General features: G+C 61.6%; 44 protein-coding genes and 2 pseudogenes (2 of these 46 only partly in view). 25 read left to right on the top strand and 21 right to left on the bottom strand.

The genetic code is table 11. The features are described 5' to 3' along the window. The 4 genes from PSEBG33_RS24395 to PSEBG33_RS24410 all read right to left on the bottom strand — a co-directional run. Positions 1 to 104, bottom strand: partial view of a PIG-L deacetylase family protein gene (locus PSEBG33_RS24395; RefSeq protein WP_005784153.1) — the 5' portion only. Its footprint begins 1,303 nt before the window's first position; 104 of the gene's 1,407 nt are visible here — the first part of the coding sequence; its start codon is at positions 102 to 104; the stop codon falls past the left edge of the window. Then, positions 101 to 997 (bottom strand): GNAT family N-acetyltransferase, encoded by an 897-nt coding sequence (locus PSEBG33_RS24400; protein ID WP_005784151.1) that lies wholly within the window; start codon positions 995 to 997, stop codon positions 101 to 103. Before PSEBG33_RS24400 ends, PSEBG33_RS24395 begins: the two co-directional genes overlap by 4 nt. After that, positions 998 to 2,755, bottom strand: coding sequence for a carbamoyltransferase (locus PSEBG33_RS24405; RefSeq protein WP_005784149.1), 1,758 nt, complete (start codon positions 2,753 to 2,755; stop codon positions 998 to 1,000). It lies immediately after the preceding gene. Positions 2,756 to 2,874: 119 nt separating this feature from the next. Beyond that, positions 2,875 to 3,210 (bottom strand): YceK/YidQ family lipoprotein, encoded by a 336-nt coding sequence (locus PSEBG33_RS24410; protein WP_005784146.1) that lies wholly within the window; start codon positions 3,208 to 3,210, stop codon positions 2,875 to 2,877. A 206-nt stretch (positions 3,211 to 3,416) separates the two neighbouring features. Here PSEBG33_RS24410 and PSEBG33_RS24415 point away from each other — a divergent pair, with 206 nt between their 5' ends. Beyond that, positions 3,417 to 5,510, top strand: coding sequence for a TonB-dependent receptor family protein (locus PSEBG33_RS24415; protein ID WP_005784144.1), 2,094 nt, complete (start codon positions 3,417 to 3,419; stop codon positions 5,508 to 5,510). A gap of 48 nt (positions 5,511 to 5,558) precedes the next feature. Here PSEBG33_RS24415 and PSEBG33_RS24420 read toward each other — a convergent pair whose 3' ends face one another. From PSEBG33_RS24420 to glnE, 8 genes are all read right to left on the bottom strand, one after another. Continuing rightward, on the bottom strand, positions 5,559 to 7,004 hold the full coding sequence (locus PSEBG33_RS24420; protein ID WP_005784142.1) for a lipopolysaccharide kinase InaA family protein: 1,446 nt from the start codon (positions 7,002 to 7,004) through the stop codon (positions 5,559 to 5,561). Continuing rightward, positions 7,004 to 7,756 carry a lipopolysaccharide kinase InaA family protein gene (locus PSEBG33_RS24425; RefSeq protein ID WP_005784140.1) on the bottom strand — a complete coding sequence of 251 codons (753 nt, stop codon included), beginning with the start codon at positions 7,754 to 7,756 and terminating at the stop codon, positions 7,004 to 7,006. Before PSEBG33_RS24425 ends, PSEBG33_RS24420 begins: the two co-directional genes overlap by 1 nt. After that, positions 7,753 to 8,487, bottom strand: coding sequence for a lipopolysaccharide kinase InaA family protein (locus tag PSEBG33_RS24430; protein ID WP_005784139.1), 735 nt, complete (start codon positions 8,485 to 8,487; stop codon positions 7,753 to 7,755). Before PSEBG33_RS24430 ends, PSEBG33_RS24425 begins: the two co-directional genes overlap by 4 nt. Then, positions 8,487 to 9,293, bottom strand: a complete 807-nt coding sequence (gene rfaP / locus PSEBG33_RS24435) for a lipopolysaccharide core heptose(I) kinase RfaP (protein ID WP_005784137.1) — start codon at positions 9,291 to 9,293, stop codon at positions 8,487 to 8,489. The genes PSEBG33_RS24430 and rfaP overlap by 1 nt, the downstream gene beginning before the upstream one ends. Next, positions 9,290 to 10,414, bottom strand: coding sequence for a glycosyltransferase family 4 protein (locus PSEBG33_RS24440; RefSeq protein WP_005784135.1), 1,125 nt, complete (start codon positions 10,412 to 10,414; stop codon positions 9,290 to 9,292). Before PSEBG33_RS24440 ends, rfaP begins: the two co-directional genes overlap by 4 nt. Further along, complete coding sequence (waaC, locus tag PSEBG33_RS24445) at positions 10,414 to 11,475, bottom strand: lipopolysaccharide heptosyltransferase I (RefSeq protein ID WP_005784134.1); 1,062 nt, start codon at positions 11,473 to 11,475, stop codon at positions 10,414 to 10,416. Before waaC ends, PSEBG33_RS24440 begins: the two co-directional genes overlap by 1 nt. A gap of 1 nt (position 11,476) precedes the next feature. Then, on the bottom strand, positions 11,477 to 12,511 hold the full coding sequence (waaF, locus tag PSEBG33_RS24450; protein ID WP_005784132.1) for a lipopolysaccharide heptosyltransferase II: 1,035 nt from the start codon (positions 12,509 to 12,511) through the stop codon (positions 11,477 to 11,479). Between the two features lie 222 nt (positions 12,512 to 12,733). Then, a complete protein-coding gene (gene glnE / locus PSEBG33_RS24455) occupies positions 12,734 to 15,673 on the bottom strand; it encodes a bifunctional [glutamate--ammonia ligase]-adenylyl-L-tyrosine phosphorylase/[glutamate--ammonia-ligase] adenylyltransferase (RefSeq protein ID WP_005784131.1) in 2,940 nt (979 codons plus the stop codon). Positions 15,674 to 16,056: 383 nt separating this feature from the next. Between glnE and aceE the strand changes: the two genes are divergently transcribed. The 4 genes from aceE (at position 16,057) to msrA (ending at position 24,071) form a co-directional block, all read left to right on the top strand. Beyond that, positions 16,057 to 18,702, top strand: a complete 2,646-nt coding sequence (aceE, locus tag PSEBG33_RS24460; RefSeq protein WP_003187985.1) for a pyruvate dehydrogenase (acetyl-transferring), homodimeric type — start codon at positions 16,057 to 16,059, stop codon at positions 18,700 to 18,702. A gap of 11 nt (positions 18,703 to 18,713) precedes the next feature. Further along, positions 18,714 to 20,354 (top strand): dihydrolipoyllysine-residue acetyltransferase, encoded by a 1,641-nt coding sequence (gene aceF / locus PSEBG33_RS24465; protein ID WP_005784129.1) that lies wholly within the window; start codon positions 18,714 to 18,716, stop codon positions 20,352 to 20,354. Positions 20,355 to 20,657: 303 nt separating this feature from the next. After that, positions 20,658 to 23,351 carry a putative bifunctional diguanylate cyclase/phosphodiesterase gene (locus PSEBG33_RS24470; RefSeq protein ID WP_005784127.1) on the top strand — a complete coding sequence of 898 codons (2,694 nt, stop codon included), beginning with the start codon at positions 20,658 to 20,660 and terminating at the stop codon, positions 23,349 to 23,351. Between the two features lie 72 nt (positions 23,352 to 23,423). Then, a complete protein-coding gene (gene msrA / locus PSEBG33_RS24475) occupies positions 23,424 to 24,071 on the top strand; it encodes a peptide-methionine (S)-S-oxide reductase MsrA (protein ID WP_005784126.1) in 648 nt (215 codons plus the stop codon). A gap of 166 nt (positions 24,072 to 24,237) precedes the next feature. On the opposite strand, the gene PSEBG33_RS24480 is transcribed toward msrA, so the two are convergent. From PSEBG33_RS24480 to putP, 4 genes are all read right to left on the bottom strand, one after another. Beyond that, positions 24,238 to 25,074, bottom strand: coding sequence for a 23S rRNA (adenine(2030)-N(6))-methyltransferase RlmJ (locus tag PSEBG33_RS24480; RefSeq protein ID WP_005784124.1), 837 nt, complete (start codon positions 25,072 to 25,074; stop codon positions 24,238 to 24,240). Between the two features lie 97 nt (positions 25,075 to 25,171). After that, positions 25,172 to 25,897, bottom strand: a complete 726-nt coding sequence (locus PSEBG33_RS24485) for a DUF4123 domain-containing protein (RefSeq protein ID WP_005784123.1) — start codon at positions 25,895 to 25,897, stop codon at positions 25,172 to 25,174. Beyond that, complete coding sequence (locus PSEBG33_RS24490) at positions 25,897 to 27,918, bottom strand: type VI secretion system tip protein VgrG (RefSeq protein WP_005784121.1); 2,022 nt, start codon at positions 27,916 to 27,918, stop codon at positions 25,897 to 25,899. The genes PSEBG33_RS24485 and PSEBG33_RS24490 overlap by 1 nt, the downstream gene beginning before the upstream one ends. Positions 27,919 to 28,133: 215 nt before the next feature. Continuing rightward, positions 28,134 to 29,618 (bottom strand): sodium/proline symporter PutP, encoded by a 1,485-nt coding sequence (putP, locus tag PSEBG33_RS24495; RefSeq protein ID WP_005784119.1) that lies wholly within the window; start codon positions 29,616 to 29,618, stop codon positions 28,134 to 28,136. Positions 29,619 to 30,079: 461 nt separating this feature from the next. On the opposite strand from putP, the gene putA reads away from it, so the two are divergent. Together putA and PSEBG33_RS24505 are read left to right on the top strand one after the other, a co-directional pair. Then, positions 30,080 to 34,033 (top strand): trifunctional transcriptional regulator/proline dehydrogenase/L-glutamate gamma-semialdehyde dehydrogenase, encoded by a 3,954-nt coding sequence (gene putA, locus PSEBG33_RS24500; RefSeq protein ID WP_005784116.1) that lies wholly within the window; start codon positions 30,080 to 30,082, stop codon positions 34,031 to 34,033. A gap of 226 nt (positions 34,034 to 34,259) precedes the next feature. Beyond that, positions 34,260 to 36,062, top strand: coding sequence for an acyl-CoA dehydrogenase (locus PSEBG33_RS24505; RefSeq protein WP_005784114.1), 1,803 nt, complete (start codon positions 34,260 to 34,262; stop codon positions 36,060 to 36,062). Here PSEBG33_RS24505 and PSEBG33_RS24510 read toward each other — a convergent pair. Together PSEBG33_RS24510 and PSEBG33_RS24515 are read right to left on the bottom strand one after the other, a co-directional pair. Next, positions 36,059 to 36,349 carry a cell division protein ZapA gene (locus PSEBG33_RS24510; RefSeq protein ID WP_005784113.1) on the bottom strand — a complete coding sequence of 97 codons (291 nt, stop codon included), beginning with the start codon at positions 36,347 to 36,349 and terminating at the stop codon, positions 36,059 to 36,061. The genes PSEBG33_RS24505 and PSEBG33_RS24510 overlap by 4 nt on opposite strands. Then, positions 36,346 to 36,576, bottom strand: a complete 231-nt coding sequence (locus tag PSEBG33_RS24515; RefSeq protein ID WP_003187970.1) for a hypothetical protein — start codon at positions 36,574 to 36,576, stop codon at positions 36,346 to 36,348. The genes PSEBG33_RS24510 and PSEBG33_RS24515 overlap by 4 nt, the downstream gene beginning before the upstream one ends. Before the next feature lie 277 nt (positions 36,577 to 36,853). On the opposite strand from PSEBG33_RS24515, the pseudogene PSEBG33_RS30030 reads away from it, so the two are divergent. From PSEBG33_RS30030 to selO, 5 genes and pseudogenes are all read left to right on the top strand, one after another. Continuing rightward, a pseudogene (locus PSEBG33_RS30030) lies at positions 36,854 to 37,576 on the top strand (MCP four helix bundle domain-containing protein); the annotation flags it as partial. Between the two features lie 30 nt (positions 37,577 to 37,606). Next, positions 37,607 to 38,479, top strand: coding sequence for a methyl-accepting chemotaxis protein (locus PSEBG33_RS30025; protein ID WP_420066309.1), 873 nt, complete (start codon positions 37,607 to 37,609; stop codon positions 38,477 to 38,479). A gap of 240 nt (positions 38,480 to 38,719) precedes the next feature. Beyond that, the gene (locus PSEBG33_RS24525) at positions 38,720 to 40,462 is read left to right on the top strand and encodes a potassium/proton antiporter (protein WP_005784108.1); all 1,743 of its coding nucleotides are present in this window, start codon (positions 38,720 to 38,722) and stop codon (positions 40,460 to 40,462) included. A gap of 49 nt (positions 40,463 to 40,511) precedes the next feature. After that, on the top strand, positions 40,512 to 43,895 hold the full coding sequence (mscK, locus tag PSEBG33_RS24530; protein ID WP_005784106.1) for a mechanosensitive channel MscK: 3,384 nt from the start codon (positions 40,512 to 40,514) through the stop codon (positions 43,893 to 43,895). Between the two features lie 48 nt (positions 43,896 to 43,943). Beyond that, the gene (gene selO, locus PSEBG33_RS24535; RefSeq protein WP_005784104.1) at positions 43,944 to 45,407 is read left to right on the top strand and encodes a protein adenylyltransferase SelO; all 1,464 of its coding nucleotides are present in this window, start codon (positions 43,944 to 43,946) and stop codon (positions 45,405 to 45,407) included. A gap of 50 nt (positions 45,408 to 45,457) precedes the next feature. Here the strand turns inward: selO and PSEBG33_RS24540 are convergent. Further along, positions 45,458 to 45,673, bottom strand: a pseudogene (locus PSEBG33_RS24540) (hypothetical protein); the annotation flags it as partial. Between the two features lie 82 nt (positions 45,674 to 45,755). On the opposite strand from PSEBG33_RS24540, the gene trxC reads away from it, so the two are divergent. Continuing rightward, on the top strand, positions 45,756 to 46,190 hold the full coding sequence (gene trxC, locus PSEBG33_RS24545) for a thioredoxin TrxC (RefSeq protein WP_005784100.1): 435 nt from the start codon (positions 45,756 to 45,758) through the stop codon (positions 46,188 to 46,190). Between the two features lie 130 nt (positions 46,191 to 46,320). Here trxC and PSEBG33_RS24550 read toward each other — a convergent pair whose 3' ends face one another. Both PSEBG33_RS24550 and PSEBG33_RS24555 read right to left on the bottom strand, forming a co-directional pair. Continuing rightward, positions 46,321 to 46,536 carry a DUF6124 family protein gene (locus PSEBG33_RS24550; RefSeq protein WP_005784098.1) on the bottom strand — a complete coding sequence of 72 codons (216 nt, stop codon included), beginning with the start codon at positions 46,534 to 46,536 and terminating at the stop codon, positions 46,321 to 46,323. Positions 46,537 to 46,935: 399 nt separating this feature from the next. Next, complete coding sequence (locus PSEBG33_RS24555; RefSeq protein WP_005784096.1) at positions 46,936 to 47,706, bottom strand: ParA family protein; 771 nt, start codon at positions 47,704 to 47,706, stop codon at positions 46,936 to 46,938. Between the two features lie 315 nt (positions 47,707 to 48,021). Between PSEBG33_RS24555 and PSEBG33_RS24560 the strand changes: the two genes are divergently transcribed. The 12 genes in view from PSEBG33_RS24560 to PSEBG33_RS24615 are tightly spaced (at most 26 nt apart) and all read left to right on the top strand, a layout consistent with a single transcriptional unit that may run on beyond the window. Then, the gene (locus PSEBG33_RS24560) at positions 48,022 to 48,744 is read left to right on the top strand and encodes a beta-ketoacyl synthase chain length factor (protein ID WP_005784094.1); all 723 of its coding nucleotides are present in this window, start codon (positions 48,022 to 48,024) and stop codon (positions 48,742 to 48,744) included. Continuing rightward, a complete protein-coding gene (locus tag PSEBG33_RS24565; protein WP_005784092.1) occupies positions 48,720 to 49,532 on the top strand; it encodes a lysophospholipid acyltransferase family protein in 813 nt (270 codons plus the stop codon). Before PSEBG33_RS24560 ends, PSEBG33_RS24565 begins: the two co-directional genes overlap by 25 nt. Beyond that, entirely contained in the window at positions 49,510 to 49,779 is a 270-nt protein-coding gene (locus tag PSEBG33_RS24570; RefSeq protein WP_005784090.1) for a phosphopantetheine-binding protein, read from the top strand. Before PSEBG33_RS24565 ends, PSEBG33_RS24570 begins: the two co-directional genes overlap by 23 nt. Positions 49,780 to 49,788: 9 nt before the next feature. Then, positions 49,789 to 50,043, top strand: a complete 255-nt coding sequence (locus PSEBG33_RS24575) for an acyl carrier protein (RefSeq protein ID WP_005784088.1) — start codon at positions 49,789 to 49,791, stop codon at positions 50,041 to 50,043. After that, positions 50,040 to 50,585, top strand: coding sequence for a hypothetical protein (locus PSEBG33_RS24580; protein ID WP_005784086.1), 546 nt, complete (start codon positions 50,040 to 50,042; stop codon positions 50,583 to 50,585). The genes PSEBG33_RS24575 and PSEBG33_RS24580 overlap by 4 nt, the downstream gene beginning before the upstream one ends. Next, on the top strand, positions 50,582 to 52,252 hold the full coding sequence (locus PSEBG33_RS24585; protein WP_005784084.1) for an acyl-CoA synthetase family protein: 1,671 nt from the start codon (positions 50,582 to 50,584) through the stop codon (positions 52,250 to 52,252). Before PSEBG33_RS24580 ends, PSEBG33_RS24585 begins: the two co-directional genes overlap by 4 nt. Continuing rightward, entirely contained in the window at positions 52,245 to 52,979 is a 735-nt protein-coding gene (locus tag PSEBG33_RS24590) for a glycosyltransferase family 2 protein (protein WP_005784082.1), read from the top strand. Before PSEBG33_RS24585 ends, PSEBG33_RS24590 begins: the two co-directional genes overlap by 8 nt. Beyond that, positions 52,976 to 53,911, top strand: coding sequence for a glycosyl transferase (locus PSEBG33_RS24595; RefSeq protein WP_005784080.1), 936 nt, complete (start codon positions 52,976 to 52,978; stop codon positions 53,909 to 53,911). Before PSEBG33_RS24590 ends, PSEBG33_RS24595 begins: the two co-directional genes overlap by 4 nt. After that, entirely contained in the window at positions 53,895 to 55,436 is a 1,542-nt protein-coding gene (locus PSEBG33_RS24600; RefSeq protein ID WP_005784079.1) for an HAL/PAL/TAL family ammonia-lyase, read from the top strand. Before PSEBG33_RS24595 ends, PSEBG33_RS24600 begins: the two co-directional genes overlap by 17 nt. Continuing rightward, entirely contained in the window at positions 55,429 to 55,857 is a 429-nt protein-coding gene (locus tag PSEBG33_RS24605; protein WP_005784077.1) for an acyl-CoA thioesterase, read from the top strand. The genes PSEBG33_RS24600 and PSEBG33_RS24605 overlap by 8 nt, the downstream gene beginning before the upstream one ends. Before the next feature lie 26 nt (positions 55,858 to 55,883). Next, positions 55,884 to 56,546: an outer membrane lipoprotein carrier protein LolA gene (locus PSEBG33_RS24610; RefSeq protein WP_032803765.1), complete on the top strand. Its 663-nt coding sequence runs from the start codon at positions 55,884 to 55,886 to the stop codon at positions 56,544 to 56,546. Beyond that, positions 56,518 to 57,671, top strand: partial view of an MMPL family transporter gene (locus tag PSEBG33_RS24615; RefSeq protein WP_005784074.1) — the start only. It continues 1,177 nt past the right edge of the window; only the first 1,154 of its 2,331 coding nucleotides appear in the window; it begins with the start codon at positions 56,518 to 56,520; the stop codon falls past the right edge of the window. Before PSEBG33_RS24610 ends, PSEBG33_RS24615 begins: the two co-directional genes overlap by 29 nt.

Below are 57,671 nucleotides of genomic sequence, written 5' to 3'. Positions count from 1 at the left end.
CAGGCCACCATTACACCGGTGGCAACCAGCACCGCCAAGCCGATCAACAGCGCGATGCGCTTGTTGCGCCGATGGCGCTTGAGCAGTTGCTGTTTGCGACTCATACGCTGAACACCGGCACCGGGTTGCACCAGCGCTCCTTATACTCACGGTCGGAACGACCGAAGGAAAAGCGCAACGACTTGTTCGCCGCCCGCGCCTGCTCCCAGGCGCTTTGGGTATTGAGGAAACTCAACACGCTGCCAGGGCTGAACGCACGGGTTTGCGGGTCGACGCCGCCGTTGACGTACTCGGCGCTGAACCATTCATTGGACTGCACCTGATACACCAATTGCACCGCAATCGCGGCGTCATTGAGAAACAGCACCGAGCCGAACACAAACTCCTTGAGCAGCTCCAGCACCTCGGCCAAACGCGCCGCGCCGGCCGCCGGGAACCCCCAGCGACGCTGGAACAGATCGCAATAAATCGCCGCCAGCTCCACGCTGGAGAACTCACTGACCGCCCGCGCTACGCCGCCCGCTTCTTCCAGCAGGCGCAACTCGCGGCGCTGGTTGTAGCGAAACTTCTTCGACAGCTCTTCGGGAGTGCGCGCCATGGCCAATTGCTCGGCCTGGGGCTTGAGGGTACTGACGCGCCCTTCGTTCAACGCCGACAGGTAGCGCGCCCGGTGGCGTAGCGGCACCTGCGCATCCGCGGCAATCGGCAGGATGACCTCGGCATTGCCCAGGTCAAACAGGCCTTTTTTGCCGGTGCGCTTGAGCACGTCCTTGGAGAGAGCCAGATCGCGCCCCCAGGTGGCTATCGCCCCCTTGAGTTCGCCACCGTGTTCCCAGCCCAGGTAGCGTACCGGAATCTGCGCCAGGCCAGCCAACCGCTCGATAACCTGCGGGTGGGTCGCCACGCTGCCGCCGTAACGCTGCCAGGCCTGGGCGTAAACCTCGGCCTCGACAGGCGCCCAGCCACGTTCACGCCAGCCCTGGAAGCGGTTCAGCATTTAAACCACGGCGTCATAAGGGTCCACGCCGTCTTTCACGACCAGGATGTCTTCCATGATCAGGTACTGCAGGTCCGAGCCGAAGAACATGTTCAGCGCGTCGGTCGGCGAGCAGATCATCGCTTCGCCACGACGGTTGAGCGAGGTATTCAGGGACACGCCGTTGCCGGTCAGCACTTCCAGCTCTTTCATCATGTCGTAGTAGCGCGGGTTGTATTCGCGCTTGAGTACCTGGGCGCGGGACGTCCCATCTTCATGCACAACTTCCGGCACGCGGGTCTTCCACTCTTCCGACACTTCAAAGGTGAAGGTCATGAACGGCGCCGGGTGATCGACCTTGATCATCTGCGGGGCCACGGTGTCGAGCATCGACGGGCAGAAAGGCCTCCAGCGCTCGCGGAACTTGATCTGGTGGTTGATGCGGTCAGCCACGCCGGTGGCGCTTGGGCAACCGATGATAGAACGACCACCCAAGGCACGCGGGCCAAACTCCATGCGGCCCTGAAACCAGGCCACCGGGTTACCGTCGACCATGATCTTGGCGATGCGCTTGGGCATGTTTTCGATCTTGCGCCAGTTCGGCTTGCTCTCGTGCCTGGCGCAAGCGGCGATCACGTCTTCGTTGCTGTAGGACGGGCCGAGGTACACGTGCTCCATCTTCTCCACCGGTACACCACGAGCGTGGGATACATAGGCGGCCGCGCCGACAGCCGTGCCGGCATCACCGGACGCCGGCTGCACGAACAACTCTTTGACGTCATCGCGGGCAATGATCTTCTGGTTCAGCTTGACGTTCAGCGCACAGCCGCCGGCGAAGGCCAGCTTGCCGGTGTCCTTGAGGATGTCGCCCAGGTAATGGTCGATCATCTGCAAGGCCAGCTTCTCGAACAACGCCTGCATACTGGCGGCGTAGTGGATGTACGGCTCGTCGGCAATGTCGCCTTCGCGCTTGGGGCCCAGCCACTCGATCAGTTTTGGCGAGAAGTAGAAACCCTTGCCCTTCTCTTTGTAGCGACGCAGGCCGATGACGTTGGCGTAGTCGGTGTTGATCACCAGCTCGCCGTTTTCAAAGGACGCCAAACGCGAGAAATCGTACTTGCTGGCATCACCGTACGGCGCCATGCCCATGACTTTGAACTCACCGTCGAGCATCTCGAAACCGAGGAACTCGGTGATCGCACCGTACAGGCCGCCGAGAGAATCCGGGTCGTAGAATTCCTTGATCTTGTGGATCTTGCCGTTTTCGCCGTAACCGAAGAACGTGGTGGCGTACTCACCTTTGCCGTCGATGCCCAGGATCGCGGTTTTTTCCTGGAAACCCGAGCAGTGGTAGGCGCTGGAAGCGTGGGCCAGGTGGTGTTCAACCGGTTCGATCTTGATTTTCTTTGGATCGAAGCCCAGCTGTTCCAGGCACCAGACAATCTTGTTGCGATAGCGCTTGTAGCGACGGTTACCCATCAGGATCGCGTCGAGGGCGCGGTCCGGGGCGTACCAATAGCGCTTGGCGTAGTGCCAGCGTGCCTCGCCGAACAGGCTGATCGGGGCGAATGGGATCGCCACCACGTCAACGTCCGAAGGCTTGATGCCAGCCTGTTCCAGGCAGAACTTCGCCGACTCGTAGGGCATGCGGTTCTTTGCATGTTTGTCGCGTACGAAGCGCTCTTCTTCGGCGGCCGCAATCAGCTTGCCGTCGATATACAGGGCTGCGGAAGGATCATGGCTAAGGGCGCCGGACAGGCCAAGAATCGTCAATGCCACTGGGGTCTAGCCTCTTTTAGTCTGCATGCAGGCGCATCGCGCCTGAAAAAAGTGTGCTTCCCGCCCGGGCGGGAAACAGCTAAAGGGCGGGATTATAGCTTAAAAGCAGTAGGAAGCTGTTAGCGCAGCTCGATGCTGCCGTCGGCGCTTTGGCGGTAGATCGTGTAGGGCAAGACGAGCGTGTCCAGGACGGCGGAAACGGGCGCATCCAAAATAACCCAGGGAATACCGTTCAACGCAAGTTCACCCGCAGAGTTGGGCGGCCCATGCAAGACACACAGGTCATAAGCTACACCGCTGTAGATTCGTGAAACGGACTGACAATAGGTTTTCTTCCCCTTGAGCTGCCGAACAGTGACGTCATCGCCAAGCAGCACGGTGGTCGCAGTGCCACAGCCTGCAACGATCAACGACATTCCCAGCAACATCAGCAACCGCAGGATAGGAGTCCTCATAGTTGATTCTTCTTTTCGTTTGATAAAGATCGAAAACCTAGCACCACAAAACTAAGACTTCAGGTTTGCGCAGTCGACGCTAAGCGTAGGAAGCGTCCCAATGCGCCAGGCGGTAAGGAGTTCGGCAAATCAGAGGACGAGTCGTTAAACTTGTCACATTTGCACCTACACCCCTTACTTGCGTGCGCTACCCACTCGGCCTTTTCATGACTCCTTCTGCTCCAACCTGCCTTGTCTTACTGCTGGGCCTGTGCAACACCGCCCAGGCCGACAATGCGCCCCTGATCCTGGATCCCAGCGTGGTCACCGGTTCGCGCAGCGCCAGCCCGACGTTCGACCTGCCGTATTCGGTAGACGGCATTAATCGTGAACAAATCAGCAACGGTCAACTGGGCATCAACGCCTCCGAAGCCCTGTCCCGCGTGCCTGGCCTGGTGGTGCAGAACCGCCAGAACTATGCACAGGACTTGCAGATCTCGTCCCGCGGTTTCGGCGCCCGTTCGGCGTTTGGTGTACGCGGCATCAAGCTGATCGCCGATGGCATCCCCGCCAGCACCCCGGACGGCCAGGGCCAGGCCGCAACGTTCAACCTTGACACTGCCGAGCGTATCGAAGTGCTGCGCGGCCCGGCGGCGACTCTGTATGGCAGTAACGCCGGCGGTGTGATCCAAATGTTCTCCCGCGACGGCGACGGCCCGCCGCGTGTCGGCGCAGAAACGCTGGTGGGCAGCGACGGGCTGAACAAGAACCACGTTAGTGCGGAAGGCGCGGCCAATGGTGCCGGGTTCGTGCTCGATGCCTCACGCATGGACACCAACGGCTACCGCGACCACAGCAGCGCCCGGCGCGACCAGACCTTCGCCAAGCTCAACTTCCAGCCGGATGACGACAGCAAACTGGCATTGATCTACAGCAGCCTGGAGCAGAACGGTACGCAGGATCCGCTGGGGCAGACCTGGACAGCGTACAAGGCCGATCCGCGTTCGGTGAGCACCAACGCGCTGACCTATAACACGCGCAAAAGCATCGATCACCAGCAATTGGGAATGAACTACGAGCGCTACATCGGCAATGCGACGTTGCAGGTCAATGCGTATACCGGGCGCCGCAGTGTGATTCAGTACCTGTCGATCCCGGACAAGTTTCCCAGCGGCGCAACCAACCCTGCTAACGCCCGTGGTGGCGTCGTGGCATTTGACCGAAAGTTCTACGGCGGCTCCATTCATTGGCTGCAACCCATCAGCAGCGTACCGGGCGACCTGACAATCATCAGCGGCCTCGATTACGACCGCAGCGAAGATGATCGCCAAGGCTACTCCAACACTTTGAACGGCGTACATGGAGTCAAAGGCGCCCTGGGCCGCGATGAAATCGACACCGCCACCAGCGTTGATCCCTTCGTGCAAGCCAACTGGTTACTGGGCGATTGGACCCTGCAAGCTGGCCTGCGGCACAGCACCATGAAAATGCAGGTCGACGACCATTTTCTAAATGATGGCAACGACAGCGGCAGCAAGACTTATCAAAAAAACACACCATCGGTCAGCGTGATGTACGCCTTCACCCCTGACTTGCACGGCTACGTGAGTGCGGGCAAAGGCTTCGAAACCCCCACTCAAGCTGAATCAGCCTATTCAAGCACCGCCAACGGCTTCAACTTTGCTCTCAAGCCGTCTGTCAGCAAGCAGTTCGAAGTCGGCTTGAAGGCCCGTCTAGGTCAAGACACCCGCATCAACGCCGCAGTGTTCCAAATCACCACCGAAGACGAACTGGTCGTGCAACAGGCAAGCGGGGGCCGCACAACTTACCAGAACGCCGGTCGCACACTACGTCGCGGCTTCGAACTGGGTGTTGAAAGCCAACTGAACGAGCACTGGAGCACCAGCCTCGCCTATACCCGCCTCCAAGCCACCTACGACAGCGACTTCGCCAGCGGCGCCAACACCATCGACAAGGGCAACTATCTCCCCAGCGTCCCCCAAACCACCCTGTTCGCCGAACTGAACTGGAAGCCACGGGACTGGGTCAGCACGGCCATCGAAGGCATGTACCGCAGCAAAGTCTATGTCGAAGACACCAATAGCCAACACGCTGCACCGGGCTACAGCGTCTTCAACTGGCGAGCACGGTTTGAGCAGAAGGTGGAGCACTGGACCTTTCACCAGACCTTGCGCCTGGATAACCTGCTGGATCGTCAATATGTGGGATCGGTGATTGTGGGTGACGGCAACGGGCGCTACTACGAAGCAGCACCGGGGCGCTCGTGGTATGCAGGCGCTGGGGCTGAATATCAATTCTGATGTGGGAGGGGGCTTGCCCCCTTCCACATTTGGGTATCAGGCGCCCGCTTAAACCACGATGGTTTTAGGCAACCGCTGATCGATCAACTGATACAACGCACTGCCCTGGGGCCAATTGCGCATAAACCGCGCCCGGTCTTTAGCGTATGCCGGCGCAAAACTGGCAACAGAGCCGTGCTGACACATGGCATCCAGATCAATCATCGCCCAACGCCCGTCATTCCAGAACAGGTTATGGCCTTTGAAATCGCCATGACTGATGCGCTCGCCAATCAACTGGGTAAACAACTGTTCCAGCGCGAGCAGCTCACTCTCAGGCGCATCGCCGTTTTCAACATACGGCGCAAAGCGCTCGATGATGTCCGGCCCCGGCAGAAACTCGGTGACCAGATACGCACGGCTGCGCAGCCATAAAAAGCGCTTCTCCAGCACCGCCAGTGGCTTGGGCGTAGCAAAGCCGAGAAACGCCAGGCGGTTACCCTCGCGCCAGGAATGCCAGGCTCGGCTCGGGCGCCAGAAGCGCTTGAGCCAGTGGGCAAAGCCTTTGATGTTGTAGCGCTTGATCACCAACGGCCGACCAGCCACTTCGACCTTGGCCACACTGGCCGCGCCGCCGGTCTTGTACAGGTGGCCCTGGTCGAGCAAGGCGTCTGCCTGTTCCAGCACCGGTAACATGGCCGTTTCTTCTTCGCGACGAATCGCACGCAAGCCAAAGGCGCCACGCACCACGCTGAACAGCGTGCATTCGCGGCCAGTCTTGTCCAGAAAGTCCTTCAAGCGCCAGGCGCTGACTTTGCGCACCTGCTTTTCCAGGGCTTGCAGCGGCAAGGCGTGCTCACCATTACCCAGCAGGTAGTACACCAATAATTCTTCGGTAAACGGCTCAAGGTTTTTCGGCAGCTGGGCGAAAAACACGCCGAGGTTTTCCAGCACGTGATTGCGCGACAACGGCTTACCCGCCTCCTCGACACAAATGCCTGCGCCATCGATCAAGTACAGCTTGCCGTCCTGGCGCAGCAGGTTGTCCAGGTGCAGGTCTTCCTGCCACAGGCCTTTGGCATGCATTTGCGCAATCGCGCCCAATGCTTCGGCGAGCACGGCGGTTTGTTCGTCCGCCAACGGCGGCAGATGTTCGACGGCGTGCCACGCATCGGCCAGGCTTTGGGCGCCCTCGATAAACTCAAACAGCAGCCAGCCGCCCTCGCCGTCCTGCAAGCCATCGGCCAACAACAACGGTGTGGTCAGGCCTTGCTCAGCCAACAAACGCACACCCTTGAGTTCACGCTGAAAATGCCGCGCCGCCTTGCTGCCAACCAACAATTTGGCCAATACCGGGCGACCACGCCACACTGCCGCGCCCACGTAGCGCTGCCCGGGCAACACCCGCAACAGGCTCAGCAGTTGCAACTGCCCCGGGCCTGCCGCATCCGCCAGATCGATGGTCAACGGCAGGCTGGGGCTACGGCCGGCATTTTTCAGCTCGGATAAACGCATCAGCGGTTCTCCTTGTGGCTGCGGCGTGCGGTCAGGCGCTGGTGCCAAGTGGAGACCAGGTCGCTGTCTTCGGGCTGCTCAAGATACGCCGCCAGCAGTTGGCGCACCTGCGCGTCCGACCATTGGGGCGCGCGACGCAGCAGCGGTTCCAGGTCCTTGACCCGGTCGCGCCAGCCAAACAGCAACGGGCGGGTTTTTTCCAGGTCGATCAGCTGCGCGGCATAACCCTCAGCGGTGGCCTGCAGGAAAATATGCTTGGGGTAAAAACAGCCATGCACCTGCCCGACGCTGTGCAGGTGACGCGCCAGCTTGCCGCACGCCGACAGGATCGCACTGTGCTGGGCGGCGCTCAATTGCGGCCACTGCTCCAGCAACGAATCCAGGTCGTTCCAACCATCCAGAGCACGGGTAAGCAGCATTGCCCGGCGCTCGCCCTCAACCTTGCGCTCACCGAAGAACGCCGCCTGCAGAGCAGGGATTCCGAGCTTTCGATACAGGCTGATATTACGGAACTCGCGCGCAAAACTCGGCTCGCCAAACGGCCGGTGCAAGGTGCGCGTCAGGTAGTTGCTCTGGCGCTTGAGGTAATAGCCCTGCCCTTCAAGCTCCAGGCGATACACACTGCTCCAGCCGCCGTGACTGGTATTGGGCTCGTCCACTGCGTCCAGTTGCTTGGCCCACAGGGCGTCAAACGTCGCCAGACCGTTGCGCTCAAGCAAGGCTCGGTCTTCGGCCGCCAGGAAGTCACTCATTCGCGTCCCTCAAAAAACTTCACCACGTGACGAATTCGCCGTTTGTCCGACGCCGACAAGTGCGTGCGCTGGCGGTATTGCAGGTAGAAACGCAGGCGCTGGGTGGCCGACAGGTGATATTTGGCGACCTTGTCCAGGCAAGCCAAGTCCTTGGTGATGCGGTACTTGAGCCAGAAACCACGCCAGAAATCACCGTTGGGGCAATCGATCAGGTACAGGGTTCGTTGGTCGTCCACCAGCAGGTTGCGCCACTTCAAGTCGTTATGAGTGAAGCGGTGCTCATGCATGGTGCGCGTGTATTCGGCGAGCTGGCGGCTGATGCCATCGACCCACCGGGGGTCTTTCAGGCGTTCGTCATTGCGCTCGGCCAGCACTGACAAGTCTTCCGTCTTGGGCAGCTCGCGGGTAATCATCGCGCCCCGGTTATAAGCCAGGCCCTTGCGGTCCAGGCCCCAGGCGACGACATCAGCCGTCGGGATGCCCCACTTGGCGAAACGCTTGAGGTTCTGCCATTCGGATTTCACCCGCGGCCTGCCCAGGTAACGGCGCAAGCCTTTGCCGGCGCCCACGTAGCGCTTGACGTAATAATTGACCCCGCCGCGCTCGACCCGGATGACTTCCGACAGCGGGTCGCGGGTCAATCGCTCGCCTTGCAAGGCAAATACCGCCTCCAGGCTTCCAAAGTCATCCGCCAGGGCGGCATAGGCAGGTTCCAGGTTCCAACCCGCCATCAGAGCGCATCCCCGTATCGTTGCTTGCGCGCGTAAAGCTTGGCGGCCATGCGCTCAAGCTCAGACAGCAGCGCAGCTTGCTCCGCCAGGATCTGGCGCAACGGCTGCTGGAAGTACGCCTTGAGGAAGCGCAGCTTGTCGCGCTGGGTCAGGCCGATCTCCAATGCGGAGTAATACAGGCCGGCCAGGTCCTTGTTACGCCAGCGCAGTGGAATCGTCGGACGCACCTGGGCACGGTGCAGGTCGATCACCGACAATTTCAGATTGTCGACGGTAATGGGCTGGTCCGTGTGCAACAGGAAATGGCAGAGGTAGCAGTCGCGATGGTTCACGCCACCGCGGTGCATCGCGCCGACGGTGCGCGCCAGCTCACGGGTCAAGGCGTGTTTGATGGCCGGCACGGGCGGTTGCTTGACCCAATCGAGGGTCAAGTCTTCCAGGCTGATAATCGGCGTCAGTTCCTGGGTAATGATGAACGAATGCTGGTCGGCCGGGTTGCTGCCTTTTTCGCCAAAGGCTACGGCGGTCATGGTCGGCACGCCCAGCGCTTGCAGGCGCTGGATCGCCAGCCACTCCAGGCCTGCGCCCAGTACCGGCAACTTGGCCGTGACCAGGTTCTTGAGGATTTCGCCCCAGCCAATGCCACGGTGAATCTTCACAAAGTAAGGCTGGCCTTCGACCACCGTACGCAACGTACGGCGAGCGGCCAGCTCGCGGAACACCTGGCCTTGCAGCTTCTCGACCTCGGCGAACGCATCGCGTCCGGCCCAGAGGGTCTTGAAGGGTTCGGCTAGAATCAACTTCATCGGTTTGGCTCCGCCAGAATCAGGTCCGCAGCGTACTGCGGCATGCTATAGAGGTCGGCCGTCTCGGCGAAGGCCAGACCATTGCGACTCCAGGTCGCACGCGCGTGTGGATCGTCGAGCATATCCACCAGGTACTGGTTGAGCTGGGCTTGCTCGAACGGCTCGTCCAACACCCGGCCGCTCTGGGCCTTGTCGATGTAGAACGCGTAGCCACACACCCGGCTCACCAGTACCGGGAGGCCGGCGACCACCGCTTCGACCAGCACCATGCCGGCCGCCTCGTTGTACGCAGGGTGAATCAGCAGGTCGGCGCCCAGCAGGAAACGCGGGATATCACTGCGGCCCTTGAAGAACTGCACCTGATCGCCCAGGCCCAATGCCGCACTCTGCAATTGGAATACCTTGGGGTCGTCCTGGCCGATTACAAACAGTCGGGTGCGCTTCTTCAGCTTGGAAGGCAAGGCGGCCACGGCCTTGAGGCTGCGGTCGACGCCCTTGGTCTTGAAGCCCGAACCGATCTGCACCAGCAACAGGTCGTCCTCGGCCAGGCCGAACTCACGACGAAACTCGGCGCGGATTTCGGCCGCGTCAGGCGGAGCGCGCCGGTCGCGGGCAATGCCCGGCGGCAGCAAGTGGAAACGCTCGGCCTGGGTGCCGTAATACTGGGTGAACAACTTCTGCTGATGTTCGGACAGCACCATGATTTGGGTCTTGGCGTCCTTATCGAACACCGCGCGCTCATATTCGGCGAAGTGCCGGTAGCGCCCGAACCAGCGGTACATGGGGTTGCGCAGGTTTTGAGCCTTGTCTTCGAACACCCCGTCGGCGGCAAAATACACATCCAGCCCCGGCATCTTGTTGAAGCCCACCACGCGATCCACCGGCCGCTTGGCCAGGTCGGCCTGGATCCAGGCATACAGCTTTTCATTGCGACGGTGATTGACCAGCGCCTTGACCGGCGCCACCAGTACTTCGAAGCCGGGTGGGATGTCGCCTTCCCAGATCAGCGTATAGACACGAATCTTGTGGCCGCGCTGCTGGCACTCCAGGGCGATGCGCATGAAGTCGCGCTGCAAGCCACCGAAGGGAAAGTACTTGTACAGAACAAAAGCCAGTTGCATCAGTGCTGCTCCTCAGCCAGTAACAACGTGCTCAGCCGGCTTGCTACACGCTCAGGATTCAAGCGCGTGAAGCACAGGGGCGACTCACGCTTGATGTCGAACCGCCGCAGGTCGTCGGCGGTAGGTTGATAGGTACACTGCTTTTGCAGGCACGGCGCACACGGCCAGTCGCTGGCCAAATGGATCTGGCCCTTGCCGTAAGCGCCAGTAAGGCCCGGATTGGTGGGGCCGAACAGGGAAATGGTCGGCACATCCAGCGCTGCCGCCAGGTGACCGAGGCCGGTGTCCACCGCCACACAGGCGCGGGCGCCCGCCAACACGCCGGCCACGCCCGCCAGGTTGAGTTTGGGCAGCACTTCGGCGTTGGGCAGGCCTTGGGCCAGGCGCTCGGCCCGAGCCTTTTCGGCGGCGTTACCCCACGGCAATTTCACGTCCACGCCCAGGCGCCCCATGCGTTCGGCCAGCTCACGCCAATAGGCTTCGGGCCAGTGCTTGGTGTCCCAGGTAGTGCCGTGCAGCAGCAACACAAAGGGTTTTTTCGGCGGCAGGCCCAGCAGCTTTTCAACGCTCAGGCCATAGTCGCCCAAGCCTTTGGGCAGGTCGTAGCCCAGGGCCACGGCGAACAGTTGGCGCAAGCGCTCCACCGCGTGTTGCCCGCGGGCCACGGCCAGGCGTCGCGAATAAAAACGCGCAGCGATCGGCTCACGGGCCGAGTTTTTATCAAAGCCGGCCACTGGAGCACGCACATAGCGGGTCAGCCAGGCGCTTTTCAGCAGGCCCTGGGCGTCGATCACCAGGTCATACTTGGTCGACTGCACGGCCTGCTTGAAACGGCGCCACTCGCCGCTCTTGATGGTTTGCCAAAGGTTCTTGCGCCAGCGGCGAATCGCCACCGGGATTACCTTGTCCACCGCTGGGTGCCAGGTCGGGATTTCGGCAAAGCCTTCTTCCACCACCCAATCAAAGCGAATGCCGGGGATCGCCCGCGCTGCATCGGTCAACGCCGGCAAGGCATGGATCACATCGCCCAGGGATGAGGTCTTGACTACCAGAACCCGCAACTCAGTGAACCTCGACCACATCGCCCTGCAACCGCTGCAAGGCATCGGTTACCGGCTGCGGCAGCAATTGGCGCAGGCAGTTGTAGTGGCCGAAGCGGCAGGTGCGATCAAAACACGGGCTGCAATCCAGGCCCAGGCGCACCACTTCGACCTTGTCGGCCAAGGGCGGGGTGAAGCCTGGGGACGTGGAGCCGTACACCGCTACCAGCGGGCGATTCAGCGCCGCCGCCACATGCATCAGGCCGGAGTCGTTGGACACCACCGAGTCGGCGCAGGACAACAAGTCGATAGCCTCGGCCAGGGACGTGTCGCCACTGAGGTTCACCGCCTCTTCGCGCAGGCCGGGAATCAGGCGCTGACGAATATCTTCACCTACCGAATGATCGTTCTTCGAACCGAACAGCCACACCTGCCAGCCTTCGCGGATCTTGGTCTCGGCGACCTTGGCGTAATGCTCCGACGGCCAGCGCTTGGACTCGCCAAACTCGGCGCCAGGGCACAAGGCCAGAACCGGCCGATCAAGGGTGAGGCCGAACTTGGCCAGCGCCGCATCGCTGGTCACCGGGTCGATCTGCAAGCTGGGCCGCGGGTACGGCGTGGGCAATTGCGTGCCGGGCTCGTAGGCCAGGGCCATGAAGCGCTCGATCATCAGCGGGTAGCGGGCTTTATCCAGGGTGCGTACGTCATTGAGCAGCACATAGCGAAACTCACCGCGCCAGCCGGTGCGCTTGGGGATGCCGGCAAAAAAAGGCACCAGCGCCGACTTGAGCGAGTTGGGCAACAGGATCGCCTGGTCGTACTGGCCGGCCATGGATTTGCCGATGCGTCGGCGGGTCGCCAGCTCCAGGGCACCGTGGCCGAGCGGGAAGCTCAAGGCCTTGCGCACCTCGGGCATGCGCTCCAGGATCGGCCGGCTCCACTCAGGGGCGAGCACGTCGATCTGGCAGTCTGGATAGCGCTGGCGCAGGCACTGGAACAGTGTCTGTGCCATCACCATGTCACCGACCCAACTGGGCCCAACGATCAGAATATTCATGTAGTTTCCACAAACGATGCGGGGAGGCTTATGCCTCCCCGCCTCGATAATGACTGTAGATCGCGGCGCGCCAGGGAGCATCTTTATGTGGGAGCTGGCTTGCCTGCGATTGCATCACCTCGGTATCACTGATAAACCGAGGCGCCTGCATCGCGGGCAAGCCCGGCTCCCACATTAATCCGCATCCCATATAAAAATTGGCGTCGCCCAATCAGTCGAGTTTCAATTTAAGCCCAGCGCTTGCCAGATTCGCATCACCTGTCGCCGTTCGTCGGCAAACTGGTCCCCGGCGACCGTGCCGGCCTCGTTCTGCAAGGCCTGGCGGTGGGCGGCGGAGCGGTAGGCCTTATACACCTCACGCAGCAAATGGGCATCGGCGGCGGGCATCAGCCCGACCTGCTCAAGGCCCTCCAGAATGCGAATATTGTCGGTGTAGCGCAGCAACGATGGATGTTGCGCAGACCACGCCAAAGCCGCGTATTGCACCATAAATTCAATATCGACGATACCTCCGGCGTCCTGCTTGAGGTCGAACACCGCCGTGGCCTCGAAGGCATTGGCGCCCCTGCCGGCCGCCGTGGCCTTGGTACCCAGGTTCTCGCGCATCTTGGTGCGCATCTCGCTGACCTCCTGGCGCAGCTTCGCCAAGTCCCGTTCACGCCCCAATACGTTGGCCCGTACCTGCTCGAATGCATGGCCCACATCCTGGCTGCCCACCAGCACCCGTGCGCGGATGAGCGCCTGATGTTCCCAGGTCCAGGCTTCATTTTGTTGATAGCGATCGAAGGCGCCCAGGGAGCTCACCAGCAAGCCGGATGCGCCGGAAGGTCGCAGGCGCATGTCCACTTCATACAGTTGGCCGGAGTTGGTCTGGGTGGTCAGCAGGTGAATGATGCGCTGGCCCAGACGCGTGAAGAACTGCGCGCCGTCAATCGGCTTGGCGCCATCGGTCTCGGCCTGGGGGTCGCCATCGTGGATAAACACCAGATCCAGATCCGAACCATGCCCCAGTTCGATGCCGCCGACTTTCCCATAACCGACAATGATGAACCCAGGATCGCACAGCGTGCCGTCCAGCCTCTGGGGTGAACCGTGCTGGGCGACAGTCTGGCGCCAGGCCAGGGCCAGTACTTGCTCAAGAATGGCTTCGGCCAGCCAGGTGAGATAGTCGCTGACTTTCATTAGTGGCAGGCTGCCAGCGATTTCCGAGGCCGCGACTCGCAGGCGGTGCGCCAATTTAAAGTGACGCAGGGCCTCCATTTGTTGTTCAAGGTCGTCCTCGGGGATGCGGGTGAGGCGCTCGCGCAACTCGGCTGCCAACTCCGGCGCCAGCGGCGGCTTGAACAGGCGGCCCTCGTTGAGCAGCTCATCGAGCAACAACGGGAAACGGGTGATCTGTTCGGCGATCCACGGGCTGGCGGCGCACAGGGTCAGCAGGCGACGCAGCGCATCCGGGTTCTCGGTGAGCAACACCAGATAGGCCGAACGCCGGGCGACGGCCTCCACCAACGGCAACACGCGCTCCAGCACCAGGTCCGGGTTGGCGTGCTCGACCGCCTGGGCCAGCAGGCGCGGAATGAATGCATCCAGGCGCTCGCGCCCCAGCCGCTGCATGGCACGCAACTGCGGGCTGCCGCGCAGGCCGGCCAAGGCCTTGAGGGCTTTGGGTGCATCGGTAAAACCGCCCTCGGCCAATTGACGGCATGCGGCGTCGTCATCCTGGGATTCCTCCCACAGCGGCAACCACTCACCACCGACGACCAATTCACTTTCTTCGCCTTCTTCTTCATCAGGGTCGGCAATCACTTGACGAAAGTGCCAGTCCACGCGGCCACGCCAGTACATCAGGCGTTCGTGGAACGCAGCCCAGTCGCTGAAGCCCAGCATGAAGGCGATACGCGCCTGATCTTCGGGATTGTGCGGCAGCATTTGGGTCTGGCGGTCGGCAATCGCCTGGATGGCGTGCTCGGTGTAGCGCAGGAATTCGTAGTCATTGCGCAGTTCGGTGATCACCGCAGCCGGCAGGTAACCCTGCCCCTCAAGCGTACCCAGCACGTTCAGCAGTGGGCGTTGTTGCAGGCTGAGGTCGCGGCCGCCATGAATCAGCTGGAACGCCTGGGCAATAAACTCCACCTCCCGAATGCCGCCTGAGCCCAGCTTGATGTTCTCGGCCATGCCCTTGCGCCGTACTTCCTGCTGGATCAACTGCTTCATGGTGCGCAGCGCTTCGATGGCGGAAAAGTCCAAGTAGCGGCGGTAGACGAACGGGCGCAGCATATCGAGCAACTGCGCGCCGGCCACTTGATCACCGGCCACTACGCGCGCCTTGATCATGGCGTAGCGTTCCCAATCCCGGCCCTGATCCTGGTAGTACTGCTCCAACGCGTTGAAGCTGAGCACCAGCGCACCGGCCGAGCCGTAGGGACGCAGACGCATATCCACACGGAAGACAAAACCGTCGACCGTCATAGGATCAAGGGCCTTGATCAATTTTTGACCAAGACGAATAAAGAATTCCTGATTGTCCAGGGAGCGCTTTACACCCACGGTCTCGCCGCCTTCGGGGTAGGCGAAAATCAGGTCGATATCCGACGAGAGATTCAGCTCCACCGCGCCGAGCTTGCCCATGCCGAGGATGACCATATGCTGCGCCTCACCGCTGCGCCGCCCGGTCGGCGTGCCGAACTGCGCGCAGTGGCGCTGGTACAGCCATTGGTAGGCCTGGTCGATGCTGGCGTCGGCCATGTCGGAAAGGTCGCGACAGGTTTGCACCAGGTCGGCCTGGCGCGTCAGGTCGCGCCAGATGATGCGCACCTGCTGGCGCGTGCGCTGGCGGCGCAGCACGCGGCCCAACTCATCTTCTGTTTCGGCCTGTTGCACGGCGCCGGCAATCTGGCTGCACAGCTCACCGGGCGCAAAGCCGCGGTCCAGCTCGCCCCAGGCCACCAGTTCGAGCAACATCAAAGGGTAACGAACACTCTGTTCAATGACAAAATCACTGGCAGCGCACACGCGGGCGAAGTCGGCCCACCGTTGCGGCGTCCACGCAGAAAGGCCATGATCGTCGTCCAGCGCGGCCACCGCGTCACGAAATGACTGCTCGGCCCGCTGGGCATAAGGCAAGAGAATGGCCGGCAGTTCGGCCAGCGTTGGAAGGCTCATGGTCTATCCTTGATCGGCGTGTAATTGGCGTGTAGTTGTGAACACAAGAGCCATGCTCGATGAAGGACTGTCGAACAAAAGTTAGAAATAGCTGAAATTAAATTAATCTTGGCAGGCAACATCAAACTTTCACCTTTTCTTGTTCGCAATAGACCAACAATAACGATTATGCTCACCAGCAAGACCGAGCCATACGCTCAGTCTTGTGTAGTTTTACTACTCGTATATACATTCGAAAGGCTGAAATGGCCGACGATTTGTAGTAAAACTACAGGACGCCGAAGCAACCTTCGGCCATCCAAGAATTTATGTCGTCTGCCCACAAGGCCAGTCGCAAACTTCAGGCAACCGATTCTGGTAGCCTTTCCGCCCTGGAGCAAGCCATGCAAGACCTCGATCCCGTCGAAACCCAGGAATGGCTGGACGCCCTGGAATCGGTTCTCGACAAAGAAGGCGAAGACCGTGCTCACTACCTGATGACCCGTATGGGCGAACTCGCGACCCGCAGCGGCTCGCAACTGCCTTACGCCATCACTACGCCATACCGCAACACCATCCCCGTTACCCACGAAGCACGCATGCCTGGCGACCTGTTCATGGAACGCCGCATTCGCTCGCTGGTACGTTGGAACGCCATGGCGATGGTAATGCGCACGAACTTGAAAGATTCGGACCTGGGCGGTCACATTTCCAGCTTCGCTTCCAGCGCCACCCTGTATGACATCGGCTTCAACTACTTCTTCCAGGCCCCGACCGACGAACACGGCGGCGACCTGATCTACTTCCAGGGCCACACCTCGCCAGGCGTCTACGCCCGTGCGTTCATGGAAGGTCGCATCAGCGAAGAACAAATGAACAACTTCCGCCAGGAAGTCGACGGTCAGGGCCTGTCTTCCTACCCGCACCCTTGGCTGATGCCTGATTTCTGGCAGTTCCCGACCGTTTCCATGGGTCTGGGCCCGATCCAGGCGATCTACCAGGCACGCTTCATGAAGTACCTGGAAGCCCGTGGCTTCATCCCGGAAGGCAAGCAGAAAGTCTGGTGCTTCCTGGGTGACGGCGAGTGCGACGAGCCGGAATCCCTGGGGGCCATTTCCCTGGCCGGCCGCGAGAAGCTCGACAACCTGATCTTCGTCATCAACTGCAACCTGCAGCGCCTCGACGGCCCGGTTCGCGGCAACGGCAAGATCATCCAGGAACTCGAAGGCGTGTTCCGTGGTGCCCAATGGAACGTGACCAAGGTCATCTGGGGTCGTTTCTGGGACCCACTGCTGGCCAAGGACGTCGACGGTATCCTGCAACGTCGCATGGACGAAGTCATCGACGGCGAGTACCAGAACTACAAGGCCAAAGACGGCGCGTTCGTTCGCGAACACTTCTTCAACACGCCTGAACTCAAGGCGATGGTTGCCGACCTGTCCGACGACGAAATCTGGAAGCTCAACCGTGGCGGCCACGACCCGTACAAGGTCTACGCGGCGTACCACGAAGCGGTCAACCACAAAGAACAACCAACCGTCATCCTGGCCAAGACCATCAAGGGTTATGGCACCGGTGCCGGCGAAGCGAAGAACACCGCGCACAACACCAAGAAAGTCGACGTCGACAGCCTGAAGTTGTTCCGCGACCGCTTCGACATTCCGGTCAAGGACGAAGAGCTGGAGAACCTGCCGTTCTTCAAGCCTGAGCCAAACAGCGCCGAGGCCCGCTACCTGAGCGAGCGCCGCAGCGCACTGGGTGGCTTCGTGCCACAGCGCCGCGCCAACAGCTTCAGCGTACCGACGCCGGACCTGAGCACCCTCAAGGCCATCCTTGACGGCTCGGGCGACCGTGAAATCTCCACCACCATGGCCTTCGTGCGCATCCTCGCGCAATTGGTCAAGGACAAGGACATCGGCCCGCGCATCGTCCCGATCATCCCGGACGAAGCCCGTACCTTCGGTATGGAAGGCATGTTCCGTCAGTTGGGCATCTACTCCTCCGTCGGCCAGCTCTACGAGCCAGTCGATAAAGACCAGGTGATGTTCTACAAGGAAGACAAGAAGGGCCAGATCCTCGAAGAAGGCATCAACGAAGCGGGCGCCATGAGCTCCTTCATCGCTGCCGGTACCTCGTACTCCAGCCACAACCAGCCGATGCTGCCGTTCTACATCTTCTACTCGATGTTCGGCTTCCAGCGTATTGGCGACCTGGCCTGGGCAGCAGGCGACAGCCGTACCCGTGGCTTCCTGATCGGCGGTACCGCCGGCCGGACCACGCTGAACGGCGAAGGCCTGCAACACGAAGACGGTCACAGCCACATCCTGGCTGCCACCATCCCGAACTGCCGCACCTTTGATCCAACCTACGGCTATGAGCTGGCGGTGATCATCCAGGACGGCATGAAGAAGATGACCGAAGAGCAGCAGGACGTTTTCTACTACATCACCGTGATGAACGAGTCCTACCAGCAGCCAGCCATGCCGGCCGGTGTGGAAGAAGGCATCATCAAGGGCATGTACCTGCTCGAAGAAGACACCAAGGAAGCGGCGCACCACGTACAGCTGATGGGCTCCGGCACCATCCTGCGCGAAGTGCGTGAAGCGGCGAAGATCCTGCGTGACGAATTTAACGTCGGCGCCGACGTGTGGAGCGTGACCAGCTTCAACGAACTGCGTCGCGACGGCCTGGCCGTAGAGCGCAGCAACCGTCTGCATCCTGGCCAGAAGCCAGCCAAGAGCTACGTCGAAGAGTGCCTGGCTGGCCGTAAGGGTCCGGTTATCGCCTCTACCGACTACATGAAACTGTTTGCTGAACAAATTCGCCAGTGGGTCCCGTCCAAGGAATTCAAAGTCCTGGGCACCGATGGTTTCGGCCGCAGTGACAGCCGCAAGAAGCTGCGTCACTTCTTCGAAGTCGACCGTCACTTCGTGGTGTTGGCAGCCCTGGAAGCCTTGGCTGACCGTGGTGAGATCGAACCCAAGGTGGTGGCTGACGCCATCGTCAAGTTCGGGATCAACCCGGAAAAACGCAACCCACTGGACTGCTGAGGAGATTTTTTGTGAGCGAACTCATTCGCGTACCTGACATCGGCAGCGGTGAAGGTGAAGTAATCGAGCTGTTTGTGAAGGTCGGGGACACCGTCGAAGCCGACCAGAGCATCCTGACCCTGGAGTCGGACAAGGCGAGCATGGAAATTCCTGCTCCCAAGGCCGGCGTGGTCAAGAGCCTGAAGGTCAAGCTGGGCGACCGCCTGAAAGAAGGCGACGAACTGCTGGAGCTGGAAATCGAAGGCGCCGCTGATGCAGCCCCTGCGGCGGCTCCGGCTGCCGCTGCTGAACCTGCGCCTGCCGCTGAAAAACCTGCTGCCGAGGCCCCAGCGGCCCCGGCTGCTGCACCTGCCGCCGCCACCGTCCAGGACATTCACGTCCCGGACATCGGCTCGTCGGGCAAGGCCAAGATCATCGAGCTGCTGGTCAAGGTCGGCGACACCGTCGAAGCCGACCAATCGCTGATCACCCTGGAGTCCGACAAGGCCTCCATGGAAATCCCTTCGCCGGCTGCCGGCGTAGTGGAAAGCATCGCGGTCAAGCTGGAAGACGAAGTCGGCACCGGTGACTTCATCCTCAAGCTGAAAGTACAAGGCGCTGCCCCGGCAGCCGCTCCAGCACCGGCGGCGGCTCCGGCTGCCAAGGCTGAAGCCGCTCCGGCCGCTGCTGCCCCGGCACCTGCTGCAAAAGCCGAGGCCACACCGGCCCCTGCTGCTGCCGCACCTGCGCCAAGCGGTGCCAAGGTGCACGCCGGCCCTGCCGTGCGTCAGTTGGCCCGCGAGTTCGGCGTCGAGCTGAGCGCCGTCTCGGCCAGCGGCCCGCACGGTCGTGTGCTGAAGGAAGACGTGCAGGCTTACGTCAAAGCCATGATGCAAAAGGCCAAGGAAGCACCGACTGCCGGCGCGACGGGCGGCTCGGGCATTCCGCCGATCCGTACCGTGGATTTCAGCCGCTTCGGCGAAACCGAAGAAGTGCCGATGACCCGCCTGATGCAAATCGGCGCGGCCGGCCTGCACGCCAGCTGGCTGAACATCCCGCACGTGACTCAGTTCGACCAGGCCGACATCACCGACCTGGAAGCTTTCCGCGTTGCGCAGAAAGCCGTGGCCGAGAAGGCCGGCGTGAAGCTGACCGTGCTGCCACTGCTGCTCAAGGCCTGCGCGCACCTGCTCAAGGAACTGCCGGACTTCAACAGCTCGCTGGCGCCAAGCGGCAAGGCGATCATTCGCAAGAAGTACGTCAACATCGGCTTTGCCGTCGACACTCCGGATGGCCTGCTGGTACCGGTCATCAAGAACGTCGACCAGAAGAGCCTGCTGCAACTGGCTGGCGAAGCGGCTGCGCTGGCTGCCAAGGCCCGCGACAAGAAGCTCACCCCGGATGACATGCAGGGCGCCTGCTTCACCATCTCCAGCCTCGGGCACATTGGCGGCACTGGCTTCACGCCAATCGTCAACGCGCCGGAAGTGGCGATCCTGGGTGTTTCCAAGGCCACCATCCAGCCTGTGTGGGACGGTAAAGCGTTCCAGCCCAAGCTGATGCTGCCACTGTCGCTGTCCTACGATCACCGTGTGATCAACGGCGCTGCGGCTGCACGCTTCACCCAGCGCCTGAGCCAGTTGCTGAACGACATCCGCACCATCCTGCTGTAAGCCGCAGGGCCTTCCCTTTACGGGGAAGGCCCTTGCCGCACCGATTTCCGAGCGCCACGCTCGTACCTCAACCCCGCCACTTGGCGGGGCTTTTTTTGTGCGCTCGATGTACGCACAGAACAGGCTTGTACACCTTCTGTCACTTCGATTGCAGAAATCCCCCGCACGGCCGATAACTGCCTTATAGCACTTAGCCTTCATCCTCTCTTGTCAGTGCGTGCCGCATGATGCAACCTTGCCGCAGGCGACAGTAAAGAGGGCGTGAGCCGGGCGCCACGCGCATTTTCCCAAGCGAGTTTCCCCATGAAAAGCCAACCCGATGTCGCCCGTATGGCGGCCGAGGTAGTGACGCAATTACCGGTGCCTTCGCGCCTCGGTATGCTGCGTTTCGAGCGGCTTAATGAGGCAAGCTGGGCCCTGCTGTACCTCGATCCCAATTGCGAGCGCCAGTTCGGCCTGCCAGCGGTGGAACTCTGCGCGCTGATCGGCACGCCCTACGCCAGCCTGATGGAGCCCCAGGCCCGCTATCAGCTGCACGACGCAATCCAGCAGCAACTGACCCACAGCTCCCATTACCTGGTGCGCTATACCCTACACACCCATGACGGCCCGATGAGCCTGCTGGAAATGGGCGAGGCCTACAAACAACACAACCGCCATCTGCTGCGCGGCTACCTGATGGTGGTCGACGGGCTGTTCGGTGATACCACTGCGCCCGCCCCGACCGCCGACCTGGAAAACCAGAACAGCCGCCTGCAGATCGCCCTGGAACTCAACCAGCGTGCCCAGCAAGAACAGCTGCAACACCTGGAGCGGGTACGCGCCCAGCAGGAGTTGATCCTGCTGCTGGCCCGCCAGCGCTACACCACGCCCAATTCGCTGCAAGAAGCCGCCGAGCTGATTACCCGCAGCGCCTGCGACATCTACCAGATCGATTGCGCCAGCATCTGGAACCTGGAAGGTCAGCGCCTGGTGCCGATCTCGGCGTACCACCGTGCCGACCAGCAGCACCGCCTGCCCGACACCATCGACGCCAGTGGTTTCCCGGATTACCTGGAAGCCCTGCACTCCAGCCGTGCCATCGACGCCACTCATGCCCTGCGCGACCCGCGCACCCGGGAAATGGCCGAAAGCCTGCGCGCCAAAGATATTCACGCGATGCTCGACGCCAGCATTCGGGTCGACGGCCAGGTAGTCGGCGTGCTGTGCCTGGAACAAAGCGGCAGCTCGCGGGCGTGGCAGTCCGATGAGATCGCGTTTGCCGGCGAGTTGGCGGACCAGTTTGCCCAGGTGATCAACAATCACAACCGCCGCACTGCCACCAGCGCCCTGCACCTGTTCCAGCGTGCAGTGGAACAAAGCGCCAACGCCTTTCTGCTGGTCAACTGCGACGGCGTGGTGGAGTACGTCAACCCCAGCTTCACCGCGATCACCCAGTACAGCGCCGAAGAAGTCCACGGCCATCGCCTGGCCCAACTACCGGCCCTGGAAAATCTCAGCGAATTGCTGTTCGACGCGCCGTCGGCCCTGGCCAAAAGCAACAGCTGGCAGGGTGAGTTCAAGAGCCGGCGCAAGAACCTGGAACCCTATTGGGGCCAACTGTCGATTTCCAAGGTGTACGGCGACAACCGCGAGCTGACCCACTACATCGGCATCTACGAAGACATCACCCAGACCAAGCTGGCGCAACAGCGCATCGAACGTTTGGCCTACACCGACAACCTGACCAACCTGGGCAACCGCCCGGCGTTCATCCGTAACCTCGACGAACGCTTTGCCCGCGACAGCGACAGCCCGATCAGCCTGCTGCTGGTGGACATCGACAACTTCAAGCGGATCAACGACAGCCTCGGCCACCAGACCGGCGACAAGTTGCTGATCAGCCTGGCCCGCCGTTTGCGCAATAGCTTGAGCAGCGGCGGCAGCCTGGCGCGCTTCGCCAGTAACGAGTTCGCAGTGCTGTTGGATGATTCCGACCTGGAGACCGGCCAGCAGGTCGCCAGCCAGTTGCTGGCCACGCTCGACAAGCCGATGTTCGTCGACAACCAGTTGATCAGCGTCACCGGCTCCGTGGGCCTGGCCTGCGCGCCACTGCATGGCCGCGACCCGCAGACGCTGATGCGTAACGCAGGGCTGGCGCTGCACAAGGCCAAGGCCAACGGCAAACACCAGGTGCAAGTGTTTACCGAAGCGTTGAATGCCGAAGCCAGCTACAAGCTGTTCGTGGAAAACAACCTGCGTCGAGCCCTGACCCAGAACGAGCTGGACGTGTTCTACCAGCCCAAACTGTGCCTGCGCAGCGGTCGTCTGCTGGGCATGGAAGCCCTGTTGCGCTGGAACCACCCGGAAAAGGGCATGATCCGCCCCGACCAGTTCATCAGCGTGGCCGAAGAGACTGGGTTGATCATTCCGATCGGCAAATGGATCGCCCGCCAGGCGTGCCGCATGAGCAGGCAGTTGAGCGCCGCCGGCATGGGCAATTTGCAGGTGGCGATCAACCTGTCGCCCAAGCAATTTTCCGATCCGGACCTGGTGACCTCGATTGCCACCATCCTCAAGGAAGAACAGCTACCGGCCAACCTGCTGGAGCTGGAGCTGACCGAGGGTTTGCTGCTGGAAGCCACCGAAGACACACGCCTGCAACTGGACCAGTTGAAAAGCTTTGGCCTGACCCTGGCCATGGACGATTTCGGCACCGGTTACTCGTCGCTGAGCTACTTGAAAAAATTCCCCATCGACATCATTAAGATTGATCGCAGCTTTATCCACGAGATCCCGGATAACCAGGACGACATGGAAATCACCTCGGCAGTGATCGCCATGGCTCACAACCTCAAGCTCAAGGTGGTGGCCGAAGGCATCGAGACAGCCGAACAGTTGGCGTTCCTGCGCAGACACCGCTGTGATGTCGGCCAGGGCTACCTGTTCGACCGACCGATCCCCGGTGCAGAGCTGCTGACGATGCTTAAACGCTACCCGCGCGGGCCAATCGCCTGACAGCGCTGTAACACTCGGGCACACTGACTGTCTGACAATTTACTGTTACTCAACCTGACGAGAGGACTGATCATGGTCTTGCGCTCGGAAATTCTGGTGAACAAAAACGTGCTGCCTACTCAAGAACAAGCTTTGCCTGGCCGTGAAACCCCGATGAAGCTGCCGGAAACCCACTTCGTCAACGGCAACCCGCTGCTGGGCCCCTTCCTGGATGACGTCGGTTTTGCGATCTTCGGCCTGGGTTGTTTCTGGGGCGCTGAACGCAAGTTCTGGGAACGCGACGGCGTGGTCAGCACGGTGGTCGGCTACGCCGGCGGCTACACGCCGAACCCGACCTACGAAGAGGTCTGCTCAGGCCTGACCGGCCATAGCGAAGTGGTACTGGTGGTGTATGACCAGGCCAAGGTCAAGTACGAAGACTTGCTGAAGATGTTCTGGGAATTGCACAACCCTACCCAGGGCATGCGCCAGGGCAACGATATTGGCAGCCAATACCGCTCGGTGATCTACGCCACCACGTCGGAGCAACTGGCGGCGGCGAAAACCAGTGCCGAGGCTTATCAGCAAGAGCTGACCAAGGCCGGCCTGGGTGAGATCACCACGGAAATCGACGAAGCACCGACGGTGTACTTCGCCGAGGCTTACCACCAGCAGTACCTGGCGAAGAATCCGCAGGGTTACTGCGGGATCGGCGGCACCGGCGTGACCTGCCCGATCTGAAGACGAACATAAAACCCAATGTGGGAGGGGCGGTGCGACGATTCGACTTGCTCCCGATGGTGGTATGTCAGTTACAGATTTACTGACTGACACTCCGCTATCGGGAGCAAGTCGAATCGTCGCACCGCCCCTCCCACACTGGTTTTGTGTTTGGCTGGAAAGGCGCTTATTCGGCGATCAGCCAATCCATCTGCCACCCACCCTGGGTCTGGCCAAGCTTCTTTGACAGCCACGGCAGCAACTCGCGCAGCTCCTCTTCCAAGCCCCACGGCGGGTTGGCAATCGCCAGGCCCGAGCCGGTCAGGGTGTTGGGCGTGTCCAGTGGATGCACCAGCAGTTCCACCCGCAGCAGCTTCGGCGCACCGGTACCGGCCAGGTCCTGGTAGAAGCGGCGCAACATGCGCTGGTCTTTCACCGGGTACCAGATCGCCGCGACCGTCTGGCGCATGCGGCTGACGGCTTCCTTGAGGGACGCCGCACAACGCTGCATTTCGTCGAGCTTCTCGAACGGCGGGTCGATCAGCATCAACGCGCGTTTTTCCGGCACCGGCAACAGGGCACGCGGCACATGCCAGCCTTCGCCCAGATGCACTTTGACCCGGCGATCACCCTTCATATTGTCCTTGAGCAGCACGCCATCTTCGGGGTGCTTCTCGTTGAGCAGCACACGGTCCTGGGGACGCGTGAGGCGTCGCGCCAGCTCCGGCGAGCCCGGGTAGTAGCGCAACTGGCCGTCCGGGTTCATCTCGTGCAGCACGCGCATGTAGTCCGCGGTGAGCGGCGGCAGGTCACTTGCGCCCCACAGGCGAGCGATGCCTTCCAGGTACTCACCGGTGCGGTTGGCCTGGTCGCCCTGCAAGTCGTACAGGCCAATGCCGGCATGGGTGTCGAGGTAGGCGAACGGCTGCTCCTTGCGCGACATCAGGGCGATGAGGCGGGTCAAGGTCAGGTGTTTGAAGACATCGGCGTGGTTGCCGGCGTGAAAGGCGTGACGATAATTCATGGTTGCTCCTGCGCAGGGGGCGAAGTTTACCTTCTACCGGTGCAAAGGTGCAGGGCCGCATGGCGGGCGGTACGGATATCACGCGAGCCTCATGGGTTTAACTCAGTTGTGCGCCAAGGTAGTCCGCCAACTCGGCATGGCTGATATCCGGCCTGCGTGCGAAGTAGGCGACCTTGTGCTGCAGGATCGTGGGTGTAAACGCAGTGTATAAGTCGGGACGCTGCTCCTGGAGCCATTGCAACACGTTGTCGATCAGCACCTGGGGCGAGTGTTGCGCCAGGCTTGCCAACAATGGCGCCGGCACTCGCCACCAAGGGCTGGGTTTGGCCGCAGCCACCTGGCGGGGCGAGACTGCCAACGACTGGCCGTTGATTAAGTAACGCTGGAATACGGGCAGCACAGTGGCGGCATCGTCACCCAACTGCTGCAACATCGGCAAAAACTGAGCGCCATCCCAGAAGCGCAAAAATACCGGCTGGTCTTCAGGCAGGTACACCTGGGTCAAACCCTTCAAGTGATCGATCACAACCTCCAACGGGCACGAAGACACCGCCAGCCAGCCCCAGTCCACGGCCTGGGTGGTGGCTACCCAGTCGAGAAAAGCACTGCCAGGCTCGACAATGCCAACATAAGGCATCACCTCATTCCAATCGGCATAGGGCGTGCCCGCCCACACCGGTTGCGGCGGTGGTGCGACCGCCATGGTTTGCCAGGCTGCAAACGGCTTGGCCTCGCTGGTGCTGCCCATGACGACGTATAGCTGCTCATCAGGCTGCAACGGTTTTTGGGCCAGCCAGGCGCTGGGCGTCAAGGGTGAGGCCATCAGGGGAAACTCCGTGCGTGGGCGCTGATATCGCACTGCCCGTTTTTGCAGCGCTCACACTCTTCGCAAAACGGCGCACTGCGCGTGAGGCTGGCCGCTTGCGCAGGGCTTAGCGGCGCGGGAATAACGGCCAACAATGTTTCCTTCACCCCCGGCATTAACGGCGGCGCCGCCGGAACAGGCGCGCCGCCTGGCTGGATCGGCACACTGCTGAATATCCCGCCCGCCGACAGCGTGATCGACTGCCCGCCCGCTTGAATCGTCACGCTGGCACCGGCATCAATGACGATGCTTTGCCCAGCGCCCAATTGAATGGTCTGCCCGGCACGCATGTACTGCGAACCGCCGACCGCCAGATGATCATCCTGCTTGAGCTCAGTGAGGCGATTGCCATGGGTAATGCGCTGCTCCTGGCCTTGCAGCTCATGGTGCGACTCGCCGCCCACCCGCATACGGCGCTGGTTATCGACCTGCACCTGCTGGTCATGCAGCACATGCTGGGTCCAGTCCCGCTGGGCGCGCAGGTAGATTTCCTCGGCACCCTTGCGGTCTTCGATGCGCAGTTCGTTGTAGCCTCCACCGCCCGGGCTGCTCTGGCTACGCAGGATGCTGCGGGTCTTGTCCGCCGGCAGGTCGAGGGGCATTGGCCTGGCGGCATTGGGCAGGCAGCCCACCACCAGCGGCATGTCCAGGTCACCATTGACGAAACCTACCAACACCTCCATGCCAACCCTGGGAATCAACACCACACCATAGCGGTCATGGGCCCAGCCGCTGGCGACACGCAACCAACAACTCGCGTGGTCGTTGTGCTCGCCGATACGGTCCCAGGCCAACTGCACCTTGACCCGGCCGTAGTCGTCGCAATGGATTTCACTGTCGACCGGGCCGGTGACCACCGCGCTTTGGTAGCCCGCTATGGTCGGGCGCGGCTGCTCAGGCAAGGGCGGGCGAAAGATTGCATCCCACGGCGTGGCAACAAAGGTGTTGCCATACCCCTGACGAAACGCCCCGCCAACCACCTCGGTGACCGCTTCCTCCAGCACCTGGGGCTGTTTGCCTTCGTGGGTGACTTGGGTGACCAGCCATATGTCATTCCACTCCTCGCGCGGGTGCTCCCTCAATTGCAGGAACCTGCCGCCGGCCAAGGCCGGCTCGTCGCTTTGCCCCTGGGCGATGCGGTAGTCGCTGCGCTGCCGCTCCAGGCTACGCTGGGCGAGGTACTTGCCATGGGCCCGGTCGGAAAAATAGCCGGGGAACTGCTGCGCCTCAAGCTTGGGCAACTGCGCGTCGGCCGCCGTGCTTTGCAGCTCGAGGTGCGGTTTGCAAAAATCGTAATCGCGCAGATTGACCGCCGTGGTGCGGGTTGCCAATTGCAGTGTGAAACGCTTGATCGCCGGCGCCTGGGCAACCATGCCCGACCCAGGCCGGTACGGCGTGGGCTGATCGACCTGGGCAAATACCGTCTGGTCATCGCCAAACACCAGCAAATGAGCATCGGGGCAATGCTGAAAGTGATAGTGAATGCCGACTTCGGCACACAGGCGTTGGATGAACGCCAGATCCGTCTCACCGAATTGCACGCAATACTCACGTTCAGGGTATTGACCGCTCAGCCGGAACTCAAAGCTGTCACTGTGGATGCCCTGCCCCGCCAACACCTGCGCAACGATCTGCGGCACCGTCTGATGCTGGAAAATCCGCTGATGACTGCTATGCGCCAGATACGCCAGGTGCGGCGCCAGGCTGAGCTGGTAGCGCGTCAGGCGCCGTCCGGAATCGCCCTGGGCGACCCGGTACACCAGGCCATGCACCCCATGGCCGCAGTCATCGAAACCCAGGTATACCTGACGATGCAGCAAGCTCTCCAGGTCGATATCCGGCTGCTCGCTGACCAGCTCAAGTTCGAAACGGTAAGGCTGGCTGATGGCCTCGGAGCCACTGAACTCATACACCTTGAGGTCACTGGGCGCCCCATCCAGGGCCAGGGTAAATACACTTTGGTTGGCAGGAGCGAACATCCGGTGTTTCTCTGCGAAGGGTGGGCAGCCGATTCTGCACCAGCTTTTTGCCCGGCCGGGCGTATCGCAGCCAAATCAGTAAGGTCCTACCTCTACCTTCATCCAGCCACCCTCGAAGACAACTGGCCGAACTAGCCGAAACAAAAACGGCCCGCCATCCAAAGGACGCGGGCCGTTTTTGTTTCAACTGGACAGGCGCTCAACGCCCGGCGCAGTTATTTGTTGAGGTTGTAGTCTTTTTCCGCAGCATCAAAACGCTCGACCATACCAACCGTCGGTGCGCCCATCTTGCTCACGAAGTAGATCGCCAGGCTGGCGAAGATGAAGCCTGGGATGATTTCGTACAGACCCAGCAGTTCGAAGTGCTTCCACACGATCACGGTGATCGCGCCGACCAGGATGCCGGCCAGTGCGCCGTTGCGGGTCATGTTTTTCCAGATCACCGAGATCAGCACCACAGGGCCGAACGCAGCGCCGAAACCGGCCCAGGCGTAGCTGACCAGGCCCAGCACACGGTTTTCCGGGTTGGCGGCCATGGCGATAGCGATCAAGGCCACTACCAGCACCATGATGCGACCGACCCAAACCAGCTCAAGCTGGGAAGCGCCTTTGCGCAGGAACGCCTTGTAGAAGTCTTCGGTCAGGGCGCTGGAGCACACCAGCAACTGGCAGCTCAAGGTGCTCATCACAGCCGCCAGAATGGCCGACAGCAACACACCGGCAACCCAAGGATTGAACAGGATCTTGGCCAGTTCGATAAACACACGCTCAGGGTTTTCAGTTACCGGGCCAGCCACTTCCGGATGCGCCGAGAAGTAAGCGATACCGAAGAAGCCCACCGCCACGGTGCCGCCCAGGCACAGGATCATCCAGGTCATGGAGATGCGACGTGCGTTGGCAATCGACTTCACCGAGTCGGCCGCCATGAAACGCGCCAGGATGTGCGGCTGGCCGAAGTAGCCCAGGCCCCAGCCCATCAGCGAGATGATGCCGATGAAGGTGGTGTTTTTCAGCATGTCGAAGTTGGTCGGGTCTTTGGCTTCAATGGCCAGGAACGTGGTGTCTACGCCGCCGGTGGCCAGCAGCACGATGATCGGCGTCAGGATCAGCGCGAAGATCATCAGCGTGGCTTGTACGGTGTCGGTCCAGCTGACCGCCAGGAAACCACCGATAAAGGTGTAGGCAATCGTTGCCGCAGCACCGGCCCACAGCGCGGTCTCGTAGGACATGCCGAAGGTGCTTTCGAACAGGCGGGCACCAGCGACAATGCCGGAGGCGCAATAGATGGTGAAGAACACCAGGATCACCACTGCCGAGATGATCCGCAGCAGGCCGCTTTTATCTTCGAAGCGGCTGGAGAAGTAATCCGGCAGAGTCAGGGCGTCGCCGTTGTGTTCGGTCTGCACCCGCAGGCGGCCAGCCACGAACAACCAGTTGAGGTAAGCACCGGCGATCAGGCCGATGGCAATCCAGCTTTCCGACAGGCCGGACATGTAGATGGCGCCCGGCAGGCCCATCAACAACCAGCCGCTCATGTCGGAAGCACCGGCCGACAAGGCTGTCACCACGCTACCGAGGCTGCGACCGCCGAGGATGTAATCGGAAAGGTTGTTGGTGGAGCGATAGGCCATCAAGCCGATCAGCACCATTGCTGCGATGTAGATCACGAACGTGATCAGGGTTGGATTGCTAACGCTCATATGAGTGACGCCCTGGCTTTGTTTTTATGTAGCGACGGTCTGTCAGATCGCCACTGGTGGATAACCGAGTAGACAAGCCTGCTAGCCGCGCATTTATGACTGGCGTTTCCCCAGGAAAGCCGCCAGCCGATGAACCAAACCTTAGAGGTGGTTGCACCTTGGTGCGCGAATGCTATTCAACAAAGCAAATAAGGTGCAACCAGTTTCTTGCGAATAAGTTGCACCCAGGGGCGATTTAGGACAAACGCCGTGTTTTTGCTCCTTTTCGGAGCAAGAACAGCCGATCTCAGAAGCAAATGCACCAATGCCAGGCGGATTCTGTCGAAGGCCAATTTTTTTCCGATCAACCGTCGAAAATTTCCTGAACAAAAGGGTTGCACCCGGTTGCACCTCTGCATTGGCAAAGCTAATCTTGCCGCCAGCAGATGCCACTCGGTAGTGGCACCCATGAGGATAAGAAAATGGCAACGACCACCCTTGGGGTCAAACTCGACGACCCGACCCGCGAGCGCCTGAAAGCCGCCGCGACCTCCATTGATCGCACGCCGCACTGGCTGATCAAGCAGGCAATTTTCAATTACCTGGAGAAACTGGAGGGTGGTGCAACCCTGTCCGAGCTCAATGGCTTGAGCAGCAAGGACGCCGAAGACGCGGGCGAGATTCAGGCTGACCACGCCCACCAGTGCTTCCTTGAGTTCGCTGAAAGCATCCTGCCGCAATCGGTACTGCGCGCTTCGATCACCGCCGCTTACCGCCGTCCGGAACCGGAAGTGGTACCGATGCTGATCGAGCAGGCGCGCCTGCCGGCAGACATGGCCGAAGCCACCAACAAGCTGGCCGCCACCATTGCCGAAAAACTGCGCAACCAGAAGAGCGCCGGCGGCCGTGCCGGTATCGTCCAGGGCTTGCTGCAAGAATTCTCCCTGTCGTCCCAGGAAGGCGTGGCGCTGATGTGCCTGGCCGAAGCGCTGCTGCGCATCCCGGACAAAGGCACCCGTGACGCGCTGATCCGCGACAAGATCAGCACCGGCAACTGGCAGCCGCACCTGGGCAACAGCCCGTCGCTGTTCGTTAACGCCGCCACCTGGGGCCTGTTGCTGACCGGCAAACTGGTCGCCACCCACAACGAAGCGGGCCTGACCTCCTCCCTGAGCCGCATCATCGGCAAAAGCGGCGAGCCGATGATCCGCAAGGGCGTCGACATGGCCATGCGCCTGATGGGCGAACAGTTCGTCACCGGCGAAACCATCGCCGAAGCCCTGGCCAATGCGAGTAAGTTCGAAGCCAAGGGCTTCCGTTACTCCTACGACATGCTCGGTGAAGCCGCCCTCACCGAACACGATGCCCAGAAGTACCTGGCCTCGTATGAACAAGCCATTCACTCCATCGGCAAAGCCTCCCATGGCCGTGGGATCTATGAAGGCCCTGGCATCTCCATCAAGCTCTCCGCCCTGCACCCGCGCTACAGCCGTGCGCAGTACGAGCGCGTGATGGACGAACTGTACCCGCGTCTGCTGTCGCTGACCTTGCTGGCCAAGCAATACGACATCGGCCTGAACATCGACGCCGAAGAAGCCGACCGCCTGGAACTGTCCCTGGACCTGCTGGAGCGTCTGTGTTTCGAGCCGCAACTGACCGGCTGGAACGGTATCGGTTTTGTGATCCAGGCTTACCAGAAGCGTTGCCCGTATGTGATCGACTACGTCATCGACCTGGCCCGCCGCAGCCGCCATCGCCTGATGATCCGCCTGGTAAAAGGCGCGTACTGGGACAGCGAAATCAAACGCGCCCAGGTCGAGGGCCTGGAAGGCTACCCGGTGTACACCCGCAAGGTGTACACCGACGTTTCCTATATTGCCTGTGCACGCAAACTGCTGTCGGTGCCGGAAGCCATCTACCCGCAGTTCGCCACGCACAACGCCCACACCCTGTCGGCCATCTACCATATCGCCGGTCAGAACTATTACCCCGGCCAGTACGAGTTCCAATGCCTGCACGGCATGGGTGAACCGTTGTACGAGCAAGTGGTGGGCAAGGTATCCGAGGGCAAGCTGAACCGTCCGTGCCGTGTGTACGCGCCGGTCGGTACCCACGAAACACTGCTGGCCTACCTGGTACGCCGCCTGTTGGAAAACGGCGCCAACACCTCGTTCGTCAACCGCATCGCCGACCAATCGATCTCGATCCAGGAGCTGGTGGCCGATCCAGTGGCCAGCATCGAGCAGATGGCCACGCTGGAAGGCGGCTTCGGCTTGCCGCACCCGCGTATTCCACTGCCGCGTGACCTGTATGGCAGCGACCGCGCCAACTCGGCCGGTATCGACCTGGCCAACGAACACCGTCTGGCGTCGTTGTCCTGCGCCTTGCTGGCGACCGCGCACAACAACTGGAAAGCCGCGCCGATGCTCGGTTGCGCCTCCAGCCAGGAAGCGGCACAACCGGTGCTGAACCCGTCCGACCTGCGTGATGTGGTTGGCCACGTACAGGAAGCTACCGTCGAAGACGTCGACAACGCGATCCAGTGCGCGATCAGCGCCGCACCGATCTGGCAGGCCACCCCGCCCGCCGAACGCGCCGCGATCCTGGAGCGTGCCGCCGACCTGATGGAAGGCGAGATCCAGCCGCTGATGGGCCTGCTGGCCCGTGAAGCCGGCAAGACCTTCGCCAACGCCATCGCCGAAGTGCGTGAAGCCGTGGACTTCCTGCGCTACTACGCAGTGCAGGCACGCAACGATTTTACCAATGACGCCCATCGCCCACTGGGCCCGGTGGTCTGCATCAGCCCGTGGAACTTCCCGCTGGCGATCTTCAGCGGCCAAGTCGCGGCTGCCCTGGCTGCCGGTAACCCGGTGCTGGCCAAGCCTGCCGAACAAACTCCGCTGGTCGCCGCCCAAGCCGTGCGCATCCTGCTCGAAGCCGGCATTCCGGAAGGCGTGCTGCAACTGCTGCCGGGCCAGGGTGAAAGCGTCGGCGCCCGCCTGGTGGGTGATGATCGCGTCAAAGGCGTGATGTTCACTGGTTCCACCGAAGTTGCTCGCTTGTTGCAACGCAATGTCGCAGGGCGCCTGGATGCCCAGGGTCGCCCGATCCCGCTGATCGCTGAAACCGGTGGCCAGAACGCGATGATCGTTGATTCGTCGGCGCTCACCGAACAGGTGGTGATCGACGTGGTGTCGTCGGCCTTCGACAGCGCCGGTCAACGTTGCTCGGCCCTGCGCGTATTGTGCCTGCAGGAAGATTCGGCAGACCGCGTCATCGAAATGCTCAAGGGCGCCATGGCTGAATGCCGCCTGGGCAACCCGGAACGCCTGTCGGTGGATATCGGCCCAGTGATCGACGCCGAAGCCAAGGCCGGCATCGAGAAGCACATCCAGGCCATGCGCGACAAAGGCCGCAACGTTTATCAGGTTGCAATTGCCGATGGTGAAGAGATCAAGCGCGGCACCTTTGTGATGCCAACCCTGATCGAGCTGGAAAGCTTCGACGAGCTGCAACGTGAAATTTTCGGTCCGGTACTGCACGTGGTGCGCTACAAGCGTAAAGAAATCGACCAGTTGATCGGCCAGATCAACGCGTCGGGCTACGGTCTGACCCTGGGCGTGCATACCCGCATCGACGAGACCATCGCCAAGGTGATCGACAACGTCAACGCCGGTAACGTCTACGTCAACCGCAACATCGTGGGTGCCGTGGTCGGCGTGCAGCCGTTCGGCGGCGAAGGCCTGTCGGGCACTGGCCCGAAAGCCGGCGGCCCGTTGTATCTGTACCGCCTGCTGTCGACTCGTCCTACCAACGCGATCGAGCAATCCTTCGTACGTGGCGACGCATTGACTGCACCGGACGTACGCCTGCGCGACGCCATGAGCCAACCGCTGACTGCCCTGAAAACCTGGGCCGACAGCCACAAGTTCAGTGAGCTGAGCGCGCTGTGCACGCAGTTCGCGGCGCAATCACAAAGCGGTATCACCCGGCAACTGGCCGGCCCGACCGGCGAGCGCAACAGCTACGCGATCCTGCCGCGTGAACACGTGCTGTGCCTGGCTGAAGTGGAAGGCGATCTGCTGACCCAACTGGCGGCAGTGCTGGCCGTCGGCGGTTCGGCGGTATGGCCGGAAACCGAGCTGACCAAGGCCCTGTTCCCACGCCTGCCGCGAGACATTCAGGCGAAGATCAAGCGCGTGGCCGACTGGACCAAGGACGACGTAGTGTTTGACGCCGTGCTGCATCACGGTGATTCCGACCAATTGCGTGCGGTGTGCCAGCAAGTGGCGCAGCGCGGTGGGGCGATTGTCGGGGTGCATGGCCTGTCGCAAGGCGAAACGGCGATTGCGCTGGAGCGCCTGGTGATCGAGCGCGCATTGAGCGTAAACACTGCTGCGGCAGGTGGTAACGCCAGCTTGATGACCATCGGCTAACTGACAAAACGCGGTAAAAGTGTGGGAGCTGGCTTGCCTGCGATAGCGGTGAGCCAGTGACATAGATGTCGACTGGCACGGCCTCATCGCAGGCAAGCCAGCTCCCACACCGATCGCGCTCCCCCTTGCGCCAGCGTTTTGCCCTTCTATCACTTAGATCAATCTTGCTACCCACCCTCCATTCGCGCGCTTAGACTCAGGCCAATTCCTTCAAAGGTAATCCGCCATGTCCGAGACGCTGCTCAGTTCCCGCAATCTGGCTTTCGAGCTGTACGAAGTCCTCGATGCCGAGGGCCTGACCCAGCGTGAGCGGTTTGCCGAACACAATCGCGAAACCTTCGATGCAGCCATCAGCACGGCGCGCAGCATCGCAGAGAAGTACTTCGCCCCCCACAACCGCAAGAATGATGAAAACGAGCCGCGCTATGAAGACGGCCAGGCGATCCTGATTCCGGAAGTCAAACCGGCCGTGGACGCCTTCCTGGAAGCAGGCTTCCTCAACGCTGCGCGCAGTTTCGAAGCCGGTGGCATGCAGTTGCCGACGCTGTTGTCGCAGGCGTGTTTCGCGCACTTTCAAGCGGCCAACGCCGCATCGACCTCCTACCCGTTCCTGACCATGGGCGCCGCCAACCTGATCGAAAGCTTCGGCACCGAGGAGCAGAAGCAGCGCTTCCTGCAACCGATGATCGACGGACGCTTCTTCGGCACCATGGCCCTGACCGAGCCCCATGCCGGCTCCTCGCTGTCAGATATTCGAACCCGCGCAGAACCGGCGGCTGACGGCAGTTATCGCCTCAAAGGCAACAAGATCTTCATCTCCGGTGGCGACCACTCGCTGTCGGAAAACATCGTGCACATGGTGCTGGCCAAATTGCCGGACGCACCTGCGGGTGTGAAGGGCATTTCGCTGTTTATCGTGCCCAAGTTCCTGGTCAACGATGACGGCAGCCTGGGCGAACGCAACGATGTGTTGCTGGCCGGGCTGTTTCACAAGATGGGCTGGCGCGGCACCACGTCCACGGCGCTCAACTTCGGCGATAACGGCAACTGCGTCGGCTACTTGGTGGGCAAACCGCACCAGGGCCTGAGCTGCATGTTCCAGATGATGAATGAAGCACGTATTGGCGTGGGCATGGGCGCGGTGATGCTCGGTTACGCCGGCTACCTCTACTCGCTGGACTACGCCCGCGAACGGCCCCAGGGTCGCCTGCCCGATAGCAAAGACCCAGGCACCGCACCAGTGGCGATCATTCAGCACGCCGATATCAAGCGCATGTTGCTGACCCAGAAAGCCTATGTGGAAGGCGCCTTTGACCTGGGCCTTTACGCAGCCCGACTGTTTGACGACACCACCACCCTGGCAACCGACACCGAGCGCAAGCACGCCCACGAACTGCTGGACCTGCTCACCCCCATCGTCAAATCCTGGCCGTCGGAGTTTTGCCTCAAGGCCAACGAACTGGCGATCCAGATTCTCGGCGGCCACGGCTACACCCGCGAATACCCGGTGGAGCAGTACTACCGCGACAACCGCTTGAACCCGATCCATGAAGGCACCCACGGCATCCAGTCCCTGGACTTGCTAGGGCGCAAATTGGCGCAGAACGGCGGTGCCGGCTTGAAGCAATTGATTCGCCTGATTGCCGAAACCTTGGCCCGTGCGCAGAAGTACTCCTCACTCACGGCACTGCGAGAGCCATTGGAGCAACTGGTCAACCGACTGCAAGGCGTCACGATTGGCCTGCTGACCGATCTCGCCCAGGGCAAGGTCAACAGCAGCCTGGCGAACTCGGCGCTGTACTTGAAAGTGTTCGGGCACACGGTGATTGGCTGGCGCTGGCTGGAACAGGCGATCCGCGCTGAAGAAGGGCTGGCCAAGGGTGAAGCGGCCGATGCGGCCTTCTACAAGGGCAAGCTCCAGGCCGCCCGGTACTTCCTGACTTGGGAAGTACCGAGCTGCCATCACGAACTGGCAATTCTGGAGGCACGCGACGATACGTGCCTGGGGATGCAGGATGAGTGGTTCTAAGGCTGGATCGCCTTGGAAATCACCTCGACCGTGGCGCTGACTTGCTCTTGGTAACGGTCGAGTTCCTGTTGGTGAGCCTGTTGCATTTCGATCTGCTCGGCGCACAGGTTCAGCGCGGCCAGTACCAATAATTTGTCACCGATCAGGGTCGGGTACTTTTTCTTGGTAACCGCCAGGGAAGCCTTGAGCATGGTCACGGCATGCATCAGGGTCTGATCTTCACCGGCCGGTGCCTTGATCGAGTAATCCTCTCCGAGAATCGAAACGACCTTTATCCCCTCATTCATGCGCTGACAGGCCCTGCACTCACACGCTCAACCAGGGCCTGGATGCGTGCGGCGGTGGCGCCATGCTTTTCTTCCTGCTCCATCAGGTTCAGTTGCAGGCTGTCGTTTTCATCCTTGGCGCGAGCCAGTTCGGCCTTGAGGGATTCGTTGCTGCCCAGCAGCTCTTGATTCTGCTGTACCAGGTCGCTGACAAGTTGTTCCAATTGGCTGAGAGATGCTTCTAACATTTTGATTTCCCGGGCTTTTAAAAGGGCGGTGACGATAAAGAAAATTCACCTCGGATGCCAGGGATATCCCCGGCGTGCAGCCCGATTTATCGGGGCCGGGCCGCACTTTCGAGCCTTAGTGACTGCAATTACCCGATCTGGTTCCTCCAATGCCCCCAACCCTTGGTCAGATGCGACAAAAGCGCGCAGCCCCTTAAGACTTTAGTCGCAGGGCCGATAACGCAGGCACACCTCGTCTCATGGCCGCACGGATCGCGCTTCCCCCCAGGATTCCAGCATGTCTCTTCGTAATATGAATATCGCCCCGAGGGCCTTCCTCGGCTTCGCGTTTATTGGCGCCCTGATGTTGTTGCTGGGTGTGTTCGCCCTGAACCAGATGAGCAAGATTCGCGCAGCCACCGAAGACATCACCTCGGCCAGCGTGCCAAGCATTCGTGCCCTCGACGAATTCACCCAACTGACCCTGCGCCTGCGCGTGCTGTCGTACCGCTTGCTGACCAACCGCGAGCCGGATGTACAGCAAAAGACGTTGGAAGCCTTCGAGATGCGCAATCAGCAGATTCGCACGGCCCAGGGCATCTACGAAAAACTCATCACCAGTACCCAGGAACGCAACGCCTACGACGAATACGTGCGCCTGCTGGGCCAGTACCACCAGATTGAAGAGCGCATGAAGAGCCTTTCACGCGCCAATCAGATCGACGAGCTGCGCAACTTGCTGAACACCGAGTTGCTGAGCAACTCCGAGCAAGTCAACGCCGTATTGACCCGTTTGCTGGATATCAATAACGACGACGCCAACGCCACCAACCAGCAAGCCAAAGACCAATACGACACGGCCTTTGACCTGGTGGTGGGCCTGCTGGTGGTTGCCACGGCGCTGACCGTGTTGTTCGCCTGGTTGCTGACCCGCAGCATCACCCTGCCCATCGCCCGCGCCCTTGAAGCCGCGGAAGAAGTGGCCGAAGGCAACCTCACACGCCCGATCACCGTGGACGGCAACGATGAGGCCGGGCGCCTGCTCGCCGCCATGGCCAAGATGCAAAACAAACTGCGTGACACCCTGCAACGCATCGCCGGCTCCGCCACTCAGTTGGCGTCTGCCGCCGAAGAGCTGAACGCCGTCACCGACGAAAGCGCCCGTGGCCTGACCCAGCAAAACAACGAAATCGAACAAGCCGCCACCGCCGTCAACGAGATGACCAGCGCCGTCGAAGAAGTCGCACGCAATGCCGTGAGCACTTCCGAAGCCTCGCGCAACGCCACCACCTCTGCCGGTGATGGTCGGGACCTGGTGCAGGAAACCGTCAGCGCCATCGAACGCATGAGCGCTGACGTGCAGGCCACCGCCTCCCTGATTGGCGACTTGGCCAATGAATCGCGGGATATCGGCAAAGTGCTGGACGTGATTCGCGGCCTGGCCGACCAGACCAACCTGCTGGCCCTGAACGCGGCGATTGAAGCCGCACGGGCCGGGGAAGCCGGACGCGGGTTCGCCGTAGTGGCCGACGAGGTGCGAGCACTGGCCCATCGCACGCAACAGTCCACCAGCGAGATCGAGCGCATGATCGGCAGTATCCAGACGGGTACTGAGCACGCAGTGGATTCGATGCGCAATAGCACCGAGCGGGCCGAATCGACGCTGAACATCGCCAAGGGCGCGGGCCTGTCGCTGGATACCATCAACACGGCGATTGTCGAGATCAACGAGCGCAACCTGGTGATCGCCAGCGCGGCGGAGGAACAGGCCCAGGTGGCGCGGGAAGTGGACCGTAACCTGGTGAATATTCGCGACCTGTCGGTGCAATCCGCTACGGGCGCCAGCCAGACCAGCGCCGCGAGCAACGAACTGTCGCGCCTGGCAGTTGATCTGAATGGGATGGTAGGCCGCTTCCGTCTCTGAAATAAGCCTTTGCTCACACCGCATACCCTGTGGGAGCTGGCTTGCCTGCGATAGCAATCTGTCAGTTAGCGCCCCTGGCGCCTGGCACACCGCAATCGCAGGCAAGCCAGCTCCCACATTTGATTGATGTGCAGCCACAAAAGCTTTTTGACAGTGCAGCAATTCAACAGGTTAGAATCGCTGGCACGCAGACTGCATGGTCAGTTTGCGCCCCGTCTTCCCTGCTCTGGAGTACTGCCTTTGAATGCGACGACCATCAACAGCCTGTTCTTGATCGGCGCGTTGCTGGTAAGTGCGAGCATTCTGGTGAGTTCCCTTTCGTCCCGCCTGGGCATCCCGATCCTGGTGATCATCCTGGCCGTGGGCATGACCGCCGGTGTCGATGGCGGCGGTATCATTTTCGATAACTACCCGACTGCCTACCTGGTGGGCAACCTCGCCCTGGCCGTGATCCTGCTCGACGGCGGCTTGCGCACACGGGTGGCGAGTTTCCGCGTGGCGCTGTGGCCGGCCTTGTCCCTGGCCACGGTGGGGGTGTTGATTACCACCGGCCTCACCGGCATGGCGGCGGCCTGGCTGTTCGACCTCAATATCATCCAGGGCTTGCTGATTGGCGCCATCGTCGGCTCCACGGACGCCGCGGCAGTGTTCTCGCTGCTGGGCGGCAAGGGCCTCAACGAACGGGTCAGCGCCAGCCTGGAAATCGAATCCGGCAGCAACGACCCGATGGCGGTGTTCCTCACCGTCACCCTGATCGACATGCTCGCCAGCGGCCAGACCGGCCTGCACTGGAGCCTGTTGACTCACCTGATTCGTGAATTCGGTATCGGTGGCCTGGTGGGCCTGGGTGGCGGCTGGCTGATGCTGCAGCTGGTCAACCGCATCAACCTGGCCAACGGCCTGTACCCGATTCTGGTAATCGCCGGCGGCCTGTTCGTTTTCGCCCTGACCAACGCCCTGCACGGTAGCGGCTTCCTCGCCGTGTACCTGTGCGGTCTGGTCATCGGCAACCGCCCGGTGCGCAGCCGCCATGGCATCCTGCATATGCTCGACGGCATGGCCTGGCTGGCGCAGATCGGCATGTTCCTGGTGCTGGGCCTGTTGGTCACGCCCCATGACCTGCTGCCCATTGCCCTGCCCGCCCTGGGCCTGGCGCTGTGGATGATCCTGTTTGCGCGGCCTCTTTCGGTGATGGTTGGCCTGTTGCCGTTCAAGGCCTTCCACGGTCGCGAAAAAGCCTTTATCGCCTGGGTCGGCCTGCGCGGCGCGGTGCCGATCATCCTCGCGGTGTTCCCGCTGATGGCCGGCCTGCCCCATGCGCAGCTGTACTTCAACCTGGCGTTCTTTATCGTGCTGGTGTCGCTGCTGGTGCAGGGCACAAGCCTGCCGTGGGTGGCCAAGTTGCTCAAGGTCACCGTGCCGCCGGACCCGGCACCGATTTCCCGCGCAGCCCTGGAAGTGCACGTCACCAGCGAGTGGGAGCTGTTCGTCTACCGCCTCGGCGCCGAGAAATGGTGCATCGGTGCGGCCCTGCGCGAGCTGAAAATGCCCGAAGGCACGCGCATCGCTGCGCTGTTTCGCGGCCAGCAACTGCTCCATCCGTCGGGTAGTACCGTGCTGGAAGTCGATGATTTGCTCTGTGTGATCGGCCATGAACACAACCTGCCGGCCCTGGGCAAACTGTTCAGCCAGGCACCGCAACGGGGCCTCGATTTGCGCTTCTTCGGCGACTTCGTGCTCGAAGGCGACGCCCAGCTGGGCGCGGTTTCGGCCTTGTACGGGCTCAAGCTCGAGGGTATCGACCCGGACATGCCGCTGAGTCGCTTCATCACCCAGAAGGTCGGCGGTGCACCGGTGGTAGGCGACCAGGTGGAGTGGAACAACACCATCTGGACTGTCGCGGTCATGGACGGGAACAAGATTGGCAAAGTCGGCGTCAGATTCCCCGAAGGAAGTCGCCCGGGCCCCGGACTCTTCCTCTAAACTGCGGGGCAACAACGCCCCGATTCTTCACCTTGCAAGACCGGTCTCTATGCCAACCCTGCGCACTTTTATCGCCACTGCCCTGCTGGGCCTGACCCTTTGCGTCGGCGCCGTTCACGCTGCCGACCCGCCCAGCGCCGACGCCATCCAGCAAACCCTGGATAAACTGCCCGACCGCAAGCTGCCCGACGCTGACATGAAGGCGTTGCAGGGCATCCTGCAGCAGACCCTGACGTACCTGGCGAACCAGCAGGATTACGAGCAGCGCCTGGCCGATCTCAAGCGCCAGCTGGAAGAGGCCCCACGCCAGACCGCCGACAACCAGCGCGAGCTGGCCCGGCTCAAGGCCACCAAAATCATCCCGGTAGCCCAACGCTACGCCTCGCTGCCCGTGCCGCAGCTTGAGCAATTGCTGGTGCAACGCAGCACCCAGCAAGGCGACCTGCAAAAAGAACTGGCCGATGCCAACAGCCTGACCATCGCCGCCCAGACCCGCCCCGAGCGCGCCCAGACCGAAATCAGCAGTAGCCAGACGCGCATCCAGCAGATCAATGCCACGCTCAAGCTGGGCAAAGACAATGGCAAAGCCCTCACCGGCGACCAGCGCAACCAGTTGAACGCTGAACTGGCGGCCCTGAATGCGCTGATCCCGCTGCGTCGCCAGGAGTTGGCCGGCAACAGCCAGTTGCAAGACCTGGGCAACAGCCAGCACGACCTGATCCAGGAAAAAACCGCGCGCCTGGAGCAGGAAATCCAGGACCTGCAAACCCTGATCAACCAGAAACGCCTGGCCCAGTCCCAGCAGACGGTGACGCAACAGTCCATCGAAGCCCAGAAAGCCGGGGGCAGCAGCATCCTTGCCAAGGAAAGCGCCGACAACCTGAAGCTGTCCGACTACCTGCTCAAGAGCACTGATCGTCTCAATGACCTGACCCAGAAGAACCTGCAGACCAAGCAGCAACTGGACACGGTCAACCAGAGCGATTCGGCCCTGGACGAGCAGATCAACGTGCTCAAGGGCAGCCTGCTGCTTTCCAAGATTCTGTATAAGCAAAAACAGGCCCTGCCGCGCCTCACCGTCGACCGCGACCTGGCCGACGATATCGCCAACATTCGGCTGTACCAGTTCGAGGTCAACCAGCAGCGTGAGCTGATCAGTTCCCCCAGCGCCTATGTGGATAACCTGCTGGCCAACCAGCCACCGGACGAAGTCACGCCGCAACTGCGTCGCACCTTGCTGGAACTGGCGATCACCCGCAGCGACCTGCTGGAGCGCCTGAGCCGCGAGCTGAGTGCGCTACTGAACGAATCGATCACCCTGCAACTGAACCAGAAGCAACTGTTGAGCACCGCCACTACACTGCGCGCGACGCTTGATGAGCAGATGTTCTGGATCCCGAGCAACAAGCCGCTGGACACCGAATGGCTGGAAACCGTGCCGGCGCACCTGAGCAAGCAAGTCGCCACGCTGCCCTGGGCATCCAGTGTCAGCGAACTGTATGACGGCCTGACCCAGCGCCCGTTGCTGTTCCTGCCGCTGCTGCTGTTGCTCGGCGCGCTGTTGTGGCGACGCAAGGCGTTGTACCAGCGCCTGAACAAGGTCCACCTGGACATCGGTCACTTCAAGCGCGACAGCCAGTGGCATACGCCGCAGGCGATCCTGATCAATATCCTGCTGGCAATGCCGGTGTCCCTGGGCCTGGCGCTGTGCGGCTATGCATTGCAGATCGACGCCCGCGGGCAGAACGCCAACCTGGGCTCGGCCCTGCTGCAGATCGCCCAGGCGTGGCTGGTGTTCTACACCGCCTACCGCATCCTTGCGCCGGGCGGCGTGGCCGAACTGCACTTTCGCTGGGAGAAACCTCAGGTCCAGTTCCTCCAGGGCTGGATACGCAAGCTCGGGCTGGTGGTACTGGCCCTGGTGGCAGTGGTGGCGATTGCCGAACACCAACCGGCGGCACTGGCCGAAGACGTGCTGGGCATTGCCGTGGTGCTCACCTGCTATGGCTTGATGGCGTGGCTGCTAAGCCGCCTGCTGCTCAACAGCCCCACCCATGAAAAGGCCTCGCTGTTTCGCAAGGCCATCGGGCTGGTGTTCACCGCCCTGCCGATCGCGCTGTTCATCGCCGTGTGCTTTGGCTACTACTACACCGCCCTGAAACTCAGCGACCGGCTGATCAACACCCTGTACCTGCTGATGTTCTGGCTGGTGATCGAGGCCACCTTCGTGCGCGGCCTCGGCGTGGCCGCCCGGCGCCTGGCCTATGCCCGCGCCCTGGCCAAACGCCAGGCCGCCAAGGAAGCCGGTGATGGCGAAGCGGTGATCGAGGAGCCGACTCTGGACATCGAACAGGTCAACGAACAGTCCATGCGACTGATCCGCCTGGCCTTGCTCGGCGGCTTTATCGCAGCGCTGTACTGGGTGTGGTCGGACCTGATCTCGGTGTTTTCGTACCTGGATAACGTCACCCTGTACGAATACACCAGCGGTACGGGTGCCAATATCAGCATGGTGCCCATCAGTATCGGCGACCTGCTCGGCGCGTCGATCATCATCGGCATCACCTTCGCCCTGGCGCGCAACCTGCCCGGCCTGCTGGAAGTGCTGGTGCTGTCCAAGCTGGACCTGGCCCAGGGCAGCGCCTATGCCACCACCACCTTGCTGTCCTACATCATTGCCGGCGTAGGGTTTGTCACCACCCTGTCCACCCTCGGCGTGAGCTGGGACAAGCTGCAATGGCTGGTTGCGGCGCTGTCAGTGGGCCTGGGCTTCGGTATGCAGGAGATCTTCGCCAACTTCATCTCCGGCATCATGATCCTGTTCGAACGCCCGGTGCGCATTGGCGACACCATCACCATCGGCAACCTGTCGGGTACGGTGAGCAAGATCCGCATTCGCGCCACCACCATCACCGACTTCGACAACAAGGACATCATTGTCCCGAACAAGACCTTTATTACCGGGCAACTGATCAACTGGTCGCTGACCGACACCATCACTCGCGTGACCCTGAAACTCGGCGTGGACTACGGCTCGGACCTGGACCTGGTGAAGGAATTGTTACTGAAGGCCGCACGGGAAAACCCGCGGGTACTGAAAGAACCCGAACCCCACGTGTACTTCCTCAACTTCGGCGAAAGCACCCTGGACCACGAGCTGCGCATGCATGTGCGCGACCTGGGCGACCGCAATCCGGTGCTCGACGAGGTCAACCGCTTTATCAACCGTGAGTTCAAGAAACAGCACATCAACATCTCGTTCAGGCAGATGGAGATCTACCTGAAAAACCTCCACGGCCAGGAATACAAACTGGTGCCGGCCGAGGATGAGCGCAAGACCATCGTCGAGCCCGTCGACAAGCCCGACGCACCAGAGCCACCCGCCGGCAAAGTGGTGGATGCGCCGGAGCCGCCACCGAGCAAACTCGACTAAACGCCCTATCCCCAGCAGAATGCTCGGACATTCTGCTGGAGATGGCCGGTGAAAGCCCTCGACGAACTGACCTTCGACAACCGCTTCGCACGCCTGGGCGACGCGTTCTCAACCCACGTATTGCCAGAGCCCCTGGACGAACCGCGCCTGGTCGTGGCAAGCAAGGCCGCCATGGCCCTGCTGGACCTCGACGCGGCCGTGGCTGAAACGCCCGTGTTTGCCGAACTGTTTGGCGGCCACAAGCTGTGGGCCGAAGCCGAACCAAGGGCGATGGTCTATTCGGGGCATCAGTTTGGCGGCTACACCCCGCAATTGGGCGATGGCCGGGGGTTGTTGCTGGGCGAGGTCTACAACGAGGCCGGCGAACATTGGGATTTGCACCTCAAGGGCGCCGGCATGACGCCTTACTCGCGCATGGGCGACGGGCGTGCGGTGTTGCGCTCTTCGATTCGCGAATTCCTCGCCTCCGAAGCGCTACACGCGCTGGGCATCCCCAGCAGCCGCGCCCTATGCGTGATCGGCTCCAGCACCCCGGTCTGGCGTGAGAAACAGGAACGTGGCGCCATGGTTTTGCGCCTGGCCCATAGCCATATCCGCTTCGGGCATTTCGAATACTTCTACTACACCAAGAAGCCCGAACAGCAGGTCGAGTTGGCCGAACATGTCTTGAACCTGCATTACCCCGAGTGCCGTGAACAGCCTGAACCTTACCTCGCGATGTTCCGCAAGATCGTCGAGCGCAATGCCGAGCTGATCGCCAAATGGCAGGCGTACGGCTTCTGCCACGGTGTGATGAACACCGACAACATGTCGATCCTGGGCATCACCTTCGACTTCGGGCCGTTTGCGTTCCTTGATGATTTTGACGCGCACTTCATCTGCAACCATTCCGACCATGAAGGGCGTTACTCCTTCAGCAACCAGGTACCGATCGGGCAGTGGAACCTCAGCGCATTGGCCCAGGCGCTTACGCCGTTTATCAGCGTTGATGCGCTCAAAGAAGCCCTCGGCCTGTACCTGCCGCTATACCAAGCCCACTATCTGGACCTGATGCGCCGCCGCCTGGGGCTGACCACCGCCGAAGAGGATGACCAGACGCTGGTGGAGAGTTTGCTCAAGCTGATGCAGAACAGCGGCGTGGACTACACGCTGTTCTTCCGTCGACTGGGCGATGAATCGGCGGCGCTGGCCGTGGCGCGGTTGCGCGATGACTTTGTCGACATGGCCGGGTTCGATGCCTGGGCCGAACTCTACAAAGCCCGCGTTGCGCGGGACGGGGATTACACCCAGGAACAGCGCCGCGAGCGCATGCATGCGGTGAACCCGCTCTACATCCTGCGCAACTATCTGGCCCAAAACGCCATCGCCGCCGCCGAGGCCGGGGACTACAGCGAAGTGCGGCGGCTGCATGAGGTGCTTTGCAAACCGTTTGAGGAACAAACGGGAATGGAGCAGTACGCGCAGCGGCCGCCGGATTGGGGCAGGCATTTGGAGATCAGTTGTTCATCGTAAGCCCTAAAGACAATGGAATTATTCTGCGGTGAATAGGCTCATCAGATCTGAGGCATACGCTGATGCTCCAGATCATAGGCCTCCACCCAGTCAGAAATGATGTCCAGTAGCCCACCCATTGGATGGTCTTCATCTTCTCCCATGATATCGAGCAGCTCATCAATCGCCTCGACCAGGGCGTCATAATCCTCCTCGGTTTGGGGTTTGCGCAGCAGCGTTGCAACGTAAGGCCAATGTTCAATGGCCAGTTTCAAAGCGTCGTTCATGCTTTGTCCTTTTTATCGAGTGTTGATAAACCGCGTCGCCGACAACAGATTGAAGCCAATAGCCGCCCCCAAGGAGCCCCCGATGTCCGAAACTCTTGTAATCCCCTGCCCTCATTGCAATGGCCTCAACCGCATCCCCGGCGAACGCCTGGGTGATGCGCCCAAGTGCGGGCGTTGCAAGCAGCCGGTGTTGTTGAACAAGCCGTTTGAATTGAAACAAGGCGACTACGCCAGCCAGATCAAGGGCGACTTGCCGTTGCTGGTGGATGTGTGGGCCGACTGGTGCGGGCCGTGCAAGTCGTTTGCGCCGGTATTCGAGCAGGCCGCCGGGCAGCTTGAAGGCAAGTGCCGGCTGGCGAAGCTGGACAGTGAGGCTAATCAGCAGCTGTCGGCGCAGTTGGGGATTCGTTCTATTCCCAGTTTGATTCTGTTCAAGAACGGTCGCGAAGTGGCGCGCCAGAGTGGGGCGTTTCCGTTGCCGCAGTTGATGAGCTGGTTGCGTAGCCAGGGGGTGTAAACATCCCCCGCCATCAACTCGGTCAATGTAGGAGCTGGCTTGCCTGCGATGCAGGCGACTCGGTCGGTCTGATATACCGAGGCGATGCCATCGCAGGCAAGCCAGCTCCCACATTGAATGCATTTCAGCTTTAGGTCAGCGGGGCTTCGCGGTCCATCATCTGGCTGACCAGCATGACACCCAGTTCGCTTAACTGGTGGATGGCCAGCGCTACGTCGCGGTGTTCGCCGGCGAGGTCGTTGGACAGGTTGAGCAGCAAGGTGCGCACCGAGGAGAAGGTTTCGTAGCTGTTGAGCACGAGGGTTTCGGTGGGGAGGTTGGGTGTAACGGTATAAAGGTTAACCATGGATCGTCTCCGAGTAGAGGAGCCGCAACCTACCGCTACTAAACGGAGGGTGGCAGCTGTACGCAGGTTAGTAGACCGGGGAGACGCAACCGGCGCGCTCGAAAGCGCCCTCCGTACAGCCACCATCAAATCCAGGAAGATCCTGATGACGATTTGCCGTACGTCTCACCACGGGCTACTAAACCCGATCACTGAACATTCAGCGACCGGCAAACCTTAGAGACGCCCATCCAGACGCACAAGCCGGCCGATTCTGGCGTAGCTGTAGGCAAGGTTACAAGGCACAAGCCCTATTGCCAGACCGGTCCTACAGCCTCTGTGGGACGATTCATTGGAATACCATCCAAATGTGGGAGGGGGCTTGCCCCCTCCCACATTTGATCTGTGTGGCACTTGAAATCAGGCGTTTTCCAGCAGGTTATGCAATTCGACGAACTGCTGAGTCAGCTTATGCCGTGGGTCCAGGTGGATCAGCGGCTTGCTCTCCTGGTGCGACTCGCGCATTCGCACCGAGCTGGCCAGGTACACCGGCAGCACTGGCAGCCCTTCGGCAATCAGTTCATCCAGAATCTGCTGCGGCAGGCTGGCCCGGGCCTGAAACTGGTTGACCACGATGCCTTCCACTTCCAGGCCTTCATTATGGTCGTCCTTCAGTTCTTCGATTTCCGCGAGCAGGCCATATAGCGCCTGGCGCGAAAAACTGTCGCAATCGAAAGGGATCAGCACACGATCAGCCGCAATCAGCGCAGAAACCGCATAGAAGTTCAACGCGGGTGGGGTGTCGAGGTAAATCCGGTCGTAATCCTCGCTCAACTCATCCAGCAGCTTTCGCAGCTTGTTGATCTTGTGCTTGGCTTCGAGCTTGGGCTGCAGGTCTGCCAGCTCGGCGGTGGCGGTGATGACGTGCAGGTTGTCGAACGGCGTTTCGTAGATATCAACCTTGTTCTTCTTCGAAAAAGGCCCGGAAGACAACGTTTGCTTGAAAAAATCCGCGATCCCCATGGGGATGTCTTCGCCCGTCAAGCCGGTCAGGTACTGGGTCGAGTTGGCTTGCGCATCGAGGTCCACCAACAGGGTTCGATAACCTTCGCTGGCGCTGACCGCCGCCAGGTTGCAGGCGATGCTGGACTTGCCCACGCCGCCTTTTTGATTGAACACCACACGCCGCATGGAAAAACCTCCGTGTATCAATGAATGACCGAGTGTAGAGCGCAAAAGCGCCAGTTAGCTACCTCGTTCATCCATACGCTGTGCCTGGCTCACAAATGAATGGGAAATCTCCGACGACCCAGCCTGGCCTGTGATCGCCGACAATCTGTAAATTCTTCCAACTTATTTGTGATCAATAGTGAACAAACTTTCACCACTATTTGCTAGAACCCCGCGGCACCGGGATAATGCGCGCCATTCGGCTATTGCTCTCTGTCCCGGAATCCGGGGCCATTGGCCGCACATGGAAGCCCGCAGGGGCGGGATAACTTCTCAGTGATCAACTTCAACATCGCCCAATGGCGCGCCTGGGCTCCTGGCCTTGAGAGTGCGCACGACTGGCACGCCTGGTGCCGGGACCCGGTGTTGCTGCCCGTCAGCGAAGCCTGCCCGGATGTGTCATTTCTGCCAGCTATGCAGCGCCGCCGCTTGAGCCGGCTGGCGCGCATGGCATTCAGCGTCGGCTGGCCGCTGGCCGAGGGCCTTGCAGAGCTGCCGCTGGTGTTCATTTCCCGCCACGGCGAAACCCCGCGCACCCTGGATATCCTCAGTGATCTGGCCAACGAGCAGCCGCTGTCGCCCACCCAGTTCAGCCTGTCGGTGCACAACGCGGTGATCGGTCTGTGGTCGATCCTGCGCAATGAAACCGCCGAGATGACTGCCCTCGCCGCCGTTGGCGATGGCCTGGAGCACGGCCTCCTCGAAGCCGCCGCACTGCTCAACGAAGGCGCCCCGGCGGTGCTGCTGATGATCACTGAAGAACAGCCGCCCGAAGCCTACGCCGGCTGGATCCATGACGTACCTTTCCCCTATGCCCTCGGCCTGTTGCTCACACCGGGCGACGAGTGGCAGCTGGAACTCACCACCGGCACTGTCCAACCCTCCACCATCGCCCAGTGGCCCCACGCCCTGAACCTGCTGCGCACCCTGCTGACCGAACAGGGCGCCTGCCAACATGCCTGGAAGAACCGAGTATGGAACTGGCAACGCAAGCCCTGACCGACAAGCCTCGGGACGCCTATTACTGGCGCCTGCTCGCTACCGCCGCGAGCTTTTTCCTGTTCGGCGTGGGCGGGTTGTGCCTGCGTTTGCTGGTGTTTCCATTGCTCAGTTGCTTGCCGGGCAGTGCCGAACAGCACCAGCGCCGTGCACGTCACACCATCAGCCGGCTGTTCTGGTTCTTTGTGCGGTTGATGCAGCGTGTCGGCGTGCTGACCTACAGCGTGGAAGGCGCCGAAAAGCTCGGGCGTCCAGGGCAGATGATCGTTGCCAACCACCCGTCGCTGATCGATGTGGTGTTCCTGATCGGCCTGATGCGCCAGACCAACTGCGTGGTCAAGCAGAGCCTGTTCCAGAACCCCTTCACCCGCGGGCCGGTGCATGACGCCGGCTACATCAGCAACGACGGCAGCGCCGATATGCTCGATGCGGCTGCCGACGCCCTGCGCGCCGGCCAGACCCTGATCATCTTTCCCGAAGGCACCCGCACCACGCCCGGCGCGGCCCCGGCCTTTCATCGTGGCGGCGCAGCCATTGCCCTGCGGGGTGCGACAATCATCACCCCGGTAGTGATCAAGGTCAGCCCCACCACCCTGACCAAGGCCGAACCCTGGTATCGCATCCCCAAACGTCGATTTCACTTCAGTTTGCGCGTGGGGGCCGATATAGAGCCACAAGCGTTTGCCGCGCTCGGCGCCGCGCCCCAGGCTTCACGCAAGCTCAACGATTACCTGCATCACTATTTCATTAAGGAGCTCGCCGAAGATGAGCGACCAAAAAAGCCTTGAGCACGAGATAAAAGAGCTGATCATCGAGGCCCTGGGTCTGGAAGACATCAGCGCCGACGACATTGGCAGCGAACAGACTCTGTTTGGCGAAGGCCTGGGCCTGGACTCGGTCGATGCCCTGGAATTGGGCCTGGCGATCCAGAAAACCTACGGCATCAAGATCGATGCCGACGCCAAGGACACCCGCAATCACTTCACCAACGTGGCCAGCCTTGCGGCGTTCGTCACGGCCCGACAGGCAGCTTGAGACCGTACCATGCAAACTCGTGACGATATTTTCAACACCCTGCGCGATGCCTTGGTGGAACTGTTTGAACTGGAACCTGCGCGCGTCACCCTCGACGCCAACCTGTATCAAGACCTGGAAATCGACAGCATCGACGCCGTGGACCTGATCGACCACATCAAGCGCCAGACCGGCAAAAAGATCGCCGCCGAAGAATTCAAGGCGGTGCGCACCGTGAACGACGTGGTTGAGGCGGTATACCGTCTGGTCCAGCCCGCCGCATGAGCCGGCTGATCGGCCTTGGCCTGTTGTTGGCGGGGCTGCTGTACCCCTTTGCGGTGTATTACGGCACCGAGCATTTTGCACCGTGGCAATTCGGCCTGTTGCTGGGCAGCCTGTGGCTGTTGCGCGCCCTGACCGCTGGGCGGCGCCCGGGCAGCCGCTGGATGGCGGTGACGGTGATCGTGTTCTGCGTGCTGCTGGCCTGGTTCGATAACCCGCAGTGGCTGCGTTGGTACCCCAGCCTGGTCAATGCGTTCATGTTGGCGCTGTTCGGCCTGAGCCTGAAATACGGCCCGCCGATGGTCGAGCGCTTGGCACGCATGACTGACCCGCAACTGCCGCCGAAGGCAATCGTGTATACCCGCCAGGTCACCGTGGTGTGGAGTGCATTTTTTCTGTGTAATGGCTTGCTCGCCGCCGCGCTCACGCTGTGGGCGCCGCTGAGCTGGTGGACGTTGTACAACGGCTTGATCGCCTACGGGCTGATGGCGCTGTTGTTTGCCGTGGAATGGCTGGTACGACAAAGGGTTCGAGGCCGCGTATGAATGGGTTGAAACTTGAGCACTTGTTGCTTGAGCCGCTGCAACAGCGCTGGGTCACCACCGAGCCTGACATGAATCACGCCCAGCTGTGGGAAGCATCCCTGCGCCTGGCGGCCGGCTTGCAGGCGCGAGGCATCCAGCGCCTGGCCGTGTACCTGGAAGACGCGGGCGTCCTGGCGATTGCCTTGCTGGGCGCCTGGCGCGCCGGTGCCAGCGTACTGCTGCCGGCCGACCTGCAGCCCCAGACCCGCCATCGCTGGGATCCTGCCGTCGACGCCTGGTTGATCGAAGCCGCTGATCTCGAGGCGCTGTACCAGGCGCCCCTGAGCCCTGCGGTTCTCGACCTGGACACCTGCCAACTGAGCCTGTGCACCTCCGGTTCCAGCGGCGAGCCCAAGCGCATCGACAAGTCCCTGCGCCAACTGGCCAATGAAGTCGAGGCGCTGGAAGCCCTGTGGGGGGCGGACCTCAAAGACGCCTGCATCATCGGCAGCGTCGCCACCCAGCACATCTACGGCTTGCTGTTTCGCGTGCTGTGGCCGCTGTGCGCAGGTCGCACCTTTGTGCGCAAGCAACTGGCGTTCCCCGAAGACATGCAGCGCGCCAGCCGCGAGCACCCACAATTTGCCTGGGTCGCCAGCCCGGCGCTGCTCAAACGCATGGGCGACAACCTCGACTGGCCGGCACTGAGCCAGGTTGCGCGGGTGTTTTCCTCCGGTGGCGCGCTGCCCGTTGAAGCCGCCGGCAGTCTGTATGACCGCTTGCAGCAATGGCCGACGGAAATTCTCGGCAGCTCGGAAACCGGCGGCATCGCCTGGCGCCAGGGCGCGCAACCCTGGCAGCCGTTTGCCGATGTGCAACTGAGCCAGGATGCCGACGGCGCACTGCGTATCGCATCAAAGTACCTGCCCGAAGGGCACATCGAACAGACCGCCGACGCTGCACGCATCCATGCCGATGGCCGTTTTGAATTGCTGGGCCGCCTGGACCGTATCGTCAAGCTGGAAGAAAAACGCATCTCCCTGCCGATGCTCGAACAGGCGTTGATGACCCACCCCTGGGTCGCCGAAACCCGCCTGGGTGTGGTGCAGGAAAACCGCGCCTCCCTTGGCGCACTGGTGGTGCTCAGCGGCGATGGCCTGCATGCCCTGCGCAACCAGGGCCGGCGCACGCTCACCCAAACCCTGCGCCAGCACCTGGGCCAACATTGCGAAGCCCTGGCCCTGCCCCGTCGCTGGCGGTTGCTGCGCCAATTGCCGCTCAACAGCCAGGGCAAGCTGCCCCAGGCCGATATCGAAGCACTTCTGCTGGCTCCCCGGCCAAAAGCCCCCGAAGTGCTGGAGCAGGTCGAAGCCGATGGCGAATGGACCGTACAACTGAGCGTCCCGCCGGACCTGGCCTATTTCAGCGGACACTTCCCGGTAACGCCGGTGCTGCCGGGCGTGGTGCAGGTGGAATGGGCATTCAACCTGGGCCAGCAACTGCTCGACTTGCCGAGCACATTCGCCGGCATGGAAGTGCTCAAGTTCCAGCAACTGGTGCGCCCGGGCGATCAGATTGAACTGCACCTGCGCTTTGACCGGGAACGCAGCAAGCTTTATTTCACCTACCGCAACGGCGTTGCCGCCTGTTCCAGCGGACGCATACAGTTGGTGACTGCGAATGCATAACCCCTGCGCCCTGATTCCGGTGTACAACCACGAAACTGCCGTACCCGCCGTGGTCCGCAGCCTGCTGGGCAGCGGCTTGCCGTGCGTGCTGGTCGACGACGGCAGCAGCCCGGCCTGCGCAGCGGTGTTGGCGCAATTGGCCACCCTCGACAACGTCACCCTGTTGACCCTGCCCAGCAACCAGGGCAAGGGCGGCGCAGTGATGGCCGGCTTTAGCGAAGCGGCGCGCCTGGGCTACACCCACGCCCTGCAAGTGGACGCCGACGGCCAGCACGACCTGCGTGAAGTCGAGACCTTTATCGACACCTCGCGCCGGCACCCTGACGCCGTCATCTGCGGCTACCCCGAATACGACGACAGCGTGCCCAAAGGCCGCTTGTATGCGCGCTACCTGACCCACGTGTGGGTGTGGATCAACACCCTGTCGTTGCAGATTCGCGACTCGATGTGCGGTTTTCGCGTGTACCCGCTGGCGCCAACCCTGGTCTTGATCGACTCGGCCTACATCGGCACGCACATGGATTTCGACTCGGACATCCTGGTGCGCCTGGCCTGGCGCAACCAACCGATGCGCTGGCTGCCGACCCAGGTGCACTACCCTGCCGACGGCTTGTCGCACTTTCGCTTGTTCCGCGACAACGTTCGCATCAGCGCCATGCACACGCGGCTGTTTTTCGGCATGTTGGTGCGTGCGCCGATGATCCTGTGGCGACGGTGGCAGGCATGAGCGACAGCACCAAGCACTGGGCCGACCGCGAGGAACGCGGCAGCTTCTGGCTGATGAAGCTCACGGCGCTCGCCGCAAAAGTCCTGGGTCGTCGCCTGTTGAGCCCTTTGCTCTACAGCATCGTTTTCTACTTCTTTCTGTTTGGCCGCACGGCGCGCCACAGCGCCTGGCAATATCAACAGCGCCTGGCCCAATGGAGTGGGCGCGATGAACTACTGCCCAGCCACCGGAAAGTCTTCGGCCAGTTCATGGCCTTCGCCGATTCCCTGCTCGACAAGCTCGACGTATGGAACGGCAAGCTGGGCCTGGAACAGATCGAAATCAACGACCCGGCGCAATTGCGCGGGCAACTGCGTGGCGCACGCGGGCAGATGCTGGTGGGCGCGCACCTGGGCAACCTGGAAGTGTGCCGTGCACTGGCGGAGATCGGTGAACAGGTCACCATGAACGTGTTGGTGCACACCAAGCACGCCGAGCGTTTCAACCGCCTGCTGGGCGAAGCCGGGGCCAGCCATTTGCGCCTGATCCAGGTCAGCGAGTTGGACCCGGCCACCATGCTGCTGCTCAGCCAGCGCCTGGACGACGGCGAATGGCTGGCGATTGCCGGTGACCGCATACCGTTGCACGGTGGGCGTACGGTGCGCGTGGATTTCCTCGGCCACCCGGCTGCGTTCCCCCAAGGCCCGTGGCTGCTGGCCGGGCTGCTCAAATGCCCGGTCAACCTGCTGATGTGCCTCAAGCATGAAGGCCGCTATCGCCTGACCATCGAGCCTTTCGCGCCGTTGATCGAATGGAAGCGCAGCACCCGCGAGCAAGTGATTGCCGAGTGGACCGCCCGCTACGCCGCACGCCTGGGCCAGTTCTGCCTGCAAGCGCCCCAACAATGGTTCAACTTTTACCCTTTCTGGAAGACCGATGACGACGCATCTTGAGCCGGTAACCTTTGGCGAACGCCCCTTGCGCATCGAAGACGTGCTGGCCCTGGCCAACCGTCAGGTGCCCACGCAATTGCAGGGTGATGCGGCCTATCGTCAGCGCATCGCCAAGGGCGCGCAGTTTCTCGACTCGCTGCTGGACAAGGAAGGCGTGATCTACGGCGTGACCACCGGCTACGGCGACTCCTGCGTGGTGGCGGTGCCGCTGGAACACGTCGAAGCCTTGCCGCGTCACCTGTACACCTTCCACGGTTGCGGCCTGGGCAAGTTGCTCGACGCCCAAGCCACCCGCGCAGTATTGGCGGCGCGTTTGCAGTCGCTGTGCCATGGCGTGTCGGGCGTACGCGTGGAGCTACTGGAACGTCTGCACGCCTTCCTTGAACACGATGTGCTGCCACTGATCCCGGAAGAAGGCTCGGTGGGCGCCAGCGGTGATCTGACGCCGCTGTCCTACGTGGCAGCGACCTTGTCCGGCGAACGTGAAGTGCTGTTTCGTGGCGAACGCCGCCCGGCGGCCGACGTGCACCGCGAACTGGGCTGGGAGCCTTTGGTGCTGCGCCCCAAGGAAGCCCTGGCCTTGATGAACGGCACCGCCGTGATGACTGGCCTGGCCTGCCTGGCTTTCGCTCGCGCCGACTACCTGCTGCACCTGGCCACACGCATCACCGCGCTCAATGTGGTGGCGCTGCAAGGCAACCCGGAACACTTCGACGAGCGCCTGTTCGCCGCCAAGCCGCACCCTGGGCAGATGCAAGTGGCCGCGTGGCTGCGCAACGACCTGGCGATCGATGCACCGACCGCACCGCTGCATCGCTTGCAGGATCGCTACTCGCTGCGCTGCGCGCCCCATGTACTCGGCGTGTTGGCCGACAGCCTGAGCTGGCTGCGCTCGTTCATCGAGATCGAACTCAACAGCGCCAACGACAACCCGATCATCGACGCTGAAGAAGAACGCGTACTGCACGGCGGGCACTTCTACGGCGGGCATATCGCCTTCGCCATGGACAGCCTCAAGACCCTGGTGGCCAACGTCGCCGACCTGCTCGACCGCCAGCTCGCGCTGCTGGTGGACGTGCGTTACAACCATGGCCTGCCAAGCAACCTTTCGGGCGCCCCCGCCGACCGCGCGATGATCAACCACGGCTTCAAGGCCGTGCAGATCGGCACCAGCGCCTGGACCGCCGAAGCGCTGAAGAACACCATGCCGGCCAGTGTGTTCTCACGCTCCACCGAGTGCCACAACCAGGACAAGGTGAGCATGGGCACCATTGCCGCCCGCGATGCAATCCGCGTACTGGAGCTGACCGAACAAGTAGCCGCCGCCACCCTGCTCGCCGCCAACCAGGGTGTGTGGCTGCGCGCCCAAGCAGAAGATGCCCGAGCGCTGCCACCGGCACTGGCCGCAATGCACGCAGAGTTGGCCATGGACTTCCCGCCAGTCATCGAAGACCGTGCCCTGGAAGGCGAACTGCGCCTGTGCCTGCAACGCATCGCCACGCAACACTGGAGGCTGCATGCGTAGCCCCGGCGTATTGCACTGCGACACGCAAATCCTCGTGCCGTTTTTCGATATCGACACCATGAACGTGGTGTGGCACGGGCATTACGTGAAGTACCTGGAAGTGGCGCGTTGCGCGTTGCTGGACAAGCTCGGCCATAACTACACGGCCATGCTCGAATCCGGCTACGCCTGGCCGGTGATCGACATGCAGCTACGCTATGTACGTGGCGCGACCTTCGGTCAGACGCTCAATGTGCGTGCCAGCCTGGTGGAGTGGGAGAACCGTTTGAAGGTCAACTACCTGATCACTGACCTGGCGAGCGGCGAGCGTTTGACCCGCGCCAGCACCGTGCAGGTGGCGGTGCAAATCGCCAACCGCGAGATGCAACTTGCCTCGCCCACGATATTCACCGATGCCGTAGAAAGGGCCCTGAAATGCTGACCCCTGTGGGAGCGGGCTTGCCCGCGATGGTCGTTAACGATAACGCACGACGCCTGACACTACGCAGCGTCCTCAGGTTCTTCGCGGGCAAGCCCGCTCCCACAGGGATTGTGCTTATCCTGCTGTTAGGCGTTCCAGGCTTGGCCCAGGCTTTCGACTTGCAGCAGTTGAGCGATCAGCTTGCAAAACCCGCCGTCATCCACGGCAGCTTCACCCAGGAAAAACACCTGCGCGCCCTGCCCCAGCCGCTGGTCAGCAAAGGCACCTTCGTGCTCGCCAAGGACCACGGCCTGTTATGGCTGCTCAAGACCCCGCTGCAACAGGACTACCGCATCACAGGCCAAGGCATCGCCCGGCGTGACGCCAACGGCTGGCAACCGCTGCCGAACAAGAGCGCCGGGGCCGAACAGAATCGCCTGTTTCTCGCCGTACTCCAGGGCGACAGCAGCGGCTTGCAGCGTGACTTCGAACTGCAACTGCAAGGCCAGCCCCACAACTGGAAGCTCACGCTGACCCCGCGCTCATTGCTGCTCAAGCAAGTGTTCACCCGGATCAATATCGACGGCGGCGAACTGGTGCAAACCATCGAGCTGCTGGAAACCCAGGGCGACAGCACGGTATTGCGTATGCAGGACAGCACGGCCGACCAGCCCTTGAGCGATGCGGAGCAACACGACTTTGCCCAGTGAGCGCCTATTGCCGCGCCTGTTCCTGATCCTGCTGGTGGCCGTGCTGGCCCTGGCCGGCTGGCAGTGGCGCCATGGCGCGCCGTTGTCGGCCAACCTGATGGAACTGGTGCCCGGCAGCACGCCGGACGCCCTTGAGCAGCAAGCCGAACAGCGCATGCAGGAGCCGCTCAACCGCGAAATGCTGGTGCTGGTGGGGCATGCCGACCGCGAGCAAGCACTGGCCGTAGCTCAGCAATTGGGCGAGCGTTGGCAGGCCAGCGGCTTGTTTGAAAAAGTGCAGTGGAACCTGCAAGCCGACCTGCCAGCACTGCGCGAGCAACTGCTGCGCGGGCGCTTGTCGATGCTCTCGGCCAAGGACCGCGAGCAACTGATTGAGCAACCCGACGCCTTCATCCAGCAACGGGTGCAAGCGCTGTTCGACCCGTTCACCGGCTTCAGCCTGGTGCCGAGCCAGGACGACTGGCTCGGCCTGACCGGGCGTATCCAGAACAGCCAGCCGCAACACGGCGCGGTTCAGCTGGACATCGGCAGCGGCGCCTTGATCGCCGAAGCCGACGGCCAAAGCTGGGTGCTGGTGCGGGCACGCACCCACGGCAATGCCTTCGATATGAAATTGCCGTTGCAAGTGGCGGATTTGCTCCAGGCCAGCCGCGAGCAGGCGGGTGAGGACGGCGCGCAATTGCTCGCCGCCAGCGGCTTGCTCTACGCGGCCAATGGGCAGCAGCAAGCCACGCGGGAAATCACCTGGGTCGGCGGTGGCGCAACCATCGGCATCCTGTTGTTGCTGTTGCTGGCCTTCCGGCGCTGGAGGGTGTTGCTGGCATTTGTGCCGGTGCTGGTGGGCATGCTGTTTGGCGCGGTGGCCTGCGTGGCGTTGTTTGGGCATATGCATGTGATGACCCTGGTACTGGGTTCCAGCCTGATCGGCGTGGCGGTGGATTACCCACTGCACTACCTGTCCAAAAGCTGGAGCCTGCAACCCTGGCGCAGTTGGCCGGCGTTGCGCCTGACCCTGCCGGGGCTGAGCCTGAGCCTGGCCACCAGTTGCATCGGCTATCTGGCGCTGGCCTGGACACCCTTCCCGGCGCTGACGCAAATCGCGGTGTTCTCCGCCGCCGGGCTGGT

The organism is Pseudomonas synxantha BG33R, assembly GCF_000263715.2.
GTDB lineage: Bacteria > Pseudomonadota > Gammaproteobacteria > Pseudomonadales > Pseudomonadaceae > Aquipseudomonas > Aquipseudomonas synxantha_A.
The sequence above is the reverse complement of the archived record's forward strand: the minus strand, read 5'-3'. Positions and strand labels throughout refer to the sequence as shown.

Coding starts and splice junctions, on each gene's coding strand:
- PSEBG33_RS24400 (WP_005784151.1), bottom strand. CDS start 997: ATGCTGAACCGCTTCCAGGGCTGGCGTGAACGTGGCTGGGCGCCTGTC.
- PSEBG33_RS24410 (WP_005784146.1), bottom strand. CDS start 3,210: ATGAGGACTCCTATCCTGCGGTTGCTGATGTTGCTGGGAATGTCGTTG.
- PSEBG33_RS24415 (WP_005784144.1), top strand. CDS start 3,417: ATGACTCCTTCTGCTCCAACCTGCCTTGTCTTACTGCTGGGCCTGTGC.
- PSEBG33_RS24420 (WP_005784142.1), bottom strand. CDS start 7,004: ATGCGTTTATCCGAGCTGAAAAATGCCGGCCGTAGCCCCAGCCTGCCG.
- PSEBG33_RS24425 (WP_005784140.1), bottom strand. CDS start 7,756: ATGAGTGACTTCCTGGCGGCCGAAGACCGAGCCTTGCTTGAGCGCAAC.
- PSEBG33_RS24430 (WP_005784139.1), bottom strand. CDS start 8,487: ATGGCGGGTTGGAACCTGGAACCTGCCTATGCCGCCCTGGCGGATGAC.
- rfaP (WP_005784137.1), bottom strand. CDS start 9,293: ATGAAGTTGATTCTAGCCGAACCCTTCAAGACCCTCTGGGCCGGACGC.
- PSEBG33_RS24440 (WP_005784135.1), bottom strand. CDS start 10,414: ATGCAACTGGCTTTTGTTCTGTACAAGTACTTTCCCTTCGGTGGCTTG.
- waaF (WP_005784132.1), bottom strand. CDS start 12,511: ATGAATATTCTGATCGTTGGGCCCAGTTGGGTCGGTGACATGGTGATG.
- glnE (WP_005784131.1), bottom strand. CDS start 15,673: ATGAGCCTTCCAACGCTGGCCGAACTGCCGGCCATTCTCTTGCCTTAT.
- aceE (WP_003187985.1), top strand. CDS start 16,057: ATGCAAGACCTCGATCCCGTCGAAACCCAGGAATGGCTGGACGCCCTG.
- PSEBG33_RS24470 (WP_005784127.1), top strand. CDS start 20,658: ATGAAAAGCCAACCCGATGTCGCCCGTATGGCGGCCGAGGTAGTGACG.
- msrA (WP_005784126.1), top strand. CDS start 23,424: ATGGTCTTGCGCTCGGAAATTCTGGTGAACAAAAACGTGCTGCCTACT.
- PSEBG33_RS24480 (WP_005784124.1), bottom strand. CDS start 25,074: ATGAATTATCGTCACGCCTTTCACGCCGGCAACCACGCCGATGTCTTC.
- PSEBG33_RS24485 (WP_005784123.1), bottom strand. CDS start 25,897: ATGGCCTCACCCTTGACGCCCAGCGCCTGGCTGGCCCAAAAACCGTTG.
- PSEBG33_RS24490 (WP_005784121.1), bottom strand. CDS start 27,918: ATGTTCGCTCCTGCCAACCAAAGTGTATTTACCCTGGCCCTGGATGGG.
- putP (WP_005784119.1), bottom strand. CDS start 29,618: ATGAGCGTTAGCAATCCAACCCTGATCACGTTCGTGATCTACATCGCA.
- putA (WP_005784116.1), top strand. CDS start 30,080: ATGGCAACGACCACCCTTGGGGTCAAACTCGACGACCCGACCCGCGAG.
- PSEBG33_RS24505 (WP_005784114.1), top strand. CDS start 34,260: ATGTCCGAGACGCTGCTCAGTTCCCGCAATCTGGCTTTCGAGCTGTAC.
- PSEBG33_RS24510 (WP_005784113.1), bottom strand. CDS start 36,349: ATGAATGAGGGGATAAAGGTCGTTTCGATTCTCGGAGAGGATTACTCG.
- PSEBG33_RS24515 (WP_003187970.1), bottom strand. CDS start 36,576: ATGTTAGAAGCATCTCTCAGCCAATTGGAACAACTTGTCAGCGACCTG.
- PSEBG33_RS30025 (WP_420066309.1), top strand. CDS start 37,607: ATGGCCAAGATGCAAAACAAACTGCGTGACACCCTGCAACGCATCGCC.
- mscK (WP_005784106.1), top strand. CDS start 40,512: ATGCCAACCCTGCGCACTTTTATCGCCACTGCCCTGCTGGGCCTGACC.
- trxC (WP_005784100.1), top strand. CDS start 45,756: ATGTCCGAAACTCTTGTAATCCCCTGCCCTCATTGCAATGGCCTCAAC.
- PSEBG33_RS24550 (WP_005784098.1), bottom strand. CDS start 46,536: ATGGTTAACCTTTATACCGTTACACCCAACCTCCCCACCGAAACCCTC.
- PSEBG33_RS24555 (WP_005784096.1), bottom strand. CDS start 47,706: ATGCGGCGTGTGGTGTTCAATCAAAAAGGCGGCGTGGGCAAGTCCAGC.
- PSEBG33_RS24565 (WP_005784092.1), top strand. CDS start 48,720: ATGGAACTGGCAACGCAAGCCCTGACCGACAAGCCTCGGGACGCCTAT.
- PSEBG33_RS24570 (WP_005784090.1), top strand. CDS start 49,510: ATGAGCGACCAAAAAAGCCTTGAGCACGAGATAAAAGAGCTGATCATC.
- PSEBG33_RS24575 (WP_005784088.1), top strand. CDS start 49,789: ATGCAAACTCGTGACGATATTTTCAACACCCTGCGCGATGCCTTGGTG.
- PSEBG33_RS24580 (WP_005784086.1), top strand. CDS start 50,040: ATGAGCCGGCTGATCGGCCTTGGCCTGTTGTTGGCGGGGCTGCTGTAC.
- PSEBG33_RS24585 (WP_005784084.1), top strand. CDS start 50,582: ATGAATGGGTTGAAACTTGAGCACTTGTTGCTTGAGCCGCTGCAACAG.
- PSEBG33_RS24590 (WP_005784082.1), top strand. CDS start 52,245: ATGCATAACCCCTGCGCCCTGATTCCGGTGTACAACCACGAAACTGCC.
- PSEBG33_RS24595 (WP_005784080.1), top strand. CDS start 52,976: ATGAGCGACAGCACCAAGCACTGGGCCGACCGCGAGGAACGCGGCAGC.
- PSEBG33_RS24600 (WP_005784079.1), top strand. CDS start 53,895: ATGACGACGCATCTTGAGCCGGTAACCTTTGGCGAACGCCCCTTGCGC.
- PSEBG33_RS24605 (WP_005784077.1), top strand. CDS start 55,429: ATGCGTAGCCCCGGCGTATTGCACTGCGACACGCAAATCCTCGTGCCG.
- PSEBG33_RS24610 (WP_032803765.1), top strand. CDS start 55,884: ATGGTCGTTAACGATAACGCACGACGCCTGACACTACGCAGCGTCCTC.